The sequence below is a fragment of the Mycoplasma sp. CSL10137 genome, from assembly GCF_017116845.1.
Lineage (GTDB): Bacteria > Bacillota_I > Bacilli_A > Mycoplasmatales > Metamycoplasmataceae > Mycoplasmopsis.
In genome coordinates, this window is sequence record NZ_JAFIRE010000001.1 from 288357 (window position 1) to 346027 (window position 57671).

Genomic DNA, 57671 nt, shown 5'->3' on the forward strand with positions numbered 1-57671 from the left:
AACATCTTCATCCATTGGTTTATCATCAATAGGATTACCTAAAACGTCAAACATTCTACCTAAAACTGCATTACCAACCGGCACAGAAATAGCACGTCCTGTATCTAAAACCGTCATTCCTCTACGAAGCCCGTTTGTTGAGCCCATTGCAATTGTACGAGCTGTATCATCACCAATATGTTGTGCAACTTCAAAAGTATAAACTTGATCTTCGTGCTTGATAGTTAAAGCGTTTAATAATTTAGGTAATTTACCTTCTTGAAAACGCACGTCAACTACCGGACCAAGAATTTGTACTATTGTACCTTCGTTTCTTATCATAAATTCTCCTTAATTAAGTTGCGTCTGCACCAGCAACTATTTCTGTTAATTCTTGTGTTATTTTACTTTGACGTTCTCTGTTGTATTCTAATTTTAAATCCGAAATTAATTCTGTAGCATTGTTTGTTGCGTTTTCCATCGCATTACGTCTTGAAGCTGTTTCTGAAATTTTCGAATTTGAACTTAAACAATAAATAGTACTTGCTAAAAACAATGGAACTGAAGAAGAAAGCACTGTTTCTGCATTTGGCTCAAACTCAATTATAGAACTACTTGTTTGAACATTCTCTTTTTTAGTAAAATCAAACGGAAAAATTTGTTGACATAATGCATCTTGATTTATATTATTAATAAATTTTGTATAAACTAAATTAATTGAATTAATTTCTTTGTTTTTGTATAGCTCCATAGCTAATTTTGAAATTTCTGAAGCTAATTTATATGGCATTTTATCCCCAATATTTGAATATTGTTTTATGACTTGTGATTTTAAGGAACTAGATGCCAATAAACTAATCCCTTTTCCTCCTAAAACTATGATTTGATCGTATTCAGAAACTTTATCACGTAATAATTGAAAAGCATTGTGATTATACGAACCACATAAACCTAAATCACTAGTTACTAAAATAAATAATTTGCTTTTTACATCTGAATTCTTTGGAAAAATAGCATAAAAGTCATTTTCGTCAATATTAGCAATTAATTGGTCGAAAGTTTCTTGCAATGATTCTTGATAAGAAATAATATTTATATAGTCATTTCTCATTTTTCTTAATTTTGAAGTAGAAACAAGTTCCATTGCATTAGTAATTTTTTGTGTGTTGCTAACAACATTAATTCTATTTTTTAAGCTATTTAAATTAGGCATCTTTTAAACTATATTTTTCTGGCATTTGTTTATGTAAGTTCGGATTATATTCCGGTATTGTAGCAACAATATCATTTACTATTTTAACGACTGTATTTTCAATTAATTTATAATCTTCTTCTGTAATTTTACCTTGTTCTGAGATTCTACTTACCAATGATAAACCAACACTATCTGTTGTTGCTCAATTAATTATATTGTCACGATATTCGTGAATGTATTCTTTAGGTAAAGGGTTTATAATTCTTTCTTTAACACCTACAAGTAAAATTGATTGAATTTCTTGTTTTATTGGTGAATATTGTTCTTGTCTTAATAGTTCATAAACTTTTGCACCATGATCAAGAATTGTTTTTGTAGATTCATCTAAATCTGATCCAAATTGAGCAAATGCTAACATTTCATTATATTGAGCCAATTCTAACTTCAAAGAACCCACAACTTGTTTCATAGCTTTTGTTTGAGCTGAAGAACCAACCCTAGAAACACTAAATCCAATATCTACCGCAGGTCTTTGACCAGAATTAAATAAACTTTCTTTTGTAAAAATTTGACCATCAGTAATAGAAATTACGTTAGTAGGTATATAAGCTGAAATATCACCTTGTTGAGTTTCAATAATCGGTAATGCTGTAATTGAACCACCACCGAAGTTCTTATTCAATCTTGCGGCACGTTCTAATAATTGAGAGTGTAAATAGAAAACATCACCAGGATAAGCTTCACGACCAGGAGGTCTTCTTAAAAGTAATGATAATGTTCTATAAGCGATAGCGTGTTTTGATAAATCATCATAAACGATTAAAACATCTTCACCTTTAAACATTCATTCTTCTGCAATTGTAACACCAGTGTAAGGCGCAATATATTGTTGTGGCGCTAGCTCGCTAGCTCCAGCCACAACTATTGTAGTGTATTCTAATGCTCCAGAATCTGATAATTTTTGAACTATTTGAGCAACTGTTGAATTCTTTTGACCAATTGCGACATAAACACATTTAACATTTTTATCTTTTTGATTAATAATTGTATCAATTGCAATTGCTGTTTTACCGGTTTGACGGTCACCGATAATAAGTTCTCTTTGTCCTTTACCAATCGGAATCATGGTATCAATTGCTAAAATACCTGTTTCCATAGGTTGATTAACTTCTTTACGGCTCATAACACCGGAAGCTGTTTTAAATATTTCTGATTTTTTAGTTGTGATAATTGGACCTTTACCATCAATTGGATTCCCTAGTGCGTCTACGACTCTACCTAAAAGTTCATCTCCGACACTAATAGAAATAACTTCACCAGTTCTTCTAACAGAATCTCCTTCAGAAACTGAATTAGCATCTCCAAAAAGAGCGACACCAACTGTTTCTTCTTCTAGGTTAAGAGCAAGGCCAAAAACACCATTGTCAAAAGTAACAATTTCACTATTCATAACTTTTTCAAGACCGTTAACAAGAGCTATACCATCACCAATAGAGATAACTTTCCCGATCTCTGAACGATCTACATTAGAATTAATATTTTTAATTCTATCTTTAATAATCGCTGAAATATCATCTAATTTGACTGCCATCTAAACCTCCTTTTTATTAATTAAAATATCATTTTTTAATTTATCTAATTCGTTTTTAATGTTATTTTCTAAAACTTCGGTACGGGAAACGATTTTAAAACCGCTAATTAAATTAGGATCCACATGATGTGTAATTCTAACTTTTCTACGAGTATTTTCTTGAAGTTTGTTTTTAATATCTAAAAGTTGTTTTTCGTCGATTGGAAATGCCGAAATAACATCTACAAAACGAATTCTTAATTCGTGATTTGATAGTTTTAGATATTCAATAATTATTTTTTTAAGGTAACTAACAACTTTTCTGGAAACAATGACCTTGATAAAATTAGTAGTTATTCAGTGAAAACCTTTAAAGGCAATATCTATTGTTTCGAATTTATGCATTTCACTAATATCATAATTTGATAAATAATTTATAAAATCTTTGTTATCCGTAAATTCTTTAAGTGTTTCAAATTCTGTTTGTAGAATTTCAAATTTATCTTCCTCTTTAGCTAAATCAAATATAGCAACTGCGTAGGCTGAAATGTGTCTTTTTTCATACATTATAACTCTTCAACCTCTTTATCTGAATTTAAGAATTGATCAATGATTTTATCTTGTGTATCTTTTGAAATTTCACGTTTTAGAATTTTTTCTGATAATTGTGTAGCAATTTCAACAATATATTTTTTAGAATTTAGATCAAATTCTTTTTGTTGCGCACTAATGTCTAATCTTGTTTCATCTAATAAACGTTTTGATTTAATAGTTGCTTGGTTAGTATAAAACTCTGCTATTTTTTCTGCTTTTAATTTAGCTTTTGTAAGGATATTGTCAGCTTGCACGTGCGCATTTTTGAGTTGCGCATTTGCTTCGTTTAATGTTTTAATACTTTCTTCTTTTTTACTGATCGAATCATCTATATTGTTTTGAATAAAATCATGACGATTTTTCATCATTTTTTTAACAGGTTTATATAGAAAATATCATAGTGCAGCAAATACTATTATGAAAGCAAGAATAGTTGCAATCATTAATGGAATACTTGGAAAAATACCTAAAAATTCTTCTTTAAGTTGTTCTCCTGCACTCGGTGTACTACTTGACGCTTCTGCTGCAAATTTATGGAATTTATCGATATTTAATATCATAAGAAAAATACTATTATAATACGAAAAGAATTAATATAGCAATAACGAAAGCATAAATAGCTGATGATTCAGCAATTCCAGCACCAACAATTAACATGTTTCTAACTTTTTTCTCTGCTTCTGGGTTTCTCCCAACAGCTTCAGCTGCTTTACCAGCTGCATAACCTTGTCCAACCCCTGTTCCTATAACACCGATAGCTGCTAAACCAGCACCGATTGCTAATAATCCAGTTTTTAAGTCTGCTCCACCATTGTTAGCCATAACTTCGGCCGCCTTTGATGTTGAGTTTGAAGCTTCTTCTGCTAATTTTTGAATTGATTCTATAATCATTTTTTCTCCTACTTTTATTTTATTAATATATATGTTCTACTTTATTTTTTTTCATATTTTTAAAAATTTTATAAGTAAACTTTTTCGGTTTTTCTTCTGGAACTTCCGATTCCATCTTTCAATATACTATTGTTAACAGCGTGAAAACTATAGCTTGCAACACTGCCCCAAATATATCGAAATAAAAATGTAGCACAGGAGTAAAGATAGATCCTAAGTAATAAAATGGTGACCCTCCGATAGTTATATTTCCTACTAAAGCATATACCATTAATAAGATCGCAGCACCACCCATTAAGTTACCATACATACGAGCTGAAAGCGAAATTAAACTACCAAATTTACCAATCAATTCCATCGGATTCATAACATCTTTAATATATTTTCTTTTTCGATGAATTGCACCAGCCACAAAAACACCCATTCATGTCATTAAAGCAAGTGTAAAAGGCACTGAGATTGAACTACCAATTGGTTTTAATCCAATTATTGGTAACAAGTTACCTATAACTAAAAAAGTACCTAAAGTAAAAATATAAAATTTAGCTTTCGGAATTGAACCGTCAGCAACATTATCGAAATTATCATCCAATGCCTTTACATATGATTCTGCTATTAAAGCTACACCTGTTGGCGACTTATCATTTTTAACTTTTTTAACTTTTATAAAAGCAATAATTGATAGCACCACAATAATTAACACAGTCATAAATAATGACAATAGTTGAGGTAAATTTCAAACTCATAATTTCTCGATTATCTTCATTAAACCTCCTTTTTATTTTTTAAGTATATTGAAGTAAAAATAATACTTATGAAGCTACTTAATAAACCAATAAAGAATATACCTAAATTGATTTGAGCATCAGTAAAATTAACTTCTAATAAGGACTTTGTGCTTTGATTTGAGATTTTATTAATACTTACTATTAAATACATAATTAAGGATAAAATAATAAAAAATATTAACATTTTTAATATATGAGCAATAATTAATATTTTTCTTTTTTTAAGATTAACTGTATTCAAAATCCAGGTAATTTTAAAAAGTAAAAACGAAGTAAAAGACCCTATAGCAAAACCAAATAAAGATCCTCTTATTCATAAATTAATAATGAAAAAAAACGCACTCGAGATAATTAGAAGAGTAATATATATAATATCAAAACTCTTTCTAAAATTGCTCATAGCACTCCTTTGTTTGTGTTTGCTTAAAAGTATTTTATAACTTTTTTTATGTTTTTTGTAAAAAATTTTTAAAAAAAATAAAACGATACTTATTTCGCTTTATTTTAGTGTTTTTTGTCAAATTAAGCTTTATTATTTGAACCGAATTCATGTATTTTAAACTTAACTGTTTCGCACATAGCTTCAAACCCTGGTTTATATAATTTACGTGGGTCAAAGTTTTTGCCTTCTAAGTCTTTTCCACTCAAAATATATTCTCTTAATGCTTTATGGTTTGATTGTTGTAACTCTGTATTAACATTAATTTTTGTAACACCTAAACTAATAGCTTTTTTGATTTGTTCTGAAGGAATCCCACTTCCACCGTGTAATACGATACCGATTCCAGCGGCTGAACTAATTTCTGTTAATGTGTCAAAACTTAATGATTCTCATGTTGTTGGGTATGGACCATGAATATTTCCGATTCCAGCCGCTAAAACATCAATTCCAAGTGAAGCCATTTTTTTAGCTTCTTCAGGATTTGCGAATTCACCATTTCCTACAATTCCATCTTCTTCTCCACCGATTGTTCCTACTTCAGCTTCAAATGACATATTTCTTTTTCTAGCTAATTCTACTAATTCTTTTGTTTTAGCGTAGTTCTCATCAAACGGATAATGTGAACCATCGAACATAACTGATGTATATCCTTCATTTTCGATAGCAGCTTTAACACCTTCATATGAACCATGATCTAAGTGTAATGCAACAGGAATTGTAATTTTTAAGTCTTTTATTAAACCTAAAACCATTCCACTAACTGCATTTAAACCACCCATATATTTCACTGCACCTTCTGATGTTGCAACAATAATTGGTGATTTTTCGGCTTCAGCTGTTAATAAAACAGCTTTTGCTCATTCAAGATTATTAATATTAATGTGAGGAACTGCGTATTTTCCTTCTTTTGCTTTTTTAAGCATTTCTTTTGCGTTTACTAATGGCATCTTTTTTCCTACTTTCTATTTTATTCATTGTTAATTAATTTCTGTTGTACTACTAATTCAAGTACCGTCAAGATTTCTTGTAAATCTCATATCAACAGTTAACAAACGATATAATTCACCCATTTTCTTTTCTTTTATCTTATCAAGGGTAAAATTTTCGTCATCTTCATAGCTTTGAATTCAAACTTCCCTAAGTTCTTCTTCAATTCTTTGGAAAATTTCATCAAATGTGAAAGATCTAGATGTATCAGAAGAAATAACTTCTATAGCTATTTCTAACATTGTTTTATTCTTCATTAATTTTCCTTTCGATACTTTGTGTATTAATTATAAACCAAAAAATGTTTTTTTTAATATTTGTTTAAAAATTACATATTTTCTGGTGCAGTAACACCTATTAAACTTAAACCAAGACGTAAAACAAGTTGAACAACCTTAACTAGATAAGCATATTCAGATTCGTTTTCGTGTCCTTTAAGCTTTGTTTCGGAATAAAAACTATTAAATAATTTAGCTAAATTTAATAAGTATTGACTCATTAAATTAACTTTTGAAGTTTCAACAATTGTTTTAATTAAAGATGGAAACTCATCAATTGCTAAAACTATTTTTTTAGCTTTATAACTTAATTTAAATTCGGCATTTAAACTCGGAACTATCAAATTATTAAGTAATGAAACTGTTCTAGAGTGTGCATATTGAACAATATAAACTGGATTACTATTATTTGATGAATTTGAAAAATCAATATCAAAATCAAATTTATTATTAATTTCACGAGTTAACATCATAAATCTAATTGCGTCCGGTGAACTAACCTCTAATAAGTCTGACAATGTAACACTTGTTCCTGCTCTTTTAGACATTTTAAATTCTTCTCCGTTTTTTATTAATCTAACTAATTGAATTATTAAAACATCTAATTTTTTTTCATCATATCCTAAAATACTTAATGCTGCTTTCATTCTTTCGACATAACCTGAATGATCGGCACCTCAAATATTAATTAAACGATCCGCTTTCTTAAATTTTGTTAAATGATATGCAATATCAGGAAGTAAATATGTGTTAGCTCCATCGGACTTAATTAAAACACGATCTTTATCATCTTTAAATTCTGTTGTTTTTAAAAATAAAGCACCATCTTTATGATATGTAAATTCTTTCATTTTATCTAGAGCTTCTTCTACTGCTCCGTTTTTTAAAATGGAAAGTTCACTTGAGAAGGTATCAAATTTACTAATGTTTAACTTCGATAAGTCAAACTTAATTTTGTCTAACAAAATATCTTTAACTTCCGTTTTAAATTCATTGTATTTTGAATCAAAATTATCTAAGTAATAATCTCCTTTTTTATTTTTAATTTGCTCTACCGCTCAAGTAATATCTTGTCCTTTGTATGATTCTTCAGGCATATCTAATTCTTTGTCAAATAATCCAAAATATCTTACTTTTGCAGAATTAGCCAATACATTAATTTGATTTCCTGCATCATTAACATAATATTCTGACTCTACTTTATAACCGGCGTGACGATAAATTTTAATTAAGGAATCTCCAAAAACAGCACCTCTAACATGACCTACATGTAAAAATCCTGTTGGATTAGCAGAAATATATTCGACATTTATTTTAATTGGATCAAATTGGTTTGCACCATAATTAAAGCCTTGTTCATTTGCGTTTAATAATACCTCATTGAAAACTGCATCTTTTAAAATTATATTTATAAAACCAGGGGTTGCTACATCAACTTTAGCAAATACTTCATAATTTAACATCAAAGTATTTGCTAATTCGGTAGCGATATTTAATGGTGAAGTTTTAACAAATTTTTTGAGCAAAAATGCTACATTAGTAGATAAATCATATTTGATTTCTTCATCTTCTAAATGTTCGGGCAAATTTGGTAAACTAATCAAAAAACCTATTTTTTTCGCATCAAATTCTTGTTGAAAAAAATTATTTTTTTGCATTTTTTTTATCGAATCTATAATCAAATCTCTAATTTTTACGTTTAAAAGCATCACTTTCCTCCTACATTGTATTTTAATTATACATTTTATGAAAACATTATATAATAAAAATATGTTAAAAATTTATGTTTGCGGACCAACGGTCTATAACGATGTTCATATTGGTAATATTAGACCAATATTAACATACGATTTAATATTAAAAGCTGCTAGAAATTTAGGTATTGAATTTAGTTTTATTCATAATATAACTGATATTGATGATAAAATAATCAATCGTGCAATCGAAGAAAATACTACAGAAGACGAAATATCTACAAAATATTCAAAACACTATTTAGAAATTTTAAAAAGTCTTAACGTAAACACAATTACACACTTAGAATATGTAACTAAAAATTTAGATACAATTTATGATTTAATTCAAAAAATGATAGACAAAGGAAGCGCTTATAAAATAGGTTCAAATGTTTGATTTGACGTTAATAAAAATATTGAAAATTACGGAAAAGTATCAAATCAACAAATTGATAAAATGAAATTTGAAGATAGTGACCATCAAAAACGTTTTCCTGCCGATTTCGCGTTATGAAAAGACACAAATATAGGTGTAAAATACAATTCTCCTTTTGGATTGGGGAGACCTGGTTGACATACAGAATGTGTCGCGTTAATTTACAAGCATTTTAAAGAAAATGGCGTTGATTTCCACGGTGGTGGGATGGACTTAACATTCCCACATCACGAAAACGAAAATATTCAGTTTTTTAGTATAACAGGTAAGGACTTAAGTAAAAATTGACTTCGCACGGGTCAAATTAATATAAACGGAATTAAAATGTCTAAATCACTTCAAAATGTAATTTTACCTAAAGATTTTATCGAAGCATACTCTGCAGATCATTTGAAAGTTATTTTTTTACTTTCAAACCTAACAAGCGAGATTAATATAGATGAAAACTTATTAAATAACGCTTCTTTATTTTTGAAAAAAATTAAAAAAATATTTTTTGAAGCAACAATAAATAAAATCGATAGAAATTATGATGAAGATTTATTTAAACAAGCAATGAGTTATATTTTTGAGAAAAACTTTTCAAAATTCAATAAGCTTCTTAATGAATTATTCAAGGAGATTAATAAAAATAATTCAAAAATTTACATGGCTACAATTATGAAAATATTTGATAGTTTAGAATTTGATATTTCTAAATTTAATTATAAAGACTATGTTGACTTATATAATCAATGACAGTCGCACTTAAGAAACAAAAATTTTGTTGATGCCGACAAGGTAAGAGAAACATTGATTAAAAACGAACTAATTTAGTAATAAAAAACTACAAAAATTATTAAAAAAGAGGATATAAAATATGGAACAATTATTAGTGTGTGGTAAAAACTCAGTTATAGATGCTTATAATAATAATCAAAAAATTAAATTAATTTATATATCAAAAAAAGAGAATTTAAAATATTTTAATAAGCACAGAGTTAACATTAAAATTGTTGACCATATTTTTTTAAATAGTTTAACTCAAGAAAATCACCAAGGTTTTATTGCTGTACTACCAGGAATTAATTATTTCGATTTAACCAATTTAATTAAGAATAAACCAGAAAATGTACTTGTATTAGATAAAATCCAAGATCCACATAATTTAGGAGCAATAATAAGAACTGCTAATGCAGCAGGAATTAAAGATATAATTTTACCTAAAACAAATGCGGCTCAATTAGATAGTACCGCTTTGAAAGTTTCATCCGGTGGTTATATTGGAATTAATTTTTATAGGGTAAATAGTATTTCTGCTTCTTTAACAAAAATTAAAAAACATGGATATTGAATCTATTCAACAACTTTAAATGAAAAGGCATTTCCACACACAAAAGTAAATTATAATGGGCCAACAGTAATTGTAGTTGGTAACGAAGGAGTTGGAATTTCAAAAAGTGTAGCTTCCGTTAGTGATGAATTCATCTATATTAATCAATTTGGAACAGTACAATCTTTGAACGTATCTGTAGCAACAGGAATTATACTTTTTGATTTAATCAATAAGAAAAATGGATAAGAAAATCGAAATCAATAAACTTTCAAAGTATGTAATTTTATTTTTAAAAATTAACCAAAACAAAAAATATATAACAAAAAACGAAATATTATTTAAATTTCAAAAGATATACTATTCAAATATAGAAATTTTTTGTGCTAAGATTTTTCGGATGACAAGGCCTTATAACATTAGCTGAGAAGAAATATATAATACATTATTATTTGAATCTTTCGAACTAATGCTCAAAGAATATGACGACAAAATACCTTTTGAAAATAAATTTTGAAATAGTTTGAAATTTAATTCACTTAATTCTTTAGGTAAGTTAAAAAGTAGACAAAATATATTTGATAACTACATTGGAAATCACTTAATAAATTATCAAAAATTATTTAATAAAATAAATTATTTAGATTATTTAGATAATATAAATTCAAATGATAATAGACATTATAAAGAGTTGCTTGTATTACTTTACTCTAAATTAAATAAAATTGAAAAAGAATATATAAACAATATAGATATGCCTATTAAAAATAAATCATGATATTCAAGAAGTAAACAATTAGAAATAATAAATAACATAAGAATTAAATACAATAATATTTGTCAAAGTATTTAATCAATTTTAAACCGACTTAAAAAAGACGTTTTATGGTAAAATACATATATGAAAAATAATAAAGTTTCATTAGCGTGCGAAGAATGCAGAAGAAAAAACTACATAACTAACAAAAGTTTAGGGAATTTAGAACGTTTAATTGTTAAAAAATATTGTATTCATTGCAAAAAACATACACTTCATAAGGAAGAAATCTAAATGAAAAAAAATAATGAAGAAAAAACATTGAAACAATTAAGAAATAAAAAATATTGAATAAGAAAAACAATAAAAGAAGTCAAACGCGTTAGATGACCTGACGCTAAAACTAATACAATAAACTTTGTTAGAATAATAATTTTTACCGCTATTTTTGCTTTATTTGTCTATGGTGTTACACTAGCATTTACAAAAATTTTAGAAATGATATAAATAACTAGGAGAATTTATGAAAGAAATGAAATGATATATGATTTCAACAATGAGAGGTAAAGAAGAACAAGTTGTTGAAGCTCTAAATAACCGTATAATAGCAGAAGATCTTAAAGAATATTTTGATCAAGAAATTGGAGAAACTGGTGCATTTAGAATTTTTAAAAAACCAAGTTTATCTCAAAAAGAATACCAAAAAAAACTTAATGGATTAGATTATAAAATTAACTACATAAATTTATATCCTGGATATATTTTTGCAAGAATGCATATGACTGATGCAGCATGGTTCTTAGTACGTAATACTCAATATGTAACAGGTTTAGTAGGTTCATCCGGAAAAGGGGCAAAGCCTACACCGGTAAGCAATATTGAAATCAAAAGGATGTTTAAAAGAGAACAAGAAGCTATAAAATCATTCGAAGATGGAGAAGATGTTTTTGGTCTAATTAGCGGAGATATTGTAGAGATAATAAGCGGACCATACATTGGACAAATTGCAACCGTTATTAAAGTTGATAAAAAAGGAAAAGAAGCAACAGTTGTTTTTGAGAAGTTTGGTAAAAACACAGAATTAATCATTGAAATTGATTCATTGAGATTAAGTGAAGATAATTAATAAAAAACACTAATATTTTAGGTTAACCTAATTAAAATATTAGTGTTTTATTTTTTAAAAAAATCTGCTTCTTCAAATAATTTTGCAATACGCTTTCCAAATTGATTTTCTAATTCAGAATAGTTAGATTTTTTTAAATTTTCAATAGTTTTAAAATATGACAAAATATTTTTAAGTGTTTTTTCACCTATGCCTTTAATATTTAAAATTTCACTAGACTTCATATTTTTATTCTTTACTTTATTATATCTATATTTAGCATTTTGATCTACTTGAGTTTGTATTTTACTCAAAAAATTAAAAATTTCGTTATCTATATCTAAAATTATGTTCTTATCATTAATTATTTTTTTAGTTTTATGTTTAGAATCTTTCACGAGACCAAAAACATTATTTTGCAAATTAAAATTCAATAAAGCTTCTTTTATTTCTTTCACTTGAGCCATTGAACCATCTGCTATAAAAATATCATTATTTTTAATTTTGGATATATTTTTATCTAAAAAATAGATTGCATTATAGTAGGTATATTGAATATCAGAATGTTTATTAATGTTTTTTACAATGTTTGTTAAATCATATGTTTTTGTCATTCTAGTAATTTTCCCATTTATATCAAAAGCAACAACACTACCCACTACATTTTTATTATGATTTTGAAATGAATTGTCAAAAATAAAGATTTTTTCTATATTTGATAATCCTAAATTATTTTTTAATTTTTCTCAAACAATCTCGTTATCATTTAGAAAATTAGGATGCTTAACAAGATATTTATTTATACTCTCTTTGTTATTAAGCATTAATAAATCACTAATTTGGTACAAGATTCCTTTCTTACTAAATCTTACTTTTTTCAAAATTAAATCATTTAATTCTAAATTTAAATTTTCCATTTCTTTGTTTAAAACTATTTGAACCGGAACCTTATTTTTACTATAAAAATTAGATAAATATTTTTCAATAAACTCTGCAAATAATCCTTCTCAATTTTTATTTTCATATTCGTGATAAATTAATGATCCGTAGTTATATGAATACATAGATATGAAAACTTTCGATTTAACTTTTTGAAAATCAAAAAAATCAATTGAGTGCTCATTTGAAATTTCAGAAATTTGTCTTTCTTTAATTTTTTCCAAAAATTTTGATGCCTTATAATATTTATTAGCTATTTCAAATTGAAGTTTTTCACTATAATCTTTTTCTCTTTGAGAAATTAAAGCTTTAAAGTAAGAGTACTTTTTATTAAAAATATCGATTATATCATTAATAATTAGCTTTATTTTTTCTTCGGAATCAAAATAAATTTTTTGGCCTTGATTATATAAATAAATATCTTTTAAAACATCAACAAAGTCACTAAAGTATGTATTTGGTGGTAAAGGACCAAAACTATACAACGAGTTATTGTCTTTGTCGCCGATTTGAATCTTAATATCCTTTTTTGTGGCATTAAAATTAATATATGGATAAGTTTTTTTATTTACTAATTTTATATTAAATCTAGGATTATATTCTTTAATTAATTTCTGTTCTTTAATAAATGCATCGTTTTCGTTTTTTGCTAAAAAATAATCAAAATCAGTTATACTATTAATCATTTTAGGAGTTAATCAAGAATTATTATGGCCACCGAAATATTGCATTAATCTATTTTTTAGTTTTTTTGCCTTACCGACATAAATAACTTCATTGTCTTTTTTTCATAAATAAACACCAAAAGTATTTGGAACTTTAGAAATTTTATTAATTATATTTTCTTTTTTAATCATATATTATAATTGTACATTTATTTACATATTTATATTCGCAAATACACTAATTTAACTTTTTAAAACTTATTTTTACTTAAAAAAATAATTAGTTTTTAGGTAAAAAAGACTATAATTGCTCGTGTTATGAAGAGAACATCGATTTTTAAACTTTTTGCGATCGGGACAGCTGCATTAAGTTTATCAACATTTTTGTCCATTGTGATTTCAGGAATATATATTTCTAAGAGCAATAATTTTAAAGAAAAAAATATTTTATCTAGTATGAATCTAAATTTTTTATTTGCAAACTCAAAAGAAAAAACATTTAATTCAATAAATAATTTGGATTTAGTCAAAGAAAACATATTATTAAAAAAAATAGACACAAAATATAAATATACATTTATTGGTGCTACAAAGAGCGAACTCGGAATAATTGTAACTTATAGAATATCTTACAATAATAAAGTTTCAGAAGAAAAAACATCCTTAATTTCAAAAGATAGTTTTAGAAAACCAATTAATTTTGATAATAGTTTTGCAACTTTTAAATTTAAAAATTCAAAAAATAAAACATACAATTCAATTGCTGAAGAAGAATTAAATCAAGACAATATTATAGGTTTAATTGAAAAAGATAATTTCCAAATTAACTTTATATCGGCGTCTAAAAAAGATGAAAACATTGAAATTAAATATACATTAACTTCAAACTCAGAAACTTCAGAAGAAAAAATAGCTTTAATTTCAAAAGACATTAAATATACATTAACTTCAAACTCAGAAACTTCAGAAGAAAAAATAGCTTTAATTTCAAAAGATAGTTTTAGAAAATACGAAGATAACAAATTAATTACACAAAGTTTTAATGTTTATACTGACGTTATTAGGTTAAATTCAATATTTAATATTGAAAATAACAATTATTTTATCGATTTGAAAGATGAATCTAACGTTTTACCTAGTGGTAAATATAAAATTATATTTAGTAAAAATAATAATGGTGTTATTAAAAAGAATAAAAAATCGGAAATTATTTTAGATGGTGTTTTAGAAAACGTTGAAAATCCTTCAAATTTTAAAAACTTAAAATATAAAGCTAAATTCAATTTTGTAAAATATGATCGTACAAAAATAAGTGATGATTTGAATACAAAAGAAAATAATTGAAGTCAAAAAGTAACTATCGATAAAGATAACTCAAACAAATCAAACCCTGATAAAATAGATAAAATATTTCAAAGACAATTTGAAAAATTAAGAAAAACTCAAAACAACTTCTGAAGTAATTTAGACAGAAACAATACAAACCAAGAAAACGATATTAACCAAATAACTTTAAAAACAGTTAACAAAGAAGGCGAATGGTTTGATACCTTAAAATTTTCATGATTTGATTTCTTATTAACTCAAGAAAATCAAACAGAATTATTTTTACCTAGTAAACTAAATATTCAGTATTCTATGGACGGAAAAAATTTCTTCAACGTCCAAAATCAAAATAAAATTGAATTACAAGATTTTGGTCCTGTGTCAGGATATAAAGAAACAATTGGATATCGTTCGCTAATTGGAAACTCATTTCTTGCGTACGAGGGAACCAATGCAACTATTTTTAATATAGATTTTAATCCAACAAAAGCAAAATATATTCGTATAAAATGAACACCTCAAGTTAGTTATTATAGTAATGCAAATAACAAAAAACTATCAGCAGTAACATTTAGCGGATTGCAACTAAGAATTTTGGATAAAAACAAAAAAGAGGAATTAAAAATAAATTCAGAAACAACAAACGAATCATTTTCTTCAAAAATAAAAATAATAGATTTATAATTTTAATCTAAAAGTATACGTTAGTTGAAAAAAACAAGAAATGCAGTATATAAATATTGCATTATTTTTTTATGGTAAAATATTATCTAAATTAAAGGAGGAAAAATGAAAAGAATATATTTAGCTGGAGGATGTTTTTGAGGTGTGCAAGGTTATTTTAAAACAATAAAAGGAACAAAATTTAGTACTGTAGGATACGCTAACTCAGACGTTGAAGCTCCAACATATAAACAAGTGTGTCAAGGCGATACTAACGCAGTCGAAACTTTAGAATTATATTACAATGAAGAAAATATAAGTTTATCCCAAATAGTAGAAAAATTATTTGAAGTTATCGATCCAACGGCTTTAAATTATCAAGGTCCCGATCATGGAACACAATATAGAAACGGCATTTATTTCGAAACACAAGAAGATGGAGAAATAATTAAAAAAACTGTTGAAAAACTTTCAAAAGATATTGATGGTGAAGTTGTAACAGAAATTAAAAAGTTAGATAACTATTATCTAGCCGAAGAATATCATCAAGATTACTCAGATAAAAATCCAAATGTTGTATGCCACATTAAATTTTAATGTTTTATTAAAAAATGATTTTATGGAAATTAACATAAAATCATTTTTTTAATTTATAATATTGAATACATATTAATTATTACAAGGAGCAATATGAAACAATATTTAGAACTTTTAAACCTAGTTAAAAAAGAAGGAATAAATAAAGACGATAGAACTAATACAGGTACTATAAGTTATTTTGGTACCCAATCAAGATATAATCTTAAAGAAGGTTTCCCTCTTTTAACAACTAAAAAAATGGCTTGAAAAGCAATAGTTATCGAACTATTATGATTTTTAAAAGGTGATACCAACATTAAATTTTTAATAGACAATAATGTAAACATTTGAAACGAATGACCTTATGAAGATTTTAAAAAATCTAATGATTTTAAGGGAGAAACTTTAAAAGAATTTATCCAAAGAATAAAGGAAGATGAAAAATTTGCGAAAAAATACGGAAATTTAGGTCCGGTGTACGGAAAGCAATGAAGAGATTTTCTTGGTGTAGATCAAATTTCAAATTTAATAAATGATATTAAGAAAAATCCTTATTCAAGAAGGCATATAGTTAGTGCCTGAAATCCTTTAGAAGTAAAAGATATGGCATTACCACCTTGTCATACTTTATTTCAATTTTATGTAAATAAGAATGATGAATTATCATTACAACTTTACCAACGAAGTGGTGATTTATTTTTAGGTGTACCATTCAATATAGCCTCATATTCATTACTATTAAGTATGGTAGCACATGTTACGAATTTAAAAGTAGGAGAATTCATACACACAATTGGTGACGCACACATTTATTCAAATCATATTGAGCAAGTAAATGAACAATTAAGTAGAAGACCTTTAAAATTACCTAAATTAGTTTTAAATAAGTTTATTGATAATATATTTGATTTTACTTTAGAAGATATTAAACTAGAAGATTATGAATACTTACCTGCGATAAAAGCAAAGGTTGCTGTATAATGATTAAATTAATAGTTGCACTTGATAAAAATAATTTAATAGGCAATAAAGACAAATTACCTTGAAGGATTAAAGAAGAATTAAATCATTTTAAAACAACTACACTTAATCATTCTCTGTTATTTGGTAAAAATACTTTTTTAGGTTTACCGCATAGATTAAAAGATAGAAAAATTTATGTTTTGAGTGAAGAAAATATACCTAATGCTGATGTAACCATTAATAACACAAGTGAATTATTTAAAGTATTTGAATACTATAAAAATAATTCACAAATACTTTTTATAGCCGGTGGTAAAAGTATTTACGAATCATTTTATAATTTTGCAGATGAATTGATTATAAGTAGAATTCACGGAGAATTTAGCGGAGATGTTTTTTTAAACTTTGACTTATCCATGTACGAACTTATAGAAACAATTGATAAAGATGTTTTTAGCATAGAAAAATGAGTAAAAAAAATATAGATTTGGGAAAATCTATATTTTTAATCATTAATAAATTGTGAAGTATACATATCATAATAGAATCCTCTAGAGTTAATTAAACTCTTATGTGTTCCTGTTTCTATTATTTCTCCGTTATTAACTACTAATATTAAATCGGCATTTTTAATAGTGCTTAAACGATGAGCAATAACAAATGAAGTTTTATATTTCATTAATTTAAGCATTGATTTTTGAACTATTATTTCAGTATTAGAATCAATATTAGATGTTGCTTCATCTAATATTAATATATTTTTGTTAGAGAGTATTGATCTAGTTATTGAAAGTAATTGCTTTTGACCTTGAGATATATTTTGTCCATTATTTTCGATTAAAGTGTTAACGCCTTTAGGTAATGAATCAATAAAATGTTGTGATTGTGTCATCTCAATTGCTTTTTTAATGTCGTTTTCATTAATTCCTTCATTAGACATATTCAAATTATCTAAAATAGTTTCATTGAATAAAAATGAATCTTGTGAAACAATAGTCATAATTCTTTTTAAATCTTTTCTATTAATATTTTTTAGCTCAAAACCGTCAATTGTAATACTTCCTTTTTGATAGTTATAATATTTGCTAATTAAATTTATAATTGTAGTTTTTCCTGCTCCGGTAGGTCCTACAATAGCTATATTTTGACCTTGCTCTACTTTGAATGAAGCATTTTTGAGTTGATATTTATTATTTTTAGTCGGATCATAACTAAAGTAAACGTTTTTAAATTCAACATTCCCTTTAACAGATTTGTAAACATATTTTTCAATATTAGGATCGTATATTTTTCATGCAAAAAAACCAAAAGGATCTTCGTTAGAACATTCTAAAAAATCATTAACGTTTTCGTTGTAACTTATTTTAACAATCCTAATTATTTCATGATCAGTTTTTGGTAAAGGTTCATCTAATAATTTTGAAATTCTATTTGTTGAGGCTATACCAACTTGAATATTAAATACAGCACCCATTAAAGCTTGAAACGGACCTAAAAAGTTTCAATTTATAGAAATAAAAGTAAATATTAGGCCTGCTGTTGCGTGACCATTTATATCCGCTCCGAACCCTTGAAGACCCAATACATTTGTTCCTCTAAAATAAAAATAAGCTGATATACCAGTAATAATTAAAATAAGAAAATTACTTAAAAAAGTGTATATTGAATCAAAACTTTTCGATATAAAGTCACCTTTGAATGCCGTATCACGAATTCTTTTGGTTATATCAGTCAATTGATTAAATAAATGTTCTTGTTTATTGAATGCATTTGTAATTTTTGTATTTTGGAGAGATTCTTCAACAAAAGCATTTAATTCTCCAAAAATCATTTGCATTTTAATAAAATAAGGTTGAGATTTCTTGATCAATAAGAATACCATACCAAAACTAATTAGAGTTATAGGTATTATAATTAATGATAAAGCAGTTGAAACTAAAAACATCATGACTATAGTAATAGTAATATTAAAGAAAGCACTAATAAGTTGTGAGAGAAGTTGAAATAATGAGTTAGCAATATTATTAGCATCAATAACTAAATTAGAAATTAAATCACCTGTTTTATTCTTATCATAGAAACTTATATCTAAATGAATTAATTTATCTACAATTTCATTTCTTAATCTCGCGGAAGCTTGATAACTAATTTTTGCATATATGTATTGTTCCGAATATCTAAATATTCCATAAACTAAATATGATAAAACTAGAACTGATAAAATTAGAAAAAACTTAGTTGTTTCAAAATCACTAAAATTTTTACCGTTTCCAAGTGGCTCAAAAAAACTAGAAACTATATAACCGATTAAATAACTACCACCAATATAAAAAATTGCATTAATAAAAGAGAAGAACATAGCTAAATAAAAACTTTTTTTATCTTTATTAACAAAAGATAAAAGTCTTTTTAAATTTTTGTAATAATTTTTTTGTTTTTTAATATCTTTCATTATGACTCTTTCTATTGTTCTAATTGATTTTGACTTATTTCTCTATATCATTCACAATTTTGTACTAAATATTTGTGTGTACCTTCCGCAACTATTTCACCCTTATCCATCACTATAATTTTATCGGCGTTTTTTATAGATGTTATTTTTTGTGAAATAATTACATTTGTTGAACTATTTTTTCTAGAAATATTATTAATTAATGTTTTTGTTGTTAAATTATCTAAAGCGCTTGTAGAATCATCTAAAACTAAAATTTTAGGTTTAATTAATAATGTTCTTGCAATAGATAATCTTTGTTTTTGACCTCCAGATAAATTTTTACCTTGTTGTGAAACTTCATGTTGTAATTGCTTTTCAAAAGAATTTACAAAGTCTTTAGAGCAAGAAAATTCTAAAGCATAATCAATCTCACCATCCGTAGCATCTTCTTTGGAAAATCTAATATTAGATTCGATTGTTCCAGAAAACAATAAAGCATTTTGATAAACAATACCTACATTCTTTTTTAGATCATTAGTGTTAATTTCTTTCAATTCTTTTTCATCGATTAATATATTTCCGTTGGAGTACTCCATATTATTAACAATTAAATTAGCAATTGTACTCTTACCTGATCCGGTGGGCCCAATTATTCCTAAAGTTTTTCCTTCTTCAATTTTAAAACTAACATTTTTTAAATCTCAACCTTTTGATTCTTCAAAATACTTAAAAGATACATTTTTAAATTCTAGAGAATAATTAGGTTTATCTTCTAGTTTTATACCATCTAATACGTTTATTTTTTCGCTCTTATAGTTTAAAATTTGCATGACTCTTCCAGAAGATACTTTAGCTCTAAAAAATGCGCCAAAAAATTGACTAAACATTGTTAAACCTAGCGCAATCATGAATTCAAATTCTATAAAAGTATTAATTTTGGCAATTAATTGTTTAATATCTGTGTTTGGATTATTTTGTAAAATAAAAAACGAAGTAAGAAATATTAAGAAAATAACAAAATTAACAACAAAGAAGAAAAACGGTTGCCCTAAGGTAAAAAACTTCATAACTTTTCTAACATTAGTTAATCATTCATTGTTTGTTTTTTTGAACTTATTTAACTGTTGTTCCTGTAAATTATAATCACGAATTAATTTTGCACCTAAAATATTTTCACTAACAGCATTAGTTATATTGTCTAGTCTTTTTCTTCCAGTTCTAATAATCGGAACAACTTTAAAGAAAATAAAAAATGTAAAGAAAAGTAATATAGGCACTACTGCTAATATAGATCATGTTAATTGTAAATCTGTTGTAAACGCAAATACCAAACCAATAATAACAAACATTGGAGCTTTAATCAAAATGCTTATTGCACCAACTAAAAAATCTCAGAACATCGCTACATCATCATTTATTCTTGTAATCAAACTAGCTATTGTAATATCGGAAATATCTTTTAAACTTAAAGTTTGAAATTTTTTATACAATGAATCTCTGTAAAAATTAGAAGCTTTTTCTCCCGCTCAAACCAAAGTATATGTAGACATTAAAGTAATAAATGTAGACGCAAATATTAACGAAATAATTGTAGAAATTAGAAAAGTTAACGTTGACTTGTAATCGGTAGAGGTATAGATCGGATGTTTAAAAACTATAACACTATAAATTTCAGATTGCCCTATTAGTAAGGGTAATATTTGTGATATTAAAATAGGAACAAACATCATTGTTACAACATTCAAAAATATCAATATAAAAGAAAATAACATCTCAATTTTTATTTTTCTAGGTAATATTTTAAACATTTTAACCATTTTAACTCCTTTTAAGTAAATGTACTTTTTAATCTTAATAATGATTAAAATTATAAATTAATATTGAAAAAAACACAAAAAAAGGTATAAAAAAATGGCGATCACGAGAGGATTCGAACCTCTGACCACAAGCTTAGAAGGCTCGTGCTCTGTCCTGCTGAGCTACGCGACCACGTAATAATATTCTACCATATTTATCATTAAAAGTAAAATATTTTTTAATAATTATTTTCTGAAATTAAATCAAACCGAAAATCACCTTTTTTTATTTTATCAACAATTTTTTTAGGTAAAACGTTGTATTGATTTAGGTTTTCAATCTTTACTCACTTAAATGTTAATTTTCTATCACCCTCATAAAACACAACATTATCTTGTTCAAATCAAGGTTCTACATTTGATTTAACTAAATAATACATTGAAACCTCATGAAAATCTTTTTTTACATATTTATTGAAGAAAAAACCTTGGTATAAACAAAATTCTTGTAAGGAATTAACGTTTAGATTTAATTCCTCTTTTAATTCACGTTTAATACACTCTTCGAAGCTTTCACCAAAACCTACTTTTCCACCGGGTAAATATTGATAATAATTATTTTCTGCATCGTAAGCAATCAATAACTTATTTTTGTGTATTAAAATAGCTCCTACTCTTAATTTAAATTTCTTATTTTTTTTAATTTCAAAAATAACATCCATAAAACCTCTCCGTAAAAAAAGACCAACTAACACAACACTTCCTCATATGGCTGCTACATTTCTGTCCTGACCAAGTTAGTGGGTTATTGTTTAGATGGCTCTATTATTATATCACCAATTATTAAATTGAAATAAAAAGTTTTGAAACTATTTAAATAAAATTGTTTTTTTTGCACTGACAATATAACTCTTTTTGATAAATTTAAATATTTAATATGAAAGAAACAAATAAATCATATTAATATATAATTTAAACTATGAAAAAGAAAAAGATAATCAATTTTTTATTAAATGCATTCGCACTATCAAGCTTAATTACATTAAGTACAAGTTGTGCCACTACAAATAATAAAACAAATGAAAATAAACAACAAGATTCATCCGTTGAAAATATTAATTTAATGGATGAATTATCTTCGATATCAATTCCAGTTGAAAAATACTTTAATAAATTTTCGGTAGATTTAGAAGATAAGTTTATAAAAGATGCAAAAATATTTTTAGAAAATGAAGAAAAAACAGAAAAATTAAAGAAAGAAAACTTAGATAAATATAATTTTTTAGTTGAATACACAAAAAAAGGTACAGGACTGCTAGATAATCTTAATAAAACTTTTACAGAAATTAAAAATGATGAAAATAAAGGTTTTAAAAAATTGAATAGCTTAATCAATTTTTATTTACATTTTTTAACAGATTTTGTAGAACAAGCTCTTAAAGATGAGATTTATACTAATGAATCAAAATTAATTTTAGATAAAGAAAAAGAAAATTTTAAATATATATTAAATTTATTTTTAACAGAATCTATTAATAACCAAGCAAGAAAATATGTTGATAAAATGGAAAAATATTCAAATTTAGATATGCAAACTCAAAATCAAATCAATTTATTTACATCTAAAGCTAATGAATATAAATTAAATTTAAAAAATATAATAGACAAAATTTCAAACCCACAATATGTACCAAACGATGAAACTAATAACCAAATTCAAAATAATATTTTAAATATTAGTAAAGAAATGCTTGATATTTTTAAATATTCTTTAAGCGAAAAATACACATTTAATAAAAATAGTAATATATGAAGTATTTCGACTAACTCATTTAATATTAAAAAAATTAATGTACCTGTTACTAATTCTGATCAAAATGGAAAAGATACTTCAAACGATCAACCAAGTTCAAGTGAAACATCTACATCTAACATAGAATCAGGGATAGAAGCAAACAAAAATAAAACTTTTGAATTATATCCATTAAATATTTCTAAAGAAGAATTAATAAATAAAGCTAATAATTCTAAAGAAATCAATGATTTTATTAATCTTCAAGAAATTAAAAATAGATATATTGATTCAAACTATATTGTAAACAATTTTGTATCTAGTGATTTTTATGAAAGCAGCGTAATTAATGCTTCAAAACGTAGAATAGATGATACTTTCATAACAAGATATTCAAAAACAAATAAAAATCAATTTGATAAAGTTGAAGAAATCCAAAATGAAGAAAACGAAAAAGATTTAAGTGATTATTTACCAGATAACATAAATTCATTTTTTAAAATTTCATTGAGTTTGGAACAATTGATGCCAATTTTTAGAGATGTAATTGAGCCTCAAAACGTAGAAACCAATTTAACAAATAAAGTATTAGAATTAACAAAATATGCACCTATAGAGATGTATAATCCGAAAATAACAAAAGTTGAATTCAATAATGAAACTAATGAATTAAGTTTATTTTTCTCACCGTCAATAAGAAAAAATGAGGCATTAGACATAAATTCATTCGAAAAAATATTATTTAATAAAAATATAAAATATGTTTTCGGACAAGTTGATCCAAACGCTCTTTTTAGTGAATTTACATATGACTTTTACTTTTCTTTAAGCGAAGAAAATAATAGAACAATAATCAATAAATTGAATGAAATAAAAACCGAAAATGAAACAACTTCTGATAAAACACAAACTAAAAAAATTAAAATAAATATAAAAATAGATCAATAAAAAACTCACAAAATTGCGAGTTTTTTATTTTTATTTGTATGATAATTTTTCTTCGTGAGTTTCTTTAGAATACGACTTAATAAATTCTGTCATTAAATCTATTGTTGCTTGTATATCTAGTAAAGAAGCAACACCTATAGGACTATGTAGATATCTTTGAGGAATAGAAATAGTCATTACAGCCGCACCCCCTGGAGCAAATTGCAATTCTGCGGCATCTGTACCACCGCCTCCTGCTACATATTTATAAGTAGGAATTTCTTTTTCTTTTGAAATTAGGTCTAAATAATTAATTAATTTTGGATCAGGTAATGTTCCAGAATCTTTTACTAAAATACTTACACCTTTACCTAAAACTGGTGTACCTTCTTTTGCTCCTGTTGTATCGTGAGCTGCTCCGGTATCTACAGCAAATGCTACGTCTGGATTAATTATTGAAACTGAAGTTTTAGCACCACGAGTACCAACTTCTTCTTGAACTGTACCAACTAAATAAACATCTGCATCTAAATCTAAATCGGCAATGTTGTTAGCAACAAATTCTAAAACAGTTACTCCTGCTCTATTGTCCATAGCCTTACCACCAACTAAATTATTTGCTAATTCTATGTATTCTCCTGTCATAAAAATTTTGTCACCGATATTAATTTTAGCTTTTTCAACTTCTTCTTTTGATTTAAATCCTAAATCAACATATAAATCATCATTTTTCACCGCTGATTTATACATTTCAGGTGTCTGAATATGAATGCTTGTATGTCCAAAAACCCCTTCAAATCTTTGATTTGTTTCAGAAGAAACAACAACTGCTCTTGTACCTATAGCAGTATTTGCTCAAACTCCTCCAATTGGTGTAACCATTAGATTACCATTATCTTTAATTGTTCTCACCATATAACCAACTTCATCCATATGAGCAGCTAACATCACTTTTGGTGCATTTTCTTTTTTAGATTTTTTAAAGAAAATTACAGAGCCCATCTTGTCTCTTTCAATTTTAAAAGCACCTTTTTTAATGTTTGATTTTAATTCATCAACAACTGGTTCTTCAAATCTTGATATCGCTTCAATTGACATATATTTTTTAAGTCTTTGAGCTAATTTTTCGTATTTTTTATCCATTTTTCTCCTTTTAATATATTTTACACTTTATTTTTATATGCTAAATAATTTTAAGCTTTATTTAAGCTTTATAAGTAAAATTTGCAATTGCTAGAAAGATTAAAATAGATTACGAGAGATTGAAAACAAAATAGGTTTAAGCGTATTTTTTCACAATTACACATTTATTTTAATAAGATCAACCTACTTTGATTTCAAAGTCTCTATATTGCATAATTAATTAAGCTTCATTTACTTTTCAAAATATTCTATTTATGATATAATAATATTACTTCTAGTTAGTTATGTAATAAAAAAGGAGTTGTGCATTGCACAGCTCTTTGTTATTTTAAAGGAGTTTTATGGATTATAAACAAATATTAACAAACGCATTTGGCGATATTATTTTAGAAGCTAAAATGATTCAAAATGATTTTGGGCCAACTTTAGAAGTTACAGTAAATCACACAAATCTCAAGGATGTAGAAATGCTTTCTAAAAAAATATCATTATTTTTAGAAAGCCAAAAATGATTTACCGATAACCACTACTTAGAGGTTTTATCTAAAGGTTTTGATACTAATGTTGACATTAATCAATTAGATAAATTCATTAATAAAGATGTAACTTTAAAACTTAAAAAATCATATTTAGGTCAAGATATTTTTGTAGTAAAAATACTTGAAGATAGATTAGATAGTTTTATAGCATCTTGAAACAAAAAGGGACAATTGAAAAAAATTGAATTTGAAAAAAAAGATATTTTAAACGCTGAATTATATATTAAATATTAAAGGAAAATATGGCAAGAAAAGATACAAAAAATAAAGAAGATCTTAAATTAATTTCAGAAAAAAAGATTTGATATGAAATAGTAGAAAATTATGCAAATAAACATCATTTTAATTTTGATTTAGTTCTAGAACTTTTTAGAAACGAAACTCAAAAAGTTTTTGAAAGAGACATCGACCCAGATGCACAAATAGTTTGAGAACCAAATCATGAAGAAAAAACTATCACTATTTACAACATCGCTGGTAGTGTTGAAGAAGAAAATTTTGAAATTGATTTTGATGATAATAATGATTTAAATTTTGACCAACAAAGATTAATTAGCATGAATTACCAAGATGCTATTAAATTAAACCCTAACGTTAAATATGGTGATAACATAAGCATTGAATTTAGCTTTAATTCTCTAACACAAAGACAAAAGACAGCAATCAATAATGGTTTTAAATCTGAATTAAAATCAAAGGAAAAAGAAAGAATTAGAGAAGTGTTTGGTGATAAAATAGGAAAAGAGTTTGATGGTAAAATTAAACACGCTTTACCAAAAGGTGGTTTTTTAGTAGAAATATTAGATGATGAAAATAATGTATATACATCACATTTAAATAGAAATAAGGCTACAAGAATTAGAGAATTACACCCTGGTTCTTCGGTTAAGGTTATTCTGGAAAAAGTAAATTATGATAGTACTTTAAATGTTTTAGAAGTATCTATGATTAAACCACAACAAGTAGAAAATATTTTAAAAGAAACCATTGTTGAAATTGCTAACGGCGATATTATAATCAAAAAAGTTCAAAGAGCTCCAGGTCTAAGAACTAAAGTTGCGGTTATGCCAAATCCGGATAAAATTTTTGATTTTGACATAATAGGTTCTATTTTTGGTGAAGGGGCAAAAAGAATTATTGCAGCTTCTAACATTTTAGGAGAAAAAATAGATATCATTAGATATTCAGAAAATAGAAAAGATTATATCATAAACGCATTATCTCCTGCAAAAATTATAGATGTTGCAATTCATAAAAAAACTGGTAAATGTTTTGCCATCGTCGATGCTGATAATATAACAATCGCAATAGGTAAGCGTGGTATTAATAATGATTTAGCCTCAAAATTGACTGAAAATATAATTAATATTATTCCTGTTGATGAAGCTATAAAAAGAAAAATTCCATTTAACCAATCAGGTTATAAACCAACAAGGGAGTATGATAAACCATTATTTGCACATGGTGATAGTAAGAATATAAATAAAAAATCTAGATCAAATAACTATTTTAAAGATATAGATTTAAAATTTGAAGAGTTTGATAAAGATGTTAGTGAATTTTTAAGATCTACAAGATCTATGGAAGACAAAGAAACAACTAACGAAAAAGAAACTAATAAAAAGACAAAAAGAACGGATAAATCAAATAAACAATTTAATTTTGATGATGTATTTTCTGAATTAGAGTCAAAATTAGAAGACACTTCTGAATTTCAAGAAGAAAATAATGATTCTTATGATTTTGTTAACGAATTAGGTAAATATTATGATCAAGACATGTCCGATTCTGATTCAAACGAAGAAGAAACTCGATTTATTGATGATAATTTAAGAAAACCTACAAACGATACCGCTAATAAAAATAAGAAAAAAGTTATTGAAGAATACAAAAAAATAAAAGATTTTACCGTTGACAATGATTTAGTGAGTTATGGCGGTTTAAGCTTAGATCTTGATTTAAGTGAATTTAACGATGATTGAGAAAAAGAAGAAAATTAATCATAACTTTACAAGAAAGTGCATTATAACAAATCAAATAGTTGATATCAAAAATTTAATTAGATTTAATTATTTAAAAAATAAGAATCATGCAACTTTAGATTTAAAAAGAGAATTAAATGGGCGTGGGGCATATTTTATACCATCAGAGGAAAACTGAAATAAAATCAAAAAAACAAAAGCTTTAAATAGAGTTTTTAAAAGCAATATTTCAAAAGAAAATTACTTCGAAATAGAGCAAGAATTAAAGGGGGTCTTTTTATGGCTAAAAAAACACAAAGAATAAGTAATGTTAACGACATTAAACAACAATTACAAACTACAAAAACCGAAATCAAAGATGGAAAATTTATTTTTACAGGTAAAATGTCTATAAGTGATTTTTCAGAAGTGACAAAAATTAATTCAAACGAAATTATTAAGAAATTTTTCATGGCGGGTAAAATGTATAATTTAAATCACATTTTAGATGAAGAAGAAATCGCTGAATTATGTCTTGAAAATAATTTAGATTTTCAAAAAGAAACTAACATTGACGGGTCTAACTTTTTAGATGAAGTTAATTTCGAAGATAAAGAAGAAGATTTAATAAATCGTAGTCCAATAATAGCGGTAATGGGGCACGTTGACCATGGTAAAACAACATTAATCGACAAAATTAGAAACACAAATGTTGTTAAAACTGAATCAAGTGGTATAACACAACATACTGGTGCATATCAAATCAAACACAAAGATAAAAAAATAACATTCTTGGACACACCAGGTCATGAAGCATTTACAAAAATGCGTGCCCGTGGTGCGAAAGTCACAGATATTATTATATTAGTTGTTGCAGCAGATGATGGAGTTATGCCTCAAACAGTTGAAGCGATAACACACGCTAAAGCTGCTAACGTTCCTTTGATAGTTTTTGTTAACAAAATGGATAAACCAAATAAAGATTTAGATAGACTTAAAGGTGAGTTAGCGGAACATGAAGTTATAGTACCAGAATATGGTGGTGATGTACAAATAGTATATGGTTCAGCTCTTAAGGGAGAAGGTTTGATAGACTTATTTGATGAAATTACATTACTTACAGAATTATTGGATCTTAAAGCAAACCCTAAGAGATATCCAATAGGTACTGTTATTGAATCTAAAATAGATAAAGGTGCTGGTGCCGTATCAACAGTTATAGTTGAAAATGGTACTTTATATAAAGGTGATTTTATTGTTGCGGGTTCAAAATATGGTAGAATCAGAAAAATAACCAATGCAAATGGTTTGGAAATCGAAAGAATTGAACCAGGACAACCCGGGGTTATTACAGGGTTAAATTATGCTCCTGACGCAGGAGATAAATTTATCGGGTTTAATGATGAAAAATTCGCTAAAAAACTTGCTAACGAAAAGGCTTTTGCCGATAAAATGGATTTATTGCATCACAAAAATGTAGAGGCAATAAATGCAGAAGGTAAAAAAGTTATAAATGTAATTATTAAAAGTGATGTTCATGGTACAAGTGAAGCTATAAAAGGACAATTATCTAACATGGAAAACGAGGAAGCTACTATAAAAGTTATTGCAGCTAGTGCAGGTCATGTTAGTGGTAGTGATTTACTTTTAGCACAAGCATCAAATGCGATAATATTTGTTTTTAATTTAAAGACTCCTTCTACAATCAAACAAAATGCCGCTGCTCAAAATATTACAATCATCGAACACAGCGTTATTTATAAAATTTTAGAAGATTGCCAAGCAATGCTCGATGGAGAAAAAGCCCCTATCTATGAAGAACGTAAAACAGGTGAGGCTCACATTATAAAAGTGTTCTTTTACTCAAAAGTTGGTAAAATTGCAGGAGCAATGATGGATACTGGTTTAGTAAAAGAAAAATCTAAAGTTAAGGTTTATCGTAAAGGTAAATTAATTCACGAAGGTGTTATAGATAGTTTAAGAAGAGAATTAAATGACACCAAAGAAGTTGTAAAAGGAAAAGATTTTGGTACTCATATCAAAAACTACAACGACATCGAAGAAGATGATGTATTAGAATTTTACGAAGACGTAAGAATAAATTAAAAATTAAGGTAAAATTAATTAGTATGGAAATTAAAAAATTAATTAGAGACGTCCCTAACTTCCCAAAAGAAGGGATTATTTTTAAAGATATTTCTCCTTTGTTAGCTGACGGAGAAGCACTAAACTACACAATCACTAAAATAGCAGAACACGCTAAAGAAGCAGATATTATTGTCGGTCCTGATGCAAGAGGTTTTCTTTTTGGAACACCAGCTGCCACTATACTAAAAAAACCATTTATAATGGTTAGAAAACCAAACAAATTACCAGGTGAAGTTATTTCGATGGAATACGAATTAGAATATGGAAGTAATAAATTAGAATTACAAAAAGGTTTCGTAAAAAGTGGTCAAAAAGCGGTGATTATTGATGATGTTCTTGCTACTGGAGGAACAACAAAAGCTATTATTAAACTTTTAGAATCTCAAGGTGTAACAGTGACAAAAGTTATTGTCTTACTAGAATTAAAAGAATTAAATGGTAGACAATTAATTGGAGAAAATATCGATGTTATTTCATTGATTGAAGTATAAAAATTTTATTAAAAAAGACTCAGTTGATTCCTGAGTCTTTTTTATTATTCGAATTGTTCGAATTCAAATTCGTAATCATCTCCCATTTGATTTGTTTCTAATTGATTATCGTCATAGTTATAGCTAACAATATCATTTAAATCATAAATAGTATCTGATTCATCTAAATTTTCGCCTAAAGCGATTGTAGGATCATATTTTTCTTTAAAGTATGATTTAGGATCTCTAATATCATATTTACCTTTTAATTCATAATTACTATTTGTACCCGCTGGAATCTTGTGTCCTAAAATAATATTTTCTTTTAGTCCATCTAATTTATCGATCCTCATACCAACAGCAGAGTTAACTAATATCTTAGCAGTTTCTTGATAAGAAGCGGCTGATAATCATGAATCTGATAGAAGTGGAACTTGTTTTGCACCTTTAATTTTTACTTCACCATATGCTGGTTTTTTACCTTGTGCAAGTAATTTTCCATTTTCCTTTTGATAAATAAATGTATCCACTAACGCACCGTTAAAGAATTTAGAATCACCTGTATCAATAATCATGATTTTTGATAATAATTGTCTTATAATAATTTCAATATATTTATCCGAAATTGTAATACCTTGTAAACGATATAATCTTTGGGTTTCTTTTAATAAATAATTTTGAACCGCTCTTGGTCCTGCTGCATTTAATAATTCATTTAAAATTACTGGTCCTTCAAAAATCTTTTGCCCAGGAGCAACAGAATCTCCTTTTTTAACACGTAGTTTTTGAGAAATTTTTCCATGGTAATCCACGTGTGTTTCTTCACCTTTTGAATTTTTTTGTGAAACAGTTACTATTGTAATATCTGTTTCTTTACCTGTTTCTTTATTTTTAGCTTGCTCTATTTTTGAAATTTTTCCATAAACTGTAGAAATAACAGCTGGTTTACCTCAAGGGAAGTCATAAGCATCTATAAGTTCGATTAATCTACCGAATCCACCTGTAATATCTTCAACTCCAGCAACCCCCCCAGTATGGAATGTACGCATTGTAAGCTGTGTCCCAGGTTCACCAATAGATTGAGCAGCTATAACTCCAACTGCTTCTCCGATACTTACAACTCTATTTGTTGCAAGATCTTTACCATAACAATGTTGACAAACACCGTTACGTGTATGACATGACAGAACTGAACGTATCTCAACAACTTCTTTTTTGTGAACATTTACAATTAAATCTGCAAGTTCAGGTGTAATTAGTTTATTTGCACCAATTATTTCATTTCCATGATCATCGTAAATCGCTTTATTTGTATATCTACCTTCAATTCTATCGTATAATGATTCGATAACTGTATCAGTTTTGGTATCTTTAATATCTTTAACTGGGAAACCGTAATCTGAGTGACAATCATTTTCGCGAACAACAATACTTTGACCAACATCAACCAATCTACGTGTTAAATATCCTGATTTTGCTGTGTTAAGAGCGGTATCTGTAAGTCCTTTACGAGCCCCGTGTGTTGATGAATAAAATTCATAAGCACTAAGACCATCAAGGAATGATGATTTAACCGGAATTTCAATTGTTGAACGAACAACACGGTCATTTTCGGCATCGGCTTTAAGTATTTTTGTGTTGTTATTCATAAGTCCACGCATACCAGCTAACTGTGTAAAGTTAGAAGCATTACCACGAGCACCAGAACTCATCATCATAAATAATGGGTTGTCTAAATCTGATTTTGTAACTTCTTTAAGTTCTTTTTCAATTTCATCTTTAACTTTTGATCAATTTTGAATTGTTAATTTATATCTTTCATCATCAGTTAAATATCCATTTTCAAAATACTCTTTAAGTTCTTGTGTATGTTTATCACCTTTTGCAATTTTTTCTTTTGTAGATTCAAGTGTTTTAACATCATTCATTGAAATTGTAATTCCAGAAAGTGTTGAATATTTAAATCCTAAATCTTTAATAGCATCAAGAACAAACGCTACAATATTTGTATATTTAAATCAAACTTTTTCAAGTACAGATGTATACTTTGTAATATCTCATTGATATTCTTGCATACCCGAAGTAACATTTTCATTTGTTAATGTCTTCTTAGTTTTAAATCAAATTTTCTCAAATTCTTCTTTTATAAAATTATTAATTAAATTCGCATGTGATTCCGGAATACTATCATTCTTATAGTCTTTTAAAGCTAAACATTCTTCTAACATATTTTCATAATTAATGCTATTAACTTTATCAATAACTTTTGCTATATCTTCCATAGAAACAACATGAACATAGTTTTCATAAACTTTTCTAATAATTTTAGCAATATCTTTTTTGGTTAAACTTAAATTCGCTTCTTTGTTTTTTAATTCTTCAACAAAGTTTGTTCCGTAATCAAAAGTATATCTTTCAAGTTGTTCTTTAACACTTGAAGTGTGAATTTTTTCTTTTTCACTAACTACTTTTAATTCACCATTTTCTTCTTTATATTTACGTTCAACGTTTTTACCAAAAATAAATTCAAAATCAATAGGAAATACATTATTCAATATAAATTTTCCTACTGTTGAATAAATATATGGTCTATCAGTTAATTTTTCTAACATTTTTGATTTATTTAAAGCTTTAATAGGTAATACAACTCTTGTATGAAGAGTAATATTTTCTCTTTCGTAAGCTAATAACATCTCATCCATTGTTGGGAAGAATTTACCTTCTCCTTTTGCGCCTGGCTTTTCAATTGTTAAATAGTATAAACCTAAAATTATATCTTGAGAAGGGTTAATGATTGGTTCACCATCTTTTGGTCCAAGAATATTTTTAGAAGCTAACATTAACTCTTTTGCTTCTCTAACGGCTTGGTCTGAAATAGGTACGTGAACAGCCATTTGGTCCCCATCGAAATCGGCGTTAAATGCAGTTGTTACAAGCGGATGAAGTTTTATTGCCTTTCCACGAATTAAAACAGGTTGGAACGCTTGGATAGATAAACGGTGAAGTGTAGGAGCACGGTTTAAAAGAACCGGTCTACCTTCAATTGCTTTTTCAACATATTTTCAAATAATTGGATTTAAGTTTTCAATTAATTTTTTTGCTGTTTTAATGCTTGTGATATTATCTTCGTTGTTAATTAATTCTTTAATAATTCAAGGTTCAAATAATTTTGCTGCCATATCACGAGGAATACCAACTTCGTGCATTCTTAATTCTGGACCACCAACGATAACACTACGACCAGAATAATCAACACGTTTTCCTAAAAGGTTTTGACGGAAACGTCCTTTTTTACCGGTAAGTGCGTCAGAAATAGATTTAAGTGGTTGATTATCTTTCGCAGTAACTGGATTTGGTTTTTTTCTACCGTTGTCAATTAAAGCGTCAACCGCTTCTTGAATCATACGATATTCATTTTGTTTAATCAACATAGGTGCGTCAGCATTATTTCATTTTTCTAAACGACTATTTCTTATTATTATACGACGGTAAAGTTCGTTAACATCACTTGTTGAATGTCTACCACCATCAAGTTGAACTAAAGGTCTTAAATCTGCAGGAATAACAGGCAAATTATAAATTAACATATCTGTAGGCTTTTGACCTGACTTAATAAATGAACTAATAATTGTAAGCCTTTTATATAATTTAGATCTTTCTTGCAACTTAGAACTTGAGGCGTAATTATTTCCTATTTCTAAGTTAATTTTATCAATTTCAGATTGAACAAGTTTACGTTCTTCTTCAAGATCAATATTTTCTAGTAAATATTCAATTGCTTTTGAACCTGTTCCTATTTTTGCTGTTGTATATTCTTCGATTAAATCATTATAATGATAAAAATCAACACCAAATGATTTTCCATCTTCTGATTGAGCAACTTCGATTAATTCATCTAAAGTATCTTTAATATCTTGGAGAATTTCTTCATCGTCATATTGTAATGTTAACATTTCTTCAAGTGCGGCACGATAAATGTTTGGTGCCTCGTTAATATCGATAATTGTATTCTTTTTAAGAGACTTTAAATTACCATTATCTAAAACTATATGTGATTTATAGTAAATTAATTTTTCTAAATCGGCTTTTGTAACTGGTTTATTTGAATCATTAACTCTCAATCCTAATAATTTAGAAATTATTGAATGATCTATTTTAAAGAATCAAAAGTGAACAACCGGATTATGAAGTTTAATATGACCCATTCTACTTCTTCTTGAAATTTTAGGTAGTATAACAGGTTTATATTTTTCACATTGAGGAGTTTTAGTACATATATCATTTTCGTCAGTCTTTTTATATTTTGTACCACAAATGGCACATTTATAATCAGTAACAGGTCCGAAAATTAACTCGTCAAACAAACCATCTTTTTCTGGTTTATATGTTTTATAATTAATTGTTTCAGGTTTTTTTACTTCACCATTCGATCATTGTGCAACATCTTCTTTTGTTGCTAACGAAAGTGTTATTTTATTAATATAATTTTTAGAATTTTTATTCACTGTCTCCTCCGGATTCAAATTGTAACATATCGTACTCATTTTCATTTTCGTACTCATCTAATGATTGTTCTGAAACTTCTAATTTCATTCCTAAACCTTTAAGCTCATAGCTTAAAACATTAAAGGATTCTGGTGTACCAGGCTTAGGTAATTCTTTACCTGAAACTAAAGCGCTATATAACGCGTTTCTACCTTGAATATCATCTGATTTGTAAGTTAATATTTCTTGTAAAACGTTTGTCGCACCATATGATTCTAAAGCTCATGTTTCCATTTCTCCAAATCTTTGACCACCATTTTGAGATTTACCCCCTAATGGTTGTTGTGTAATTAATGAATATGGACCCACTGAACGACCATGCATCTTATCGTCAACCATATGGTTAAGTTTAAGCATATACATAACACCAACAGAAACTGGTTTATCAAATTTTCTACCTGTAATCGGATCTATTAATGTTTGTTTTCCTGATTTATCTAGACCAGCTTCTTCTAAAGCTGCTTCAATGTCAGGTTTTTTAACACCATCAAATGATGGAGTAACAAATTTAACATTTAATTTTCTAGCCGCCATACCTAAGTGCAACTCTAAAATTTGACCAATGTTCATACGTGAAGGAACCCCTTGTGGATTTAACATAATATCAAGCGGAGTACCATCTTCTAAGTATGGCATGTCTTCAACTGGTAAGATAATAGAAACAACCCCTTTATTACCATGACGTCCAGCCATTTTATCACCTGGTTTTAATTTACGTTTTTGTGCAATTGAAACTTTAACTATTTTTTCTACACCTTCTTCTAAAACATCATTATTTTCCTTTGAAAGAACTTGAATGTCAATAACAGTTCCGCCGTGTCCATTTTTAACTTTTAATGATGTGTCTTTGTAAGCTAATGATTTTGTACCTAAAATAGCATTTAAAAGTTTTTCCTCTTGAGAAGGATTTTCTTCTCCTTTCGGAGATGTTCTACCTACCAAAACATCACCAGGATTAACGTCAGAACCTAATTTAACAATTCCGTATTCATCTAAATTTCTAATTGCGTATTTAGAAACATTAGGGATATTTGAAGTTAATTCGTCTTTTCCTGCTCTTGAATTTCTAAATTGAATTATATGCTCTTCAATATGTATAGATGTGTAGACATCTTCTTTAACAAGACGTTCATTAATAATAATAGCATCCTCAAAGTTATAACCATTTCATGTTGTAAATCCAACTAAAACGTTTTTACCTAATGATAATTCTCCATCTTTAAATGATGAACCATCTGTAAGTAAATCACCCACTTCTACTCTATCATTTAATTTAACAATCGGTTTTTGATGTATGATTGTACCTTGGTTACTTCTCTCAAAAGTTCTTAACATGTATTTATCAGTAACTCCAGTTTCATCTCTCTTAATATGAATTTTTGAGCTATCTACAAAAGTTACAACACCAGCATTCTTAGCTGTTAAATTATATGATGAATATTTAGCGATATCAGATTCGATACCAGTTGCAATAAGTGGAGCTTCAGTTTGTAATAATGGAACGGCTTGACGTTGCATGTTTGAACCCATAAGCGCACGGTTAGCATCATCGTTTTCTAAGAAAGGAATTCCTGCTGCAGCAACTGAAACCATCTGTTTTGAAGAAACCTCAATAAAATCAACGTCTTTTGGTGTTCCAATTAAATAGTTATAATCACGTCTAATTGTTAGTGATTCACTTACAATTCTATTGTTATCATCAATTTTAACTAATGATTGAGCAAATGAGTAACCGATTTCCTCAGCTGCTGTTAAATAACGAACGTCTTCATAATCTACAACACCATCATTAACTTTAAAATATGGAGTTTTTAAAAAACCTAAATCATCTACTTGCGCAAATGTTGCATAGTTAAGAATAAGACCAATATTAAGACCTTCTGGTGTCTCGATAGGACAAATTCTTCCATAATGTGTTGCGTGAACGTCACGAACTTCAAATTGTGCAGTATCACGACTAAGTCCTCCAGGACCTAAAGAAGTTACACGACGTTTATTTGAAACTTCGGCAAGCGGATTTATTTGATCCATAAATTGAGAAAGTTTTGACGAGTTGAAAAACGTTTTCATTTGATTTGTTATCAGCTTATTGTTTGTAACATTTTTAGCTGTTATTTTTTCTGTTTCTTTAGCACCCATACGTTCACGGGTTGTTTTTTCTAATTTAGAAAGCGCGATCATGATTTGACCTTCTAATAATTCACCAACAGAAACAATACGTTTGTTAATCAATGAATCAGGATCATCATCAGAACCTACACCACATGTTAAGTTAAAGTAGTAATTAATTGCTGCTACAATATCAGAGATTAATAAATGTGTTTCTGTTGATTGAGGATCATTACCAATAACTAAAACCGGTTCTTCAGGTTTTAAATTCATTCATTTTTTACTTGGGTAAACCTTAACTCTTATTATTTTAATACGTTTTCTAAGTTCTGGATTACCCACTTGTTGACCATAAAGATTTAAACCTTCAGGTCTATAAATTTTATGATAAACATGTTCCGGGTCTATGTTTTCAATTTTTTTGCTACTTAAAATTTTTGTGTCAAATAACGATTGAATATCTTTAGCAATTTTTAAAGTTATTAAAATTCCTTTTTGATAAAGAACTTCTCCGTCTTTGTTTACAATGTCCTCGGCTAAATATGTATTTGTTATACGATCAACTAGTGAAAGTTTTTTATTTAACATATGACGGCCGGTTTTTGATAAGTTATATCTTCTCTTATCAAAAAGCATAGAAGGTAAAAGAGATTTTTTGGCTTCTAATGTATCTCTATCACCTTTTCTGATTGTTTTAAATATTTCTTCTTGAGTTAATTCAATAATTTGTTCTTGAGTTAATTCGCTGTTACTTAAGATCTTATCTTTCTTTAATGTTTCTTTTAATAATTCTGTTTCACCAAAAAGTTTAAACATCATTGATGGTGTAAAACCAAATGAACCTAAAAATGTTGGTAGTGAAATATTTTTACTTTTATCTACTTTTACCTTAACTGAATCAATTGAGTTAGAAGTAATTTTATGTGATACTTCAAATCATGAACCTATTCTTGGTAATATTTCTAATTTATTGAACAAATCATCAGATTGTTTGTTACGAACACCAAGACCAAAATATGCACCCGGCGAACGAATCAACTGACTAACTATAACTTTTTCAGAACCATTAATGATAAAACTTCCACCTGAAGTCATATGTGGAACTTCTCCTAAAAGAACTTTTTCACTTTTTAGTTGACCAGTTTCAATGTTTTCAACTTTTAGTGTTGCATAAATTTTAAAACTATAGTTAATTCCTTTAGTTTTACATTTATTTATTTCATCTCATTCACTTGTAATTTTTTTATACGGGTATTCAATTTCAAGTGAACCTTTAACGTATTCTAATTTCATTTTACCGGCTGTAATAGGGTAAATTTCTAAAAGAGAATCTTGAATACCGTTTTTAATAAATTGCGCAAAACTTTCCTTGCTTATTTTTAAAATATCAAACAATGGAAGAGACTTTTTTGTAATAGAATAATCTCTTCTTAAAGTTTTGGGACCAAATTTACGAATTGTATATTTTTTATTTTTATCGTTTTCGACAACCATTTATTTCCTCCAAATTAATTGCAAAATAACTTTTATTACTTATTTTAAAAGTATTGAAATTATAGCACAATTTAAAATAAATTTTAATAAATATTTGGTAATTAATAAAAATAGTGTATATATAGAGTTTATTTTTATGTTTCAAAAAACTTATCATGATAATAAAAAATATTAAAAAAATTACTTTTGTACCTATAAATAAGCTATAAAAGTAATTTTTAATACCTTGAATCTTTTATTTTTAAATCAAAAAAATAATAATAATATTTACATAAAAATTTAAATTATTTTATAATTTAATTAAGGAGATACATGAACAATTCAAATTTGAACTTTAAATCAGAGGAACAAAAAAATACAAACCAAAATTTATCTACTTTCTTAGGGGATAGACCTTTATTGAGGTACCTAGATAATAAATTAGTTTATTCAATTTCAAGTGAAACTATTCAATCTTTAAAAGAAGAACAAAATTCAATAGAAGAATTTGAAAATACTAAAAAAAATATTTTAGATAATATATTTGATAATATTGATGAAAAATTCGTAAGAGACAATTATACTAAAATAGATTTATCAATTAAAAAGTCTATTAAACATAAAAAACTTAGCATAACTTTTTTAATATTTTTTATATTATTTATGTTATCTTCGATTGCGTTGATATTATTTGCTTTTATCCCGAATTTGAATAATATTATCCAAAGTGTTGCGCAAGGTATACTAATTATTTATTATGGTGTTATTCCTTCAAGTGTTTTAGCTATCCTATTTATGATATTAACAATAGTATTTTTTATTTTAAAAAGAAGAAATACTAAAATAGCATTTAAAACAAACGAAGATATAGAAAGATATGCTTTTGAATTAATAAAAAACAAAACTTACAACATTGAAGAAATAAAGAAAATAATATTAAATAACCAAAATAATGTCAAATATTTAGATAGTAAAGGCGCAATCAAACACTTTAATTTACTCAGTTATCCTGATATTTCTCATCAAAATAAGTTAGTTGATGTAGGATTATGTGAAATATATACAATAAATAATCATCTTGTCGAAATACAAAATTTAGATGTAATTGAGAATAATAACTTATATGATTCAACTTCCTACACAAAAATACAAAACGAAACAGCTAGAGACGCAATTAAACCTATAATAAATAGTGATATTAAAAGATTAGTTTTTTATAAATTTGTTATCAATAACGAAAAAAATATACCTAACTTTTCAATATTGAATCACTTTAACATAATTAATGAAGGCTACGAAATAAGCCTAGTACCAACTAAAACACAGAGCTTAGATATAAATATAATGTTTAAATTAAGAAGTGAAAACTCTATTAACGATGACGAAAAAAATAACCTTATTAGAGCATTGGAAAATTTTAAAAATAATAAACTTTTTGGTCAAGGATACGCAATAGAAAGTTCTTCCATTTATGCTCAAAACAATAATTTATATGCATTATTAGCATATAAAGATAGTAAGGACGATGATGTTTTAGTTTTAAATAATGAATATCTCGAACGAATAATTAATAATGATCACGAAATTAACGATTATACATCTTTAAGTATATTAAATGTTATTGATGATTTAGTTGTTTTTAGTCTTCATTTATCAAATTATTATAAAAAAGCAACTAAACCAATTTTAGAATTAATTGATAATATGTAATACATAATTCTTTTTTTAAAAAAAAATAAACCTAATTTTGTTAGGTTTATTTTTTGATAAAGGTTAAATTAAAATGTTTTTTAATTCTTAGCCTATATTTAGTTAAAAATAAAGAAAATTCTAAAATAACAAAAAATATTACTGACGGTAACATTAAAGGTAATATAAATTCATATTTATCTCTAGATTCAAAATGTTCAATATTAGAATTTATCGATATAACTCCAGTAAAAATACCATAATTAATTGCGTTTCTATAAGTGCCTTCAAATTCAAAAAATACAAAAGAATAAATATCTTTATTAATTTGAGGGAGCAAATAAACTCAATAAATCTTCCATTTAGAAAAGCCTAAAGATAATAATGTCGATACTTTTTTATTTATTTTTGAATTTAATTTTTCAGAAATTTGTTTACTTAACGCTCTAAAAGCTATAACACTTAGCATAAAAATAAACGTTGTTTCTTGTGAAAATAAAATAATAATAAAATAAAAGTAAACAATTGCGGGTATTGATTTTAAAATAATAATTACAAATTTAGCTAATATAGTGAATTTTAAAGACAATAATTTTTCAACCATTAAAAAAGAATATAAAATTGAAAAAAATATTGCTAAAAAAATGGCTTGATATGTATATATAAAAGCTCAAACATAATCTATATAATAAAATGTTCAATTATTTTTTAGATAACTAAAATCGGAACTTAACAAACTAACTAAATATTTTTTAAAATTATTTAAATTAAAATCATCTTTGAACAAGTCGATAAACCCAAAAACAACCACTACCAAAACGATAATTAATAAAATAATTGAAATAAATTTCTTGTAATTATATTGAAATGTTTTATTAAAATTTATATTCCTTGTTTGTTTAGAATTTCTTATTCCTATAATTTTATTAAAAAGAACAAGAAATAATTCTAGCATGACAAGCAATATAATAATATAAAATAGACTTATAGATAAATATTCAAATTTTTCTTTGTAAGCGTCTATGAAAATCCCTATTCCATAAATACCTATAGAACCTAAAATAGAAGATCATCTAACATTGGATTCGTAAGCTAAAAGAGAATTCATGATAAATCTATTTTTATTATTTAAAACAATATTTTTATAAAAACTTAAAAACTTACTTTTACCTAAATTTATTTCATTTCAATATTTTTTAACTTCTGAGTTCTCAATAATATCATTAAAATATCGGTGCATTCACAGTCACGTAGACCAAAAAAATATTAAAAAGGCTGTTAAATTTAATGTAGAAATTTTTTTAAAAAAATAAATAAAGATAATTATTGGAAAGCTTCTTAGTATCGATAAAAGAAATTTTACAGATAAAGAAAAATAAATTTTTCTATGTAAATTTATCGCATTTATATAAGATGTAAAAAAGGCTAAAACTAACCCACATATAGTTCCGGTTGTTGTTGTCTTAACAGTAACTCATAAAAGTCTTAAATTAGATAATCATAAATTGTTAATTCCGTTATCATAATCTATATTTTTAAATTTGAATAAACTTGAAAATCTCTCAAAAAGAAGAGAGTAATTATCGTAAAAATTAAAAAAAGAAGAAAAATAGCTAAAAATTAAAAAAAGTAAAATTGTAATAAAATAAAAAGTAATTTTTCAAATTTTCCTTTTTTTAATATTATTATTAAATTGTTTTTGTGTCAAAATAACCCATTAATTTTTCTTTATCAAACATCTCTTTACTAAATATTTTTTCTATTCTTCCATCTCTTATTGCGATTATATTATCGCAAAAGTTGATAGCACTATCTAAATCATGCAATGATATTATAGTAATACGATTTTCTTTATTTTTTTGTATAGATTCATATATTAAATTTGTATTTAGTTTATCCAAATTACTAGTGGGTTCATCACATAAAAGAATTGAAGGAACATTGAATATTGCACTAATATAAGCTAATCTTTGTTTTTGTCCTGTAGATAAATCAGAAATTTTTACAAAAGCATATTCTTCCATGCCAAATTCTTTTAACAAATTAAAAAGTGTATCTTTTTGATTTCTTGTTAAAACTTTTAAAAATTTATAGAAATAATTTTTGTAGTGTTTATATGACAATAATATGTTTTCAAAAAAAGTTATTGTTTCAATAAAATTATTATTTGCCTCTAAAAGAGAAATACTTTTTTTAAAAATAGCAACTTCTTTTTTAGTCATACTATTTTTATTATTACTATTAATTTTAAAAATACCTGAATTTATTATAGATCAATCAAAAAAAGAGTACAAAAGAGTACTTTTTCCACTTCCAGATTTACCTATAACTCCGTACACTTTATTTGATTCGAAAGTCAAGTTAATATTAGAAATAATTTTTTTATTTCCGTAATTAAGATTGATATTTTGAAATTCTATCACTATTTCTTTCCTAAAGTATTATTAATTACATCTCAAAATTCTCTATCGGCATCTTCAATTAATTTATATCCATTAAAACCATTTGATGTTCCAAAAATATCTTTACCTTTTTTAGATAAATTTATTAAAGCAGTTCCTATATCAAATGCATACTCATCACTAATTCTTTTACTTTTTAACCCAACGTTATAAGGAAATACATCTGTTACCGTTAGGAAATAAACATTTTCATTTGGTCTTATATTTGATTGATAATAATCATTCAATTTACTTTTTGATGTATAAGCATATTTACCTTCATTATCTAAAAATATATGTAGATTCTTTTCGACGTCTTTGTCTTTAAATTTAGCAGTTTTTATAAATGATTGTGTGTTAGGGTCTTGCTTTAAATTTAAAAAAGATCTATAATTATTTCCAAAATGTTTTTTAAATAGCGCTTGAGGTAATATATATTTGCTACCTGAACTTTGATCACCAACACCTATTCCGTAAGAAATAAATTTTTCATAATCTTTTTCATTTCATGCCTTAATTATTTCCTCTTTTGTTTTTTCGTCTGCAACCAAAATAATAACACCTCTTTGAAATGGTGTTAAACTATCTTTGCTTTGGTATAAATTTTCATAAATTGCACCATTTCAAGAATTAATAAAATTATCTTTATTTTTATATACCTCATATTCGTTGTTAGCAATAATTCTTAATGGGTCATCATTTGATCCGTCTACATAAATTTGTTCATTTGAGTTTTGCCCCTCAAATTTACGTGTATAAGTTTGAAGAAATAATTTGCCACCTGATCTTTTAAGCAAATCATCTTTCTTTTCGTATATACTAGCAGAATTAAGAAAAACTATGTCAGTTTCACCTTTTTGTATAGATTGTATTTGGTTCTCATATGTTTCTTCACCCTTTATATTAATATCTAATTTTAATTCAGGATTTATAAGTTTTAATTCATTATTGAGATCTAAAATAAATTGATTATATTGCTTCTTATAATCTAATAAAAGATCATTATATTCTTTTTCATTTAAATTACCTTTTTCTATTCCTGAATAAATAGATAATTTTATTTCTTTAGAACTTTCGCTCTTATTATTAGAGCAAGATAACGCAATTAATGGTATAGAAGAAATAACACCACCAAAAAATAATTTATTTATAAATTTAATTTTCAAAATAACTCCTTTTATAAGGACTCAAAAGGGTATTAAAAAATATAGACTCACTACGCTGGTATTAACCAGATCAGTTAATAAGAGTATTTCTCAACCAAAAAATAATTTTTAGTACCTCTGTCCTTCGTAATAAATTATATATTAAATAAATATATTTTAAAAAATAAAATGCCAATACTTTAATTTGACATTTTATTTTTTAAAAATCTTCTTTTTCATTAGGTAAAGAATAATTATTTTTTTCTCATTCTAAATATTCATTTATTTTATCTTCTTTTTCTCTTGCGGATAAATTTATTAATTTAGTAGAATTTAAGTATTCAAAAACAGGAATTTCAAATTCTAAATTATAAAACATTGAATTAGCATTAGTTAAATCGTGTTCTGATGTTTTAGCTATAGATGAATCATTGTTTTGATTTTCTTTTTCTTTTTGTTTATGTATGATGCTCTTGTACTCTTCGGTAGAAACATAAACATAATGATTGGTTTCACTATTTATTTTAAAAATTTTATCGTCAAAATTTATTTCATAAAATTTATCTTCAAATTCATCGCCTTTTAAAATTTTTCTTGTAAATAGAGATTTAGGTTCAACAAGACCTTCAGGAAACTTAAAACCTTCTACATTTTTATAATCATTGAAAATATGTATTTCATCGAACATTCTTGTTTGAATTAATTGTGAATCATTTGAAACAAAAATAAATGGCGCATTTATGTTATCACATAAAATAGATAATATTCTTAATAATTCAGTTTTATCACTATAATTCATTATATTAAATGTATCATTTACAAAAATTAATTTATTTTTCGAAAGTCAAAATGGTATTAATTTAAACTTAGTTCTTTCTATTATTTTTAAATTATTAAAAGGTTCTAAAAATTGTTGAATATTAACAGAAATAGATTCATATGTTTTGATGAATATTAACATTGTTTTGTAATATATTTCTGCTTTTTTTGTAATGAAATTTTTTGAATTGGTGAATTGAGAAATTTCAACAATTAAATTATAAAATTCTGATTCTTTTATAAATTTTTGTAATATTTCATCTATATTTTTTAACCTACTTTTTAACTCATTTAAAAAACTACTATTAGAGTGATTTTCTTGTATTAATAAATAACATTTTTCAATAACATCATTTAAAGCCTTATAACTTCTTTTGAATCTTTTAAACTTATTTTGTTTTACTTTTATTGTTTTATTAAATAGATTATTACTAGATTTTTTTACTCAATTTGTTTCAGCAATGGACATATTTATTTTTTGTTTTATTTCATGAAATTTAATATCATCTTTATGATCTGTAAATTGAGTATAAACTTTATTTTTTTCTAAGATTAATTCCTTATTTAAATTCTCTAGCGTTTTATTCAAATTACTCTTATTTTCCTTTGACTTAAAAATGAAATTATCGATATTAGCATAAGGCACATAGTCTCTATAAATATTAATTGTATCATTGTTTTTATTTGACATTAAAATTAAGTGAAACTCATTATTTAAATGTTTATCAAGAGTTTCTAGGTCCTCTAAACTTAAAAACAATAATTCATCTTTGTGTTCCTGCCAAAAAAATATTATTTTTTTGTTAAAAGTAATTCTATTAAATAATTCTACTACAGAGGAATTAGGTTTTTTTGATAAAATTTTAATTTTATAACTTAAGTTTCGATTTTCATTTTTATATTTTTTAATAATATTGTAAATATAACTTTTCGAATTAACATGTGTTTTATAGATTATTTTGTTAATAAACTTTATTTCATCTGAAATTCTATTAATTCTATATTGATTTGTAATGTTATCTATTGAACTTTTTCTTATTTTATTCAATGCCTTTAGTCTATTTTTTAATTCAACTATCTTTTCATCTTCTTTTACTTCGTTTAAGTCTTTATAATTTTCGTTTAAAAATTCATCGTTTTCTTTTAATTCTTTGAATAAATCAATATATTGAGCGAATATTCTCAAAGAATAATCCTTAATATTCTTTTCAAATAAGTTAAGCATTTCTTTAAATAAATCAATATTAATTTCTTCAAATGTATTAGAGAATTTTTTATATAACTTTTTAAAAGATCTTTCATAAGCTTGATTTATATCTATGATTTTTTCAAAATGTAAAAGTAAAGTTTTAGAAAATAAATTTTTAGTGTTATGGTGACTAATATGATCAAAAATTTTAGATGTTTGTTGCTTCTTATGATAATTTTTTACATCTTTAAAGCAAGTATTTCACATTTCTATGAGCGGAAGATTATAGTCCTTTTCATCGCTTATATCTACAGTATTAAAAACAAAAATACTATTTAATATTTCTTTTTTATCATTTAAAATAACTACATCACCGTCATTTTTATTAACTCGTAATGATATTTGGGTGTTTTTGTTATATTTTATTGAATTTCAAATATTATCAAAGGTAATGCTTTTGTTATTATTAGAAATATAAAAAAAAGTTTTCGTGCTTTCTACATTCAATTGTTCAATATCAATTGGATTCTCAAGTGAAATCTTTTTTTTATTTAAAAAAAAGGATTTTTTGTTATTTTTTTCAAATAAATTAAATATCGAAAAAATATTTTTTGTATTATTATTCATTGATAAATCACTTTCTTTTTTAATAAACTAAATCTTCATTTTTATTAACTAACTTACTAATAACTGAGTATGTAAAGAAAATTACAAAAGTATTAAATCAAATTTTAATTGGACTAGATAAAATATGTTGAGAAATTCATATAAAAATATCTTTAATGTCACCACTACCTAAAGAGAGAAGATCAGCATAAGAAAGAACAGGAACATTAATTAGCTCTAAAAAGGCGCTAAAAACAATTATCGGAACTATATTTAAATATGTATTAGTATTTAAAATAAATCTACCTATAAATATAAATAAAATCATTAATACAAAACCTGCATTCATTATACCTATTAATCAATATTTATTTTGAATGATACCATTATCAATAACTTTTTCAGGCATATTTAAAACAACTAAAGTATTAATAGCTATAACTAAGATAATAAGCAATATTGATACAAATAAATAAATATTTTTTTGATATTGTAACGCACTTTCGCTAGCTACATATTTCTTTCTAGAATTTAATTCTAAAATTTTTAAAGCAATTTTTTCAGCTAAAATATCATTCCTTTTTAATTTTGCTTCATGATACTTAATCGATAACAAATTAATTTTTCTCATAGTTTTTTGTATTAAATATTCTTTGCTATAGGCTGTTTTAATAATGCTTATAAAATAAAATCCAAAAATACCAGATATGAGACCGTTAATAGCGGTTGCTAATGTATAAAAAGGATTATATCCAGCTGGGGGTATAAATAATAGAGAAAGAAAATCACTAACTATCCCAACAAAAAGACCTACCATAGGACCGAAAATAAAACCAGAAACTTTAATTGGTAAACCAATAAAAGAGAATTTATATGTTGGTAAATTCACAATCGGTACAAGTTGTGCAACTATTATCGTAAAACTAACCGAAATTGCAATTAAAATAGCAACAAACACCATTTTTTTGATTGTTCATTTTGGAAATAAACTAAATTTTTTAAAGCTTGTTTCGATATTATTGTTTGTTGTTTTCATATCTTTATTTTACATTATTTTATGTAATTTAATAACCCTTAGTTAGGCAATTTTACCACTTAGTCTATTTCTATCTTTTTCTATATTTAAGATTGTTGCTTTAATTGTCATTCCAGGATAATATTGATCAAATATCTCAACATTATTAGGTAAATTTAAGTCATTTAAATGAATAAATAATGTTTGTTTAATGCCGATATAAACAAAGAGCCCAAAATCAGTTATATTTTCTATTGTTCCAACTACTTCCGAACCAAGTTTAAGTTGTTCAAGATCAACTATAGAATCTTTTAATAAAAATCCTGATTTATTATTATCTATTTTTTTAAGTGGGTTTCTTAATGCGTCTAAAATCATTTCTATTTCAAATTTGTTAGAATTATATTTTTGAATCAAAGTATTTATATTTAAAAACGAAACATCTATGCCGTTTTCACTTGGTTCTAAGTTATAATCTTCAATAATTTTGTTAGCAAGATTGTAAGATTCAGGATGTATAAATGTTTTGTCTAAATAGTTATCAGAATTAAAAATTCTTAAAAAACCTATAGATTGTTCGAAAGTTTTATCACCAATACCTTTTACCATTTTTAGTTGATTACGGTTAGAAAAGTATTTTATTTCTTTTCTAAAATCAATAATATTATTTGCTAATGTTGAATTAAGTCCTGATATATAAGTCAATATTGACTTAGTTGCTGTATTTATGTCAACCCCTACTTCGTTAACAACTTTTTGAACTTTAAAAGTTAAGAAATTTTCTAATTCTTTTTGATTAACATCATGTTGATATTGGCCCACACCAATAGATTTAGGATCAATTTTAACAAGTTCATTAAGAGGGTCAATAAATTTTCTACCAATATTTATAGCACTTCTTTCTTCTACCGACATATCCGGAAATTCCTCTATAGCAACTTTTGATGCTGAATAAATACTTGCACCCACCTCGGACACAATAGTTCATTTAATGGTTAATTTATATTCTTCAACTAAGTTGGCGATGAACTTTTCAGTTTCACGTGAAGCTGTACCGTTACCTATTACAACTATATCAATATTATATTTTCTTATTAAATCTAAAACTATCTTTTTAGATAATTCTATTTTTTCTTGTGGCTTATGTGGATACATTTTTTGCTTAGTTATAAAATCACCGTTTCGATTTAGAACTGCCATTTTACAACCATTTGCATAACCTGGGTCAATTGCTAAAACTACCTTATCTTGAGTCGCCGGAGCTTTTAATAATTTTTCAACTGAATTAGCAAAAATATTAATTGATGATTCTTCCGCTTTACTAAATAAGTCACTAAAAATCTCTCTTTCAACTGAAGGTAATATTAAGCGTTTTAAAGAATCGTTTATAGCTTCAAAAATATTCTTTCTATTTACTTGTTTTCTATCAATATAATATAGCGCTGTTTTTAATAAATATTCTTGATTGTATTCAAATGTAATTGTAATTATTTTAAGTTTTACCCCTCTATTTATAGCTAAAATATTATGATTTTTAATGTATTTAATTGGTGTTTTTTTATCATAATAAATTTTAAATTTCTCCCCGTCATCAGATGCATTCTTCTTCAATTTAGTAGCGATTAGACCATATTTTAAAATTTGTTCTTTAATAGCTGTTCTAAGTTGAACATTTTGAGATATTCATTGAGCAATGATAAAGTTTGCCTGCTCTAGCGCAAACTCAACTGTAGTTACATTGCTGTTCAAATATTTTTCAGCTTCTTTTTCTTTATTAAAATTAGGATTTTTATTATCGTAAATTGATTTTGCTAAAGGTTCTAATCCTAATTTAATTGCTGATGTAGCTTTTGTAACTTTCCCAATTTTAAATGGTTCATAAATAGCTTCCAAATCTGACTTGACCTTTGTGGATAATATAGAATTTTCTATTTCTTTAGTTAATAATCCTTTTTCCTCTAATATTTTTAATATTGACTCTTGACGCTCTAATAATTCGTTAACATATTTATATCTTTTTTCAATTTCATATACTTGTTCTTCGTTCAAACCGCCGGTTTGTTCTTTTCTATATCTAGATATAAAAGGAACTGTATTACCTTCATTTAACATTTTTAAAACTGTTTCAATACTTTTTTTGCTTATTTTTAATTGTAATTCTAATTCTTCAATTGTTTTTCTATTCATAATTTTTACCTTTTATTTTTTAACATATTTTTAAATTTTATTTTTTCTCTAGTGGTTTTAATTTTCATTGCTTGGAATAAATTTTTAACATCTTCGTTATTAATAATTTTAGGCAATCTTTGAGATGATAAAATAAGTTTATTTATTGTTTCTTCTATATTATCTGAATTAATAAACAAAACATGACTAGGTATATCATTTATCTCTATTTTCGTGTTTTCTGGAACAATTACTAACGAAGCATACGGTATATTTTTTTTCAACATTTTTAAAACATGCTTGATATTATTTTCGTTTTGAAAAATAGGATTTTTAACCTTTATTTTCCTCTTTTTTCCTATACTTAAAAATATTTTTTCATTTTTAGCATTACCAGACAATATTCCGTTGTAAAGTTTATACTCACATACCACAATCATTGAATCACTAACTAAAAAACCATCTAGTTCATACTTTTTATTATCATACGAATAAATACCACCTTCAGAAAAAAGAAATGTTTTTTTATCAATTATTTTCTTTATTTTTCTATTTATCACACTTTCAAACAAAAAGCCTTGCTTATTTTTTTTATAATCTATAAAATACTTTCAAAAGAAATAATATCCGATTGATATAATAAATATTAAACCAAATAAAGTAATAAAAAATATACTTAAAATATAGTGCGTATATTGATTCATTTTTCTCCTAAAAAATATATTTAATATTATATATAAAAAATATCCCAAATTGAGATATTTAATTATTATTTACTAGAAGGCTTTTCCATATTTTGTGATTTGTAATTTTTATATGCAATTACTTTTACAACAAATGGGTTAACGACATATTTTGTTAAACCTTGTATAAAAATGTAGAATACAGGAGCAAGTAAATCAGCTAAAATCATTGTTATAGTAGCAGAAATTACTGAATTCATAACCGCGTCTTTTTGTTGAGCAATAGTCATACCATTTGCGGCCACAAGAGAATTAACTGATATATTGGCAGTATCTAAATTTTGAATAAATAAAGTTGAAACTTGTTGAGCAAAACCTCTAGCAGGGTTAATTGCTGCAGAACCACCTAAAATACCCATTCAAACACTCATTGAAATAATAAACATTATAAATAAATCACGATACTTATTATTTATATTTGGTGAAAAAATTGGGAATAATAAAACTGCTGTCATAACTAATTCAACAAATAAAATTCAAAATGTTCCAGCTGTACTCATTGTCGAAACACTTGAACTACCTTGGAATAAATGAAAAGCTTTTTTGGCAGCTCCTATGGTGGTTATTGGTTGATTATATAAAAATCCTTCAGGTGCAGTAGAACTACCGACTCCATAAATAATTAGTCCAGCAATAAAACCGCCTAAAAATTGTATTGATATTTTATAGGATGTATATCAACCATTATTTGTTCCGTTTAAATATCTAAATAACGAAACAGAGGGGTTTAAATCACAACTAAATCTTAAAAATATAAACAATACTAATCCAACTGCGATAAAACTAGCATAAAAACCAACGATAATTGGATGTAATAAATATTCTTCAATAACAACTGCTTTATTATTTAATTGTCCTACGGTCGTGCTTAAACCTGCTAATAAAAGTGATAATAATATTGTTCCTATTAATTCAGAAATACCATGTATTATTCAAGTTCTCACATCTTTAGGTTTTTCTGCATTTTCTCTTTTAGATTGAGAAATTTTGAAAAAACTAAATAAATTTTTAATTAGTGAAACTTTTTGTGCTTCTACTTTATTATCCATTCTTTATTTTTCCGTTATCCATTAAAACTAATGAATTTTCGAAATCTCCTTTTTGAGCAGCATCAGCATTATCAAGTGTAACTTTTGCAATTTGAGTTAATGCTAAATCTGTTAAAAATGCTTGGTGTGATGTTATTAATGTATTTGGTAACTCAATCAATTCTTTTCATTCAGGATCAAGTTCTTTTAATTCATCAATTCTAGAAGAAACATCTTCGTAAAATCTTCCTTCTTCTCTTTCTAGAACATCACTTGCAAGACCTTTAATTTTCCCACTTTTAAGACCTTTTAAAACAGCTGGAATATGTAACAATTCACCTCTAGCTGTATTGACAATAATAACGCCTTCTTTCATTTTTTCTACGGCAGCTTCATCAATTAAATGCTTTGTAGAATTAAATAATGGACAATGTATTGATATAAAATCACTTTGTGATAATAATTCACTTAGCGAAGCTCATTCAAATCCCATGTTTTTAGCTAAATCTGGGAAATTTTCTTCTGCAAAAGCATCAAAAACCAAAACTCTAGCACCTGTAGCTCTTGCAATTTTAATAAATGTTTGTCCTATTTTACCTGAACCAATAACACCAACTGTTGAATTTGCGATACATTTTCCATCTAAACTATTTAATGAAAAATTAAATTTTTCAACTCTTTGATTGGCTAGTAATAAATTTCTATTCAAAGCAGACATTGTGGCAAAAGCAAATTCACCAACACTTTCTGCTGAATAATTAAAAATTCTAAAAACTTTAATACCAAGTTCGTTTGCTTTTTTAATATCAATTTTATTGTATCCCATTGATCTTTGTAATCAATATTTAACACCTAATTTTGATAACACTTCTAAAATAACTTTATCACCATAAGTGTTAACGAAACCACATATTGCATCATATCCCTTAGCTAAAGAAACTGTGTTTAAATTTAAATTTTCTTTAAAATATGTAATTTCATGTCTATTATTATTGTATTTATCAAAATATTTAATGTCATAATCTTTTGCATCAAAAAATGCTATTTTCATAATAAGTAAACTCCTATATTTTGTAATTTGTCAAACTTTATTAAATTATAATATAAAATATTTGTTTTTATAATTGAAATTATTAATTTTATAATGCATAAACTAAATTAAAAACTAATAACTTTTTGTATCAAAATGACAAAAATTCATTAAAAGTTTAAAAAATAAATTTTATTTTTTGAAATAAAAAACATTATTTTAACAAATTTAGTCCGTTTTTACATTTTTTACACTTATTATTTGGAGGTAAAAATGAATGATATTATTTTATATTTTGCAATAAAATACAAAAACGATTATAAACTAATAATGAACGCAATTAAAAATAATGAAAAAATAGATAAAAATAATGAAAAAGAATATTTAAAAATATTAGAACAAAATGGCATCAATTTTTTAACTATTTTAGATGATAATTATCCTAAAAATTTATATTATCTTAAAGAACCATTGATTTGTCTATTTTACAAAGGAAATATTAATCTTTTAAATACTAGCAATAAAATTTATATTATTAACGAAATTTGAAATACTACCACAAACAAATATTTATTGAATAATTATAAAACTATAATAAATGATGCTGTAATAACAACATGTGATTATGCAAAAACTGAAAGAAAAATTGTTGATTATTTTAAAAATAATAAAGGTCGTATAATACACTTTGCTCAAAAAGGATTAGACTCTTATAATTTTATTAATTTTAATTCACTAAACGAACTAGTTATTAGTATATATCCACCAAATACTCACCCAAAGATAAGACATTTTTATGAAACAAACAACATTGCAAGTCTCATTAGTGATAAATTTTTATCATTTTCAATGCAAAAAAATTCAAAAACAAACAATTTAATTAATTGTTTTTTAAATTATGGAAAAGAAATAAATTGCTTCCCAGGTGTAGATATTGAAGACGGTAATAATCAATTAATCAAGTCCGGAGCTAAGCTCGTAACTTATATTTCAAGCATTTTACAAGTTTAAAACAAACTAGCATTTTAACACTAGTTTGTTTTATTCTTTTTTGAAGCAAACTTTAAAAAATTCATAAATAATTTATGTGGTTTTAAAGGTCTAGATGTAAATTCTGGGTGATATTGAACTCCAATGTAAAAATCCTGTGTTGGATCCTCACATGATTCTACTAAATTGTGCTCAGGATTAAAGCCGGTAAACTTAAATGTTTCATCTTCGATATCTTTTATATATTTATTTTGAACCTCAAATCTATGTCTATGTCTTTCGAAAATATTATTTTTTTGATAAAACTTTGCTATTTTAGAATTAGGAATAAACTCTGTTTCATAATCTCCTAATCTCAAAGTTCCGCCAATATTATCATTTTCACTCTTTCCATCAATAAAGTCAAGAACGTAAGTTTCATTAAGTTTATCGTTTGCAAATTCTCTTGAAGTCGCATTTACAATTCCTTTGCGTCTTGCTTGTGCAACAGTCATAGCTTGCATCCCTAAACAAATACCTAAAGTGGGTATTTTATTTCTTTTACAAAAATCGGCCGCTAAAACCTTACCTTCGAAACCTCTTGCGCCAAAACCTGGTAATATAACAACTCCGTCTACATTAGAAAAAACTTCATCTAAATTTTCGCTATTTAAAATTGAAGAATCTATAAATTCTAAATTCAAATTAACACCTAAATGAATTGCTGATATTTCTAACGCTTCATTTATAGATTTATAAGCATCTGTAAACGAGGTATATTTACCTAACATTTTAATATCAACTGTTTTACTTCTTGGTAAATTAACTTTTTTAATAAAATTTTCTCATTCTTTTAGTTTTGGTTTTTTATCTTTTAAATGAAAATGATTTAAAATATTTTGAACTACTTTCTTAGATTCTAAATAAAGTGGCATATCATATATATTTTTTAAATCAGGAGTTGAAATAATGTTTTCAATGGGTAAGTGTGAACTATTAGCAACCTTTTTTATAATTTCGTTAGGAACCAAATAATCTGATCTTAAAAATATCATATTTGGTCTTACCCCCATTCCCTTTAATGCAGAAACTGAAAATTGTGTTGGTTTTGTTTTGAAATCTTTAGAAGTTTTTAAAAAAGGAACATATGTAACATGTATAAAATATGTATTATCTTCATTTTCATAACTCATTTGAGCTAACGAATAAATAAACGGATTAGATTCGATGTCTCCTACAGTTCCCCCAATTTCGACGATAACAAAATCTTTTTTATACTTATCCTCTATATTTTTTATTATTGATATTATTTCATTTGTTACATGCGGAATATATTGAACTGTTTTTCCATTATAAAAACCCTTTCTTTCTTTATTCAATATATTTTGAAAAATTCTTCCGCTTGTATAATTAGAATCTTTGCTAAAGTTCTCGTCAATAAATCTTTCATAATGACCTAAATCTAAATCTGTTTCTCCTCCATCTTTAGTGACGTATACTTCACCATGTTCATAAGGAGACATAACACCAGGGTCAACATTTAAATATGGGTCCAGTTTTAAAACAAAAATTGAAAAGCCTCGTGCTTTTAATAAATTACCTAAAGATGCAGCAGAAACTCCCTTCCCAAGTCCTGAAATTACACCACCGGTAACAAAAATAAATTTACTCATTTTTCCCTCTTTCATTTGATTTATAATAATTGTAATTACTTAAATTTAAAGTATAGCATCATTCAAAATAATATAAAAAAATAAAATGAGTTATTCCCATTTTATTAATTAAATTTATTTTTGTCTTTCAGTGTAAACAGAAACATACTTTCTATTTTTTCTGCTTTCGTATTTTACATATCCGTCGATTTTTGTAAATAATGTATCGTCTCCACCACGTCCAACATTTAATCCTGCATGAATTTTTGTTCCACGTTGTCTATAAATAATTGAACCTGCTGTTGCAAATTGACCATCACCTAATTTAGCACCTAAACGTTTTGAATGCGAATCACGACCATTTTTGGTAGATCCACCAGCTTTTGTCTTTGCCATTTTCTAGTTATTATCCTTTGATTTCAGTAATTTTAACACGTGTATATGGTTGACGGTGCCCTAATTTTCTTTTATGTGTTGATTTTGCATTATGACGATATACAATAATTTTTTTAGCTTTACCTTGTTTTTCGACTGTACCTAATACTTTAGCATTTTTTAAGAAAGGTTTACCAATTTTATCGTCTACTAATAAAACTTTTGTAAACTCAACTGTTGAACCTACTTCGGCTTCAATTTTTTCAATAAAAATTGTTTGACCTTCCTTAACTAAAAGTTGTTTCCCACCTGTTTCGATAATTGCTAACATGCAATACCTCCATTAAAGTGGCTCGTCCTTAGGGTGAGCTTAGCTTCTTTATAAACCCATTTGGTACGGTTACTTAAGAAGTAACATATTCATTATATCAAAAAATATTTTTTTTAGTATTTTAAATATATATTTTATTAAATAAACTTTGTTTTTAATATTAGGAGTAAATTAAGCATAACTATAAATAAATTTGAATTATGAAAAAGTTATAAATAGTATTAATTTCTAACTTAATTAATATATAATAAAAACATTGAATAACAAGCAATAAAAGGAGAAATATGTTTAAAATAATTAAAAAAATCTTGCTTTCTTTTGGAAGTTTAACTCTTTTAGGTTTAGGAATTGGCGCTTACTACATTTACAAATGAGTTAAGGATAAACCTAACAAAAAAAATAACAACGAAGAATTACAAAATAATGCTGGTTATGAAGCGAATAATTCTGACTCAAAAATAAAATTAAGTAATGATGTGCGTTATTATAAACCACAAAATGTTACCAGAGTCGGGCACTGAAACATATTAAATTTTGGTGGAGACACATCAAATAAAGGTGGTTTAAAAGTAACAGCAATATCACAAGCTATAATTAAAACTAAATTAGATTTAGTTGGTTTAACTGAAATTAATTACGATGACGGAGATAAAGTAGATAGAATACTAAAAACTTTAAATGAATTAGATTCTAAATCAAAATGAAAATCAATAATTCAACCAATATCTGATTCAAATCCTAGTTCAAATAACGCAACTAAAGAACAAATTGCAATATTATATAAAAGCACTGTTTTAACACCAGAAAAATTTAATAGCGATAAAATTGGCGCATCATTCGGAACAGAAAAAGCAAATGATGAAAAAAATGTACAAAGATCATTTAAGCGCCCAATATTCGGAGTTCTTTTTAAAGATAATTTATTAGACAAAAAAATAACAACAATATTCGGACATTTAGATAGTCCAGATGTCAAGAAAAATAGTGATGAACAAACATCGAAATACTCAGGACAAGGAACACAAGAGGTATTTGAAGCATCAAGATTAGCTAATGCTTTTGATTATTTTGAGAAATTAACAAATCAAAATTCATCAATTATTTTTGGTGGTGATACTAATATAAAAACTCAAAATAATGAATTATTTTTATCTAGCGATTTTAAAAGTAGACAAATAATAAATTACTATGATGATATGAGAATTAACCAAGTAAATAATGTTAAATCTTATAATAAATATGAATATTATGAAACAAGTTTAGGATCTAAAAAAGGTTATGCAAATGCATATGATAAAATATTATTTAAAGAAAATAACTTAAACATAATTACTGAAGCAGAAAAATTAAATAATATGGATATAAAATATAGAAATTCATGATTTAAACTTGACTTAATAAATTCTTTTAATGATGGTTTTTTTGATAAAAACCAAATGATTAAACTGTGAAAACAATCTCCGGCTTATAAAACACACGAAAATTATAAAGACTTCGAGATAATTCGTTCACAAATTTCTGACCACACACTTGTATGGGTTGATTATGAAAAATAAAAAGTAAATATATTAAAACTTATAAAAGTTAGGAATTTTTAACTCCTACTTTTATAAGTTTTTATTTTAATATTTGACTATTTTAAATATTTTTAAAAAATAATTATTACGTAAAGTTAAAACTATAAAAGTAACAATTAGAGATAAAAAAACTTATTTTTAAAATGTCCATATTTCCACTAACATTACCCTAATAGCATCATATGAGTAATAAAACCTATAAAAGCTAATACACTTGATAAAATCCTTAAAATGATAATAGTAATTATTTCCGGATTAGTAAATACTACCTCTAATAATAGAACTAATAAGTATAATCATAAAAACTTTACTCAATAAAATTGTTAAAGCAATTTTTTATTAAACTCATTTTGC

Annotated in this window: 48 protein-coding genes, 1 tRNA gene, 1 other RNA gene and 1 riboswitch (1 of these 51 only partly in view); of the genes, 19 read left to right on the forward strand and 31 right to left on the reverse strand. The window is 25.9% G+C overall.

Annotation, left to right across the window (positions count from 1 at the left end; translation table 4 throughout):
* The 10 genes from atpD to argS form a co-directional block, all read right to left on the reverse strand.
* A protein-coding gene (gene atpD / locus JXZ92_RS00925; RefSeq protein WP_205851911.1) for a F0F1 ATP synthase subunit beta crosses the window boundary here: on the reverse strand, window positions 1-321 show its start. It extends 1071 nt beyond the left edge of the window; only the first 321 of its 1392 coding nucleotides appear in the window; it begins with the start codon at window positions 319-321; the stop codon falls past the left edge of the window.
* A gap of 13 nt (window positions 322-334) precedes the next feature.
* Window positions 335-1192 carry an ATP synthase F1 subunit gamma gene (atpG, locus tag JXZ92_RS00930; RefSeq protein WP_205851912.1) on the reverse strand — a complete coding sequence of 286 codons (858 nt, stop codon included), beginning with the start codon at window positions 1190-1192 and terminating at the stop codon, window positions 335-337.
* Window positions 1185-2765, reverse strand: coding sequence for a F0F1 ATP synthase subunit alpha (gene atpA, locus JXZ92_RS00935; protein WP_205851913.1), 1581 nt, complete (start codon window positions 2763-2765; stop codon window positions 1185-1187). The genes atpG and atpA overlap by 8 nt, the downstream gene beginning before the upstream one ends.
* Window positions 2766-3311, reverse strand: coding sequence for an ATP synthase F1 subunit delta (gene atpH, locus JXZ92_RS00940; protein ID WP_205851914.1), 546 nt, complete (start codon window positions 3309-3311; stop codon window positions 2766-2768).
* Entirely contained in the window at window positions 3311-3898 is a 588-nt protein-coding gene (atpF, locus tag JXZ92_RS00945) for a F0F1 ATP synthase subunit B (protein ID WP_205851915.1), read from the reverse strand. Before atpF ends, atpH begins: the two co-directional genes overlap by 1 nt.
* Window positions 3899-3911: 13 nt before the next feature.
* Entirely contained in the window at window positions 3912-4229 is a 318-nt protein-coding gene (gene atpE / locus JXZ92_RS00950; RefSeq protein WP_205851916.1) for an ATP synthase F0 subunit C, read from the reverse strand.
* A gap of 22 nt (window positions 4230-4251) precedes the next feature.
* On the reverse strand, window positions 4252-4995 hold the full coding sequence (locus tag JXZ92_RS00955) for a F0F1 ATP synthase subunit A (RefSeq protein ID WP_205851917.1): 744 nt from the start codon (window positions 4993-4995) through the stop codon (window positions 4252-4254).
* A 544-nt stretch (window positions 4996-5539) separates the two neighbouring features.
* Window positions 5540-6406 (reverse strand): class II fructose-1,6-bisphosphate aldolase, encoded by an 867-nt coding sequence (gene fba / locus JXZ92_RS00960; protein ID WP_205851918.1) that lies wholly within the window; start codon window positions 6404-6406, stop codon window positions 5540-5542.
* Between the two features lie 30 nt (window positions 6407-6436).
* Window positions 6437-6703, reverse strand: a complete 267-nt coding sequence (gene rpoE / locus JXZ92_RS00965) for a DNA-directed RNA polymerase subunit delta (protein WP_205851919.1) — start codon at window positions 6701-6703, stop codon at window positions 6437-6439.
* Window positions 6704-6774: 71 nt separating this feature from the next.
* Window positions 6775-8433: an arginine--tRNA ligase gene (gene argS / locus JXZ92_RS00970; RefSeq protein ID WP_205851920.1), complete on the reverse strand. Its 1659-nt coding sequence runs from the start codon at window positions 8431-8433 to the stop codon at window positions 6775-6777.
* Window positions 8434-8470: 37 nt separating this feature from the next.
* Between argS and JXZ92_RS00975 the strand changes: the two genes are divergently transcribed.
* The 6 genes from JXZ92_RS00975 to nusG are packed head-to-tail and all read left to right on the forward strand — an operon-like array spanning window position 8471 to window position 12091.
* Complete coding sequence (locus JXZ92_RS00975) at window positions 8471-9712, forward strand: class I tRNA ligase family protein (protein WP_374967671.1); 1242 nt, start codon at window positions 8471-8473, stop codon at window positions 9710-9712.
* Between the two features lie 43 nt (window positions 9713-9755).
* The gene (gene rlmB, locus JXZ92_RS00980; RefSeq protein ID WP_205851921.1) at window positions 9756-10457 is read left to right on the forward strand and encodes a 23S rRNA (guanosine(2251)-2'-O)-methyltransferase RlmB; all 702 of its coding nucleotides are present in this window, start codon (window positions 9756-9758) and stop codon (window positions 10455-10457) included.
* On the forward strand, window positions 10450-11061 hold the full coding sequence (locus JXZ92_RS00985; RefSeq protein ID WP_205851922.1) for a hypothetical protein: 612 nt from the start codon (window positions 10450-10452) through the stop codon (window positions 11059-11061). The genes rlmB and JXZ92_RS00985 overlap by 8 nt, the downstream gene beginning before the upstream one ends.
* Before the next feature lie 48 nt (window positions 11062-11109).
* Complete coding sequence (rpmG, locus tag JXZ92_RS00990) at window positions 11110-11259, forward strand: 50S ribosomal protein L33 (RefSeq protein WP_205851923.1); 150 nt, start codon at window positions 11110-11112, stop codon at window positions 11257-11259.
* Window positions 11260-11472: a preprotein translocase subunit SecE gene (gene secE, locus JXZ92_RS00995; protein WP_205851924.1), complete on the forward strand. Its 213-nt coding sequence runs from the start codon at window positions 11260-11262 to the stop codon at window positions 11470-11472.
* 16 nt (window positions 11473-11488) lie between these two features.
* Window positions 11489-12091, forward strand: coding sequence for a transcription termination/antitermination protein NusG (nusG, locus tag JXZ92_RS01000; RefSeq protein WP_205851925.1), 603 nt, complete (start codon window positions 11489-11491; stop codon window positions 12089-12091).
* Window positions 12092-12138: 47 nt separating this feature from the next.
* Here nusG and JXZ92_RS04100 read toward each other — a convergent pair whose 3' ends face one another.
* Window positions 12139-13866 carry a GIY-YIG nuclease family protein gene (locus JXZ92_RS04100; RefSeq protein ID WP_205851926.1) on the reverse strand — a complete coding sequence of 576 codons (1728 nt, stop codon included), beginning with the start codon at window positions 13864-13866 and terminating at the stop codon, window positions 12139-12141.
* 126 nt (window positions 13867-13992) lie between these two features.
* Between JXZ92_RS04100 and JXZ92_RS01010 the strand changes: the two genes are divergently transcribed.
* The 4 genes from JXZ92_RS01010 (at window position 13993) to JXZ92_RS01025 (ending at window position 17690) form a co-directional block, all read left to right on the forward strand.
* Window positions 13993-15684 carry a hypothetical protein gene (locus tag JXZ92_RS01010; protein ID WP_205851927.1) on the forward strand — a complete coding sequence of 564 codons (1692 nt, stop codon included), beginning with the start codon at window positions 13993-13995 and terminating at the stop codon, window positions 15682-15684.
* Window positions 15685-15789: 105 nt separating this feature from the next.
* Entirely contained in the window at window positions 15790-16260 is a 471-nt protein-coding gene (msrA, locus tag JXZ92_RS01015) for a peptide-methionine (S)-S-oxide reductase MsrA (RefSeq protein WP_205851928.1), read from the forward strand.
* A gap of 93 nt (window positions 16261-16353) precedes the next feature.
* On the forward strand, window positions 16354-17223 hold the full coding sequence (locus JXZ92_RS01020; RefSeq protein WP_205851929.1) for a thymidylate synthase: 870 nt from the start codon (window positions 16354-16356) through the stop codon (window positions 17221-17223).
* Window positions 17223-17690, forward strand: coding sequence for a dihydrofolate reductase (locus JXZ92_RS01025; RefSeq protein WP_205851930.1), 468 nt, complete (start codon window positions 17223-17225; stop codon window positions 17688-17690). Before JXZ92_RS01020 ends, JXZ92_RS01025 begins: the two co-directional genes overlap by 1 nt.
* A gap of 20 nt (window positions 17691-17710) precedes the next feature.
* Here the strand turns inward: JXZ92_RS01025 and JXZ92_RS04105 are convergent, their stop codons facing one another.
* The 5 genes from JXZ92_RS04105 to ffs all read right to left on the reverse strand — a co-directional run bounded on the left by JXZ92_RS04105 (window position 17711) and on the right by ffs (window position 22262).
* Entirely contained in the window at window positions 17711-19657 is a 1947-nt protein-coding gene (locus tag JXZ92_RS04105; RefSeq protein ID WP_205851931.1) for an ABC transporter ATP-binding protein, read from the reverse strand.
* 11 nt (window positions 19658-19668) lie between these two features.
* Window positions 19669-21456, reverse strand: a complete 1788-nt coding sequence (locus tag JXZ92_RS04110) for an ABC transporter ATP-binding protein (protein ID WP_205851932.1) — start codon at window positions 21454-21456, stop codon at window positions 19669-19671.
* A 95-nt stretch (window positions 21457-21551) separates the two neighbouring features.
* Window positions 21552-21628: transfer RNA gene (locus JXZ92_RS01040), tRNA-Arg, on the reverse strand.
* Window positions 21629-21674: 46 nt separating this feature from the next.
* On the reverse strand, window positions 21675-22157 hold the full coding sequence (locus JXZ92_RS01045; protein ID WP_205851933.1) for an NUDIX hydrolase: 483 nt from the start codon (window positions 22155-22157) through the stop codon (window positions 21675-21677).
* An 11-nt stretch (window positions 22158-22168) separates the two neighbouring features.
* Window positions 22169-22262, reverse strand: an RNA gene (ffs, locus tag JXZ92_RS01050) — signal recognition particle sRNA small type.
* Window positions 22263-22414: 152 nt separating this feature from the next.
* On the opposite strand from ffs, the gene JXZ92_RS01055 reads away from it, so the two are divergent.
* Window positions 22415-24175: a hypothetical protein gene (locus JXZ92_RS01055; protein ID WP_205851934.1), complete on the forward strand. Its 1761-nt coding sequence runs from the start codon at window positions 22415-22417 to the stop codon at window positions 24173-24175.
* Window positions 24176-24205: 30 nt separating this feature from the next.
* On the opposite strand, the gene JXZ92_RS01060 is transcribed toward JXZ92_RS01055, so the two are convergent.
* On the reverse strand, window positions 24206-25297 hold the full coding sequence (locus JXZ92_RS01060; protein ID WP_205851935.1) for a M42 family metallopeptidase: 1092 nt from the start codon (window positions 25295-25297) through the stop codon (window positions 24206-24208).
* Window positions 25298-25638: 341 nt separating this feature from the next.
* Here JXZ92_RS01060 and JXZ92_RS01065 point away from each other — a divergent pair, with 341 nt between their 5' ends.
* From JXZ92_RS01065 to JXZ92_RS01085, 5 genes are read left to right on the forward strand one after another with little or no spacing between them, the layout of a single operon-like run.
* A complete protein-coding gene (locus JXZ92_RS01065) occupies window positions 25639-26070 on the forward strand; it encodes a ribosome assembly cofactor RimP (RefSeq protein WP_205851936.1) in 432 nt (143 codons plus the stop codon).
* 8 nt (window positions 26071-26078) lie between these two features.
* The gene (locus JXZ92_RS04115; RefSeq protein ID WP_205851937.1) at window positions 26079-27836 is read left to right on the forward strand and encodes a NusA N-terminal domain-containing protein; all 1758 of its coding nucleotides are present in this window, start codon (window positions 26079-26081) and stop codon (window positions 27834-27836) included.
* A complete protein-coding gene (locus JXZ92_RS01075) occupies window positions 27811-28122 on the forward strand; it encodes a YlxR family protein (protein ID WP_205851938.1) in 312 nt (103 codons plus the stop codon). Before JXZ92_RS04115 ends, JXZ92_RS01075 begins: the two co-directional genes overlap by 26 nt.
* Window positions 28098-29903: a translation initiation factor IF-2 gene (gene infB, locus JXZ92_RS01080; protein ID WP_205851939.1), complete on the forward strand. Its 1806-nt coding sequence runs from the start codon at window positions 28098-28100 to the stop codon at window positions 29901-29903. The genes JXZ92_RS01075 and infB overlap by 25 nt, the downstream gene beginning before the upstream one ends.
* 23 nt (window positions 29904-29926) lie before the next feature.
* A complete protein-coding gene (locus JXZ92_RS01085; protein WP_205851940.1) occupies window positions 29927-30436 on the forward strand; it encodes an adenine phosphoribosyltransferase in 510 nt (169 codons plus the stop codon).
* A 44-nt stretch (window positions 30437-30480) separates the two neighbouring features.
* Here JXZ92_RS01085 and JXZ92_RS01090 read toward each other — a convergent pair whose 3' ends face one another.
* Both JXZ92_RS01090 and JXZ92_RS01095 read right to left on the reverse strand, forming a co-directional pair.
* Window positions 30481-34965 carry a DNA-directed RNA polymerase subunit beta' gene (locus tag JXZ92_RS01090; protein ID WP_374962774.1) on the reverse strand — a complete coding sequence of 1495 codons (4485 nt, stop codon included), beginning with the start codon at window positions 34963-34965 and terminating at the stop codon, window positions 30481-30483.
* Window positions 34913-38563, reverse strand: coding sequence for a DNA-directed RNA polymerase subunit beta (locus JXZ92_RS01095; RefSeq protein WP_205851941.1), 3651 nt, complete (start codon window positions 38561-38563; stop codon window positions 34913-34915). Before JXZ92_RS01095 ends, JXZ92_RS01090 begins: the two co-directional genes overlap by 53 nt.
* Window positions 38564-38875: 312 nt before the next feature.
* On the opposite strand from JXZ92_RS01095, the gene JXZ92_RS01100 reads away from it, so the two are divergent.
* On the forward strand, window positions 38876-40252 hold the full coding sequence (locus tag JXZ92_RS01100) for a hypothetical protein (protein WP_205851942.1): 1377 nt from the start codon (window positions 38876-38878) through the stop codon (window positions 40250-40252).
* A gap of 46 nt (window positions 40253-40298) precedes the next feature.
* Here the strand turns inward: JXZ92_RS01100 and JXZ92_RS01105 are convergent, their stop codons facing one another.
* The 9 genes from JXZ92_RS01105 to JXZ92_RS01145 all read right to left on the reverse strand — a co-directional run bounded on the left by JXZ92_RS01105 (window position 40299) and on the right by JXZ92_RS01145 (window position 52434).
* Entirely contained in the window at window positions 40299-41471 is a 1173-nt protein-coding gene (locus tag JXZ92_RS01105; protein WP_205851943.1) for an ABC transporter permease, read from the reverse strand.
* Between the two features lie 448 nt (window positions 41472-41919).
* Window positions 41920-42654 carry an ATP-binding cassette domain-containing protein gene (locus tag JXZ92_RS01110; RefSeq protein WP_205851944.1) on the reverse strand — a complete coding sequence of 245 codons (735 nt, stop codon included), beginning with the start codon at window positions 42652-42654 and terminating at the stop codon, window positions 41920-41922.
* Window positions 42654-43838: an ABC transporter thiamine pyrophosphate-binding lipoprotein p37/Cypl gene (gene cypl / locus JXZ92_RS01115; RefSeq protein WP_205851945.1), complete on the reverse strand. Its 1185-nt coding sequence runs from the start codon at window positions 43836-43838 to the stop codon at window positions 42654-42656. Before cypl ends, JXZ92_RS01110 begins: the two co-directional genes overlap by 1 nt.
* Before the next feature lie 30 nt (window positions 43839-43868).
* A riboswitch (TPP riboswitch) is annotated at window positions 43869-43967 on the reverse strand.
* A 70-nt stretch (window positions 43968-44037) separates the two neighbouring features.
* A complete protein-coding gene (locus tag JXZ92_RS01120; protein ID WP_205851946.1) occupies window positions 44038-46452 on the reverse strand; it encodes an MAG1360 family OppF-related protein in 2415 nt (804 codons plus the stop codon).
* Window positions 46453-46471: 19 nt separating this feature from the next.
* Entirely contained in the window at window positions 46472-47467 is a 996-nt protein-coding gene (locus JXZ92_RS04120) for an ECF transporter S component (protein ID WP_205851947.1), read from the reverse strand.
* Window positions 47468-47509: 42 nt separating this feature from the next.
* Window positions 47510-49633, reverse strand: a complete 2124-nt coding sequence (locus tag JXZ92_RS01130) for a Tex-like N-terminal domain-containing protein (protein ID WP_205851948.1) — start codon at window positions 49631-49633, stop codon at window positions 47510-47512.
* A 5-nt stretch (window positions 49634-49638) separates the two neighbouring features.
* Window positions 49639-50316 carry an NERD domain-containing protein gene (locus JXZ92_RS01135; protein ID WP_205851949.1) on the reverse strand — a complete coding sequence of 226 codons (678 nt, stop codon included), beginning with the start codon at window positions 50314-50316 and terminating at the stop codon, window positions 49639-49641.
* A gap of 65 nt (window positions 50317-50381) precedes the next feature.
* A complete protein-coding gene (locus tag JXZ92_RS01140) occupies window positions 50382-51404 on the reverse strand; it encodes an aquaporin (protein WP_205851950.1) in 1023 nt (340 codons plus the stop codon).
* Window positions 51397-52434, reverse strand: coding sequence for a 2-hydroxyacid dehydrogenase (locus JXZ92_RS01145; RefSeq protein ID WP_205851951.1), 1038 nt, complete (start codon window positions 52432-52434; stop codon window positions 51397-51399). Before JXZ92_RS01145 ends, JXZ92_RS01140 begins: the two co-directional genes overlap by 8 nt.
* A 252-nt stretch (window positions 52435-52686) precedes the next feature.
* Here JXZ92_RS01145 and JXZ92_RS01150 point away from each other — a divergent pair, with 252 nt between their 5' ends.
* A complete protein-coding gene (locus JXZ92_RS01150) occupies window positions 52687-53424 on the forward strand; it encodes a DNA processing protein (RefSeq protein ID WP_205851952.1) in 738 nt (245 codons plus the stop codon).
* A gap of 20 nt (window positions 53425-53444) precedes the next feature.
* On the opposite strand, the gene JXZ92_RS01155 is transcribed toward JXZ92_RS01150, so the two are convergent.
* The 3 genes from JXZ92_RS01155 to rplU all read right to left on the reverse strand — a co-directional run bounded on the left by JXZ92_RS01155 (window position 53445) and on the right by rplU (window position 55740).
* Window positions 53445-55055 (reverse strand): CTP synthase, encoded by a 1611-nt coding sequence (locus tag JXZ92_RS01155; RefSeq protein WP_205851953.1) that lies wholly within the window; start codon window positions 55053-55055, stop codon window positions 53445-53447.
* A 114-nt stretch (window positions 55056-55169) separates the two neighbouring features.
* Window positions 55170-55430 (reverse strand): 50S ribosomal protein L27, encoded by a 261-nt coding sequence (gene rpmA / locus JXZ92_RS01160; RefSeq protein WP_174892985.1) that lies wholly within the window; start codon window positions 55428-55430, stop codon window positions 55170-55172.
* Window positions 55431-55440: 10 nt separating this feature from the next.
* Window positions 55441-55740, reverse strand: coding sequence for a 50S ribosomal protein L21 (gene rplU, locus JXZ92_RS01165; protein ID WP_205851954.1), 300 nt, complete (start codon window positions 55738-55740; stop codon window positions 55441-55443).
* A 284-nt stretch (window positions 55741-56024) separates the two neighbouring features.
* On the opposite strand from rplU, the gene JXZ92_RS01170 reads away from it, so the two are divergent.
* Window positions 56025-57296, forward strand: a complete 1272-nt coding sequence (locus JXZ92_RS01170; protein WP_205851955.1) for an MnuA family membrane nuclease — start codon at window positions 56025-56027, stop codon at window positions 57294-57296.
* Window positions 57297-57671 lie beyond the last annotated feature (375 nt).